This is a genomic window from Stenomitos rutilans (assembly GCF_059505485.1).
Genome location: NZ_JCACKR010000173.1, coordinates 1 through 57,443 on the forward strand (window position 1 = coordinate 1; position 57,443 = coordinate 57,443).

Annotated in this window: 53 protein-coding genes, 1 tRNA gene and 1 pseudogene (1 of these 55 running past the window's edge); 30 read left to right on the forward strand and 25 right to left on the reverse strand. The window is 50.1% G+C overall.

What is annotated here, in order from left to right; genetic code table 11:
• The first annotated feature begins 188 nt into the window (after window positions 1–188).
• From AC5JLP_RS34510 to AC5JLP_RS34520, 3 genes are all read left to right on the forward strand, one after another.
• Window positions 189–488, forward strand: coding sequence for a hypothetical protein (locus AC5JLP_RS34510; RefSeq protein WP_496072408.1), 300 nt, complete (start codon window positions 189–191; stop codon window positions 486–488).
• A 170-nt stretch (window positions 489–658) separates the two neighbouring features.
• On the forward strand, window positions 659–3,628 hold the full coding sequence (locus AC5JLP_RS34515) for a histidine kinase (protein ID WP_496072409.1): 2,970 nt from the start codon (window positions 659–661) through the stop codon (window positions 3,626–3,628).
• Window positions 3,629–3,666: 38 nt separating this feature from the next.
• A complete protein-coding gene (locus AC5JLP_RS34520) occupies window positions 3,667–4,404 on the forward strand; it encodes a response regulator (protein ID WP_496072410.1) in 738 nt (245 codons plus the stop codon).
• A gap of 68 nt (window positions 4,405–4,472) precedes the next feature.
• Here AC5JLP_RS34520 and AC5JLP_RS34525 read toward each other — a convergent pair whose 3' ends face one another.
• On the reverse strand, window positions 4,473–4,928 hold the full coding sequence (locus tag AC5JLP_RS34525) for a DMT family transporter (RefSeq protein WP_496072411.1): 456 nt from the start codon (window positions 4,926–4,928) through the stop codon (window positions 4,473–4,475).
• A gap of 365 nt (window positions 4,929–5,293) precedes the next feature.
• Entirely contained in the window at window positions 5,294–5,920 is a 627-nt protein-coding gene (locus AC5JLP_RS34530; protein ID WP_496072412.1) for a response regulator, read from the reverse strand.
• 831 nt (window positions 5,921–6,751) lie between these two features.
• On the opposite strand from AC5JLP_RS34530, the gene AC5JLP_RS34535 reads away from it, so the two are divergent.
• From AC5JLP_RS34535 to AC5JLP_RS34545, 3 genes and pseudogenes are all read left to right on the forward strand, one after another.
• A complete protein-coding gene (locus tag AC5JLP_RS34535) occupies window positions 6,752–7,297 on the forward strand; it encodes a hypothetical protein (protein ID WP_496072413.1) in 546 nt (181 codons plus the stop codon).
• Between the two features lie 339 nt (window positions 7,298–7,636).
• Entirely contained in the window at window positions 7,637–8,803 is a 1,167-nt protein-coding gene (locus tag AC5JLP_RS34540) for an MFS transporter (RefSeq protein WP_496072414.1), read from the forward strand.
• A 166-nt stretch (window positions 8,804–8,969) separates the two neighbouring features.
• Window positions 8,970–9,616 (forward strand): annotated as a pseudogene (locus AC5JLP_RS34545) (IS1 family transposase).
• Window positions 9,617–9,713: 97 nt separating this feature from the next.
• Here the strand turns inward: AC5JLP_RS34545 and AC5JLP_RS34550 are convergent.
• Window positions 9,714–10,304, reverse strand: a complete 591-nt coding sequence (locus AC5JLP_RS34550; RefSeq protein ID WP_496072415.1) for a thermonuclease family protein — start codon at window positions 10,302–10,304, stop codon at window positions 9,714–9,716.
• Window positions 10,305–10,313: 9 nt separating this feature from the next.
• Window positions 10,314–10,682 (reverse strand): 2Fe-2S iron-sulfur cluster-binding protein, encoded by a 369-nt coding sequence (locus AC5JLP_RS34555; RefSeq protein ID WP_496072416.1) that lies wholly within the window; start codon window positions 10,680–10,682, stop codon window positions 10,314–10,316.
• A gap of 169 nt (window positions 10,683–10,851) precedes the next feature.
• Here AC5JLP_RS34555 and AC5JLP_RS34560 point away from each other — a divergent pair.
• A tRNA-Ser gene (locus AC5JLP_RS34560) sits at window positions 10,852–10,938 on the forward strand.
• 123 nt (window positions 10,939–11,061) lie between these two features.
• Here the strand turns inward: AC5JLP_RS34560 and AC5JLP_RS34565 are convergent.
• A complete protein-coding gene (locus AC5JLP_RS34565; protein WP_496072417.1) occupies window positions 11,062–11,952 on the reverse strand; it encodes an alpha/beta fold hydrolase in 891 nt (296 codons plus the stop codon).
• A gap of 206 nt (window positions 11,953–12,158) precedes the next feature.
• Entirely contained in the window at window positions 12,159–12,938 is a 780-nt protein-coding gene (locus AC5JLP_RS34570; protein WP_496072418.1) for a ferritin-like domain-containing protein, read from the reverse strand.
• Between the two features lie 214 nt (window positions 12,939–13,152).
• On the opposite strand from AC5JLP_RS34570, the gene AC5JLP_RS34575 reads away from it, so the two are divergent.
• The 7 genes from AC5JLP_RS34575 to AC5JLP_RS34605 all read left to right on the forward strand — a co-directional run bounded on the left by AC5JLP_RS34575 (window position 13,153) and on the right by AC5JLP_RS34605 (window position 18,606).
• Window positions 13,153–14,823: a bifunctional pantoate--beta-alanine ligase/(d)CMP kinase gene (locus AC5JLP_RS34575; protein ID WP_496072419.1), complete on the forward strand. Its 1,671-nt coding sequence runs from the start codon at window positions 13,153–13,155 to the stop codon at window positions 14,821–14,823.
• Between the two features lie 282 nt (window positions 14,824–15,105).
• Entirely contained in the window at window positions 15,106–15,699 is a 594-nt protein-coding gene (locus AC5JLP_RS34580) for a TetR family transcriptional regulator C-terminal domain-containing protein (RefSeq protein WP_496072420.1), read from the forward strand.
• Between the two features lie 74 nt (window positions 15,700–15,773).
• Window positions 15,774–16,193 carry an acyl-CoA thioesterase gene (locus AC5JLP_RS34585; RefSeq protein ID WP_496072421.1) on the forward strand — a complete coding sequence of 140 codons (420 nt, stop codon included), beginning with the start codon at window positions 15,774–15,776 and terminating at the stop codon, window positions 16,191–16,193.
• 254 nt (window positions 16,194–16,447) lie between these two features.
• Window positions 16,448–16,735 (forward strand): hypothetical protein, encoded by a 288-nt coding sequence (locus tag AC5JLP_RS34590; protein ID WP_496072422.1) that lies wholly within the window; start codon window positions 16,448–16,450, stop codon window positions 16,733–16,735.
• 250 nt (window positions 16,736–16,985) lie between these two features.
• Window positions 16,986–17,177, forward strand: a complete 192-nt coding sequence (locus AC5JLP_RS34595) for a hypothetical protein (RefSeq protein ID WP_496072423.1) — start codon at window positions 16,986–16,988, stop codon at window positions 17,175–17,177.
• A gap of 106 nt (window positions 17,178–17,283) precedes the next feature.
• Window positions 17,284–17,733, forward strand: a complete 450-nt coding sequence (locus AC5JLP_RS34600) for a MarR family winged helix-turn-helix transcriptional regulator (protein ID WP_496072424.1) — start codon at window positions 17,284–17,286, stop codon at window positions 17,731–17,733.
• A 90-nt stretch (window positions 17,734–17,823) separates the two neighbouring features.
• A complete protein-coding gene (locus tag AC5JLP_RS34605) occupies window positions 17,824–18,606 on the forward strand; it encodes an SDR family NAD(P)-dependent oxidoreductase (protein ID WP_496072425.1) in 783 nt (260 codons plus the stop codon).
• 136 nt (window positions 18,607–18,742) lie between these two features.
• Here AC5JLP_RS34605 and AC5JLP_RS34610 read toward each other — a convergent pair whose 3' ends face one another.
• On the reverse strand, window positions 18,743–19,096 hold the full coding sequence (locus tag AC5JLP_RS34610) for a DUF6439 family protein (RefSeq protein WP_496072426.1): 354 nt from the start codon (window positions 19,094–19,096) through the stop codon (window positions 18,743–18,745).
• A 21-nt stretch (window positions 19,097–19,117) separates the two neighbouring features.
• On the opposite strand from AC5JLP_RS34610, the gene AC5JLP_RS34615 reads away from it, so the two are divergent.
• Window positions 19,118–19,564: a sll0565 family protein gene (locus AC5JLP_RS34615; RefSeq protein ID WP_496072427.1), complete on the forward strand. Its 447-nt coding sequence runs from the start codon at window positions 19,118–19,120 to the stop codon at window positions 19,562–19,564.
• An 18-nt stretch (window positions 19,565–19,582) separates the two neighbouring features.
• On the opposite strand, the gene AC5JLP_RS34620 is transcribed toward AC5JLP_RS34615, so the two are convergent.
• Both AC5JLP_RS34620 and AC5JLP_RS34625 read right to left on the reverse strand, forming a co-directional pair.
• The gene (locus tag AC5JLP_RS34620) at window positions 19,583–20,854 is read right to left on the reverse strand and encodes a histidine kinase (protein ID WP_496072428.1); all 1,272 of its coding nucleotides are present in this window, start codon (window positions 20,852–20,854) and stop codon (window positions 19,583–19,585) included.
• A gap of 172 nt (window positions 20,855–21,026) precedes the next feature.
• Window positions 21,027–22,184: a universal stress protein gene (locus tag AC5JLP_RS34625; protein ID WP_496072429.1), complete on the reverse strand. Its 1,158-nt coding sequence runs from the start codon at window positions 22,182–22,184 to the stop codon at window positions 21,027–21,029.
• A 98-nt stretch (window positions 22,185–22,282) separates the two neighbouring features.
• Between AC5JLP_RS34625 and AC5JLP_RS34630 the strand changes: the two genes are divergently transcribed.
• The 3 genes from AC5JLP_RS34630 to AC5JLP_RS34640 all read left to right on the forward strand — a co-directional run bounded on the left by AC5JLP_RS34630 (window position 22,283) and on the right by AC5JLP_RS34640 (window position 26,805).
• Window positions 22,283–22,420, forward strand: a complete 138-nt coding sequence (locus tag AC5JLP_RS34630; protein WP_496072430.1) for a hypothetical protein — start codon at window positions 22,283–22,285, stop codon at window positions 22,418–22,420.
• A 28-nt stretch (window positions 22,421–22,448) separates the two neighbouring features.
• Window positions 22,449–23,639, forward strand: coding sequence for a glycosyltransferase family 4 protein (locus AC5JLP_RS34635; protein WP_496072431.1), 1,191 nt, complete (start codon window positions 22,449–22,451; stop codon window positions 23,637–23,639).
• A 511-nt stretch (window positions 23,640–24,150) separates the two neighbouring features.
• Entirely contained in the window at window positions 24,151–26,805 is a 2,655-nt protein-coding gene (locus AC5JLP_RS34640; RefSeq protein ID WP_496072432.1) for a secretin GspD/PilQ domain-containing protein, read from the forward strand.
• Window positions 26,806–27,194: 389 nt separating this feature from the next.
• Here AC5JLP_RS34640 and AC5JLP_RS34645 read toward each other — a convergent pair whose 3' ends face one another.
• On the reverse strand, window positions 27,195–28,667 hold the full coding sequence (locus tag AC5JLP_RS34645) for a TldD/PmbA family protein (RefSeq protein WP_496072433.1): 1,473 nt from the start codon (window positions 28,665–28,667) through the stop codon (window positions 27,195–27,197).
• A 192-nt stretch (window positions 28,668–28,859) separates the two neighbouring features.
• Between AC5JLP_RS34645 and AC5JLP_RS34650 the strand changes: the two genes are divergently transcribed.
• From AC5JLP_RS34650 to AC5JLP_RS34660, 3 genes are all read left to right on the forward strand, one after another.
• Window positions 28,860–29,591, forward strand: coding sequence for a M15 family metallopeptidase (locus AC5JLP_RS34650; RefSeq protein WP_496072434.1), 732 nt, complete (start codon window positions 28,860–28,862; stop codon window positions 29,589–29,591).
• Between the two features lie 207 nt (window positions 29,592–29,798).
• On the forward strand, window positions 29,799–29,990 hold the full coding sequence (locus tag AC5JLP_RS34655) for a hypothetical protein (protein ID WP_496072435.1): 192 nt from the start codon (window positions 29,799–29,801) through the stop codon (window positions 29,988–29,990).
• On the forward strand, window positions 29,977–30,393 hold the full coding sequence (locus AC5JLP_RS34660; RefSeq protein ID WP_496072436.1) for a type II toxin-antitoxin system death-on-curing family toxin: 417 nt from the start codon (window positions 29,977–29,979) through the stop codon (window positions 30,391–30,393). Before AC5JLP_RS34655 ends, AC5JLP_RS34660 begins: the two co-directional genes overlap by 14 nt.
• Here AC5JLP_RS34660 and AC5JLP_RS34665 read toward each other — a convergent pair.
• On the reverse strand, window positions 30,359–31,087 hold the full coding sequence (locus tag AC5JLP_RS34665) for a hypothetical protein (protein ID WP_496072437.1): 729 nt from the start codon (window positions 31,085–31,087) through the stop codon (window positions 30,359–30,361). The two genes, AC5JLP_RS34660 and AC5JLP_RS34665, sit on opposite strands and share 35 nt — an antisense overlap.
• A 212-nt stretch (window positions 31,088–31,299) precedes the next feature.
• A complete protein-coding gene (locus tag AC5JLP_RS34670) occupies window positions 31,300–33,213 on the reverse strand; it encodes an ATP-binding protein (RefSeq protein WP_496072438.1) in 1,914 nt (637 codons plus the stop codon).
• 220 nt (window positions 33,214–33,433) lie between these two features.
• Between AC5JLP_RS34670 and AC5JLP_RS34675 the strand changes: the two genes are divergently transcribed.
• On the forward strand, window positions 33,434–33,790 hold the full coding sequence (locus AC5JLP_RS34675) for a (2Fe-2S) ferredoxin domain-containing protein (protein ID WP_496072439.1): 357 nt from the start codon (window positions 33,434–33,436) through the stop codon (window positions 33,788–33,790).
• Between the two features lie 15 nt (window positions 33,791–33,805).
• Here the strand turns inward: AC5JLP_RS34675 and ygfZ are convergent, their stop codons facing one another.
• Complete coding sequence (ygfZ, locus tag AC5JLP_RS34680; protein WP_496072440.1) at window positions 33,806–34,867, reverse strand: CAF17-like 4Fe-4S cluster assembly/insertion protein YgfZ; 1,062 nt, start codon at window positions 34,865–34,867, stop codon at window positions 33,806–33,808.
• 127 nt (window positions 34,868–34,994) lie between these two features.
• Entirely contained in the window at window positions 34,995–36,599 is a 1,605-nt protein-coding gene (locus AC5JLP_RS34685; protein WP_496072441.1) for an NAD(P)H-quinone oxidoreductase subunit 4, read from the reverse strand.
• 540 nt (window positions 36,600–37,139) lie between these two features.
• On the opposite strand from AC5JLP_RS34685, the gene AC5JLP_RS34690 reads away from it, so the two are divergent.
• Window positions 37,140–37,667: a hypothetical protein gene (locus tag AC5JLP_RS34690; RefSeq protein WP_496072442.1), complete on the forward strand. Its 528-nt coding sequence runs from the start codon at window positions 37,140–37,142 to the stop codon at window positions 37,665–37,667.
• Window positions 37,668–37,726: 59 nt separating this feature from the next.
• Here AC5JLP_RS34690 and petM read toward each other — a convergent pair whose 3' ends face one another.
• From petM to AC5JLP_RS34705, 3 genes are all read right to left on the reverse strand, one after another.
• Entirely contained in the window at window positions 37,727–37,828 is a 102-nt protein-coding gene (gene petM / locus AC5JLP_RS34695) for a cytochrome b6-f complex subunit PetM (RefSeq protein WP_496072443.1), read from the reverse strand.
• Between the two features lie 205 nt (window positions 37,829–38,033).
• Entirely contained in the window at window positions 38,034–38,774 is a 741-nt protein-coding gene (gene psb29 / locus AC5JLP_RS34700) for a photosystem II biogenesis protein Psp29 (protein ID WP_496072444.1), read from the reverse strand.
• Between the two features lie 191 nt (window positions 38,775–38,965).
• A complete protein-coding gene (locus tag AC5JLP_RS34705; protein ID WP_496072445.1) occupies window positions 38,966–39,973 on the reverse strand; it encodes a peptidoglycan DD-metalloendopeptidase family protein in 1,008 nt (335 codons plus the stop codon).
• A 122-nt stretch (window positions 39,974–40,095) separates the two neighbouring features.
• On the opposite strand from AC5JLP_RS34705, the gene AC5JLP_RS34710 reads away from it, so the two are divergent.
• Window positions 40,096–41,370, forward strand: a complete 1,275-nt coding sequence (locus tag AC5JLP_RS34710) for an HhoA/HhoB/HtrA family serine endopeptidase (protein WP_496072446.1) — start codon at window positions 40,096–40,098, stop codon at window positions 41,368–41,370.
• Between the two features lie 106 nt (window positions 41,371–41,476).
• On the opposite strand, the gene nadB is transcribed toward AC5JLP_RS34710, so the two are convergent.
• From nadB to AC5JLP_RS34730, 4 genes are all read right to left on the reverse strand, one after another.
• Window positions 41,477–43,228: an L-aspartate oxidase gene (gene nadB, locus AC5JLP_RS34715; RefSeq protein WP_496072447.1), complete on the reverse strand. Its 1,752-nt coding sequence runs from the start codon at window positions 43,226–43,228 to the stop codon at window positions 41,477–41,479.
• 242 nt (window positions 43,229–43,470) lie between these two features.
• Window positions 43,471–43,917 carry a photosystem II complex extrinsic protein PsbU gene (gene psbU, locus AC5JLP_RS34720; protein WP_496072448.1) on the reverse strand — a complete coding sequence of 149 codons (447 nt, stop codon included), beginning with the start codon at window positions 43,915–43,917 and terminating at the stop codon, window positions 43,471–43,473.
• 236 nt (window positions 43,918–44,153) lie between these two features.
• Complete coding sequence (locus tag AC5JLP_RS34725; protein ID WP_496072449.1) at window positions 44,154–45,188, reverse strand: adenylate/guanylate cyclase domain-containing protein; 1,035 nt, start codon at window positions 45,186–45,188, stop codon at window positions 44,154–44,156.
• A gap of 119 nt (window positions 45,189–45,307) precedes the next feature.
• A complete protein-coding gene (locus AC5JLP_RS34730; RefSeq protein ID WP_496072450.1) occupies window positions 45,308–46,063 on the reverse strand; it encodes a DUF3120 domain-containing protein in 756 nt (251 codons plus the stop codon).
• A gap of 407 nt (window positions 46,064–46,470) precedes the next feature.
• Between AC5JLP_RS34730 and AC5JLP_RS34735 the strand changes: the two genes are divergently transcribed.
• The 4 genes from AC5JLP_RS34735 (at window position 46,471) to AC5JLP_RS34750 (ending at window position 50,126) form a co-directional block, all read left to right on the forward strand.
• Window positions 46,471–47,418 carry an undecaprenyl-diphosphate phosphatase gene (locus AC5JLP_RS34735; RefSeq protein WP_496072451.1) on the forward strand — a complete coding sequence of 316 codons (948 nt, stop codon included), beginning with the start codon at window positions 46,471–46,473 and terminating at the stop codon, window positions 47,416–47,418.
• 107 nt (window positions 47,419–47,525) lie between these two features.
• Complete coding sequence (locus AC5JLP_RS34740; protein WP_496072452.1) at window positions 47,526–48,860, forward strand: TIGR03279 family radical SAM protein; 1,335 nt, start codon at window positions 47,526–47,528, stop codon at window positions 48,858–48,860.
• 215 nt (window positions 48,861–49,075) lie between these two features.
• Window positions 49,076–49,732 (forward strand): MotA/TolQ/ExbB proton channel family protein, encoded by a 657-nt coding sequence (locus AC5JLP_RS34745; RefSeq protein WP_496072453.1) that lies wholly within the window; start codon window positions 49,076–49,078, stop codon window positions 49,730–49,732.
• The gene (locus tag AC5JLP_RS34750) at window positions 49,719–50,126 is read left to right on the forward strand and encodes an ExbD/TolR family protein (RefSeq protein WP_496072454.1); all 408 of its coding nucleotides are present in this window, start codon (window positions 49,719–49,721) and stop codon (window positions 50,124–50,126) included. Before AC5JLP_RS34745 ends, AC5JLP_RS34750 begins: the two co-directional genes overlap by 14 nt.
• A 76-nt stretch (window positions 50,127–50,202) precedes the next feature.
• On the opposite strand, the gene AC5JLP_RS34755 is transcribed toward AC5JLP_RS34750, so the two are convergent.
• The 3 genes from AC5JLP_RS34755 to lepA form a co-directional block, all read right to left on the reverse strand.
• On the reverse strand, window positions 50,203–51,618 hold the full coding sequence (locus tag AC5JLP_RS34755) for a UDP-glucose dehydrogenase family protein (protein ID WP_496072455.1): 1,416 nt from the start codon (window positions 51,616–51,618) through the stop codon (window positions 50,203–50,205).
• Window positions 51,619–51,743: 125 nt separating this feature from the next.
• On the reverse strand, window positions 51,744–52,736 hold the full coding sequence (locus tag AC5JLP_RS34760; RefSeq protein WP_496072456.1) for a UDP-glucuronic acid decarboxylase family protein: 993 nt from the start codon (window positions 52,734–52,736) through the stop codon (window positions 51,744–51,746).
• Window positions 52,737–52,870: 134 nt separating this feature from the next.
• Window positions 52,871–54,679: a translation elongation factor 4 gene (gene lepA, locus AC5JLP_RS34765; protein WP_496072457.1), complete on the reverse strand. Its 1,809-nt coding sequence runs from the start codon at window positions 54,677–54,679 to the stop codon at window positions 52,871–52,873.
• Between the two features lie 399 nt (window positions 54,680–55,078).
• Here lepA and AC5JLP_RS34770 point away from each other — a divergent pair, with 399 nt between their 5' ends.
• Entirely contained in the window at window positions 55,079–55,309 is a 231-nt protein-coding gene (locus AC5JLP_RS34770) for a hypothetical protein (RefSeq protein ID WP_496072458.1), read from the forward strand.
• A gap of 170 nt (window positions 55,310–55,479) precedes the next feature.
• On the forward strand, window positions 55,480–57,303 hold the full coding sequence (locus tag AC5JLP_RS34775) for a GAF domain-containing sensor histidine kinase (protein ID WP_496072459.1): 1,824 nt from the start codon (window positions 55,480–55,482) through the stop codon (window positions 57,301–57,303).
• On the opposite strand, the gene AC5JLP_RS34780 is transcribed toward AC5JLP_RS34775, so the two are convergent.
• A protein-coding gene (locus AC5JLP_RS34780; protein ID WP_496072460.1) for a URC4/urg3 family protein crosses the window boundary here: on the reverse strand, window positions 57,304–57,443 show its 3' portion. Its footprint extends 1,177 nt past the window's final position; only the last 140 of its 1,317 coding nucleotides appear in the window; its start codon lies beyond the right edge, outside the window; its stop codon occupies window positions 57,304–57,306. It abuts the gene before it with no gap.

Below are 57,443 nucleotides of genomic sequence, written 5' to 3' on the forward strand. Positions count from 1 at the left end.
CTTGTCCTCAAGCCTTTGCCTAAATGGGTTTATCGAGAATGCTGCAAGATCTGAGCTAACCCTGGTTGCAGCGAAATACTGGGTATGCATAAGGCTGCTAGCACGCATCCAATTATAGTTTTATTGCGGTTCCAAGATTTCATATGATTGTGCATTATGGGAGGAATCTTACAAGGCGATCGCCTTTTATGAGCATTCCCTCATTGAGTGTCTTGCTCACTGATTACCGTATGCTCTTCTTTATAAGAGATAGAACCATTAATTCAGTTAAGGCAGCACGAGCTGATAAACAGTTATTTGAGGAAATGTCTAAATATATTCGTCATATTGCTGTCTACAAAGCTTTGAGAGAGTCTGAGGTGTTCGACAAAGACTCGATCGCGTTTGGTAAACCATTTCCAAAGCACTTTTTTAGCCGTTTAGCAGCAGAAAAGGAGAAACTACAGCAAGAGTTCGATCGCTTACTGGATTTGGAAAGAAAGGCATAGGATTAGGCACATTCTTAACTTTCGTTGGGTGCAGTTTAATGTGGGCCTTGTATAGTGAAGAGCACGATCGTCATGAACGCTTAGATCTAAAAATCTCATAAGTAATTGCTGCTTTCACCGTGAGCTGGTTTTATGCTACGAGAAACTCTGCTTTGATCTCAGAGGTCGCTATGGATCTAGCATCGGCTCAGCTTTACAACCATCTCTCTGCCCTGGAACAAGAGAATGCTTGGTTGCGATCGCGTCTGCAAGCCTGTGAGCAATCTCACAGCCTACTCCAAGCCGAAATAACGAAATATCGTCCACATGAACAGAGTGGGCAGGCACAAGCTGAACCAAAACAGATAGATGCATTGCCTATTCCCAAACTGCTTGAAGACACGGCAACGGTTGCTAATGTTTTATTAACGATCGAGGACTTTGATGTCGCAGTCAACACAGCCCTGCGCATTCTAGGCGAAGTGTTAGAGACCGATCGCGTTACAGTCATTGAAAACTTTGCTGCGCAAGCTGACGCTTCAGTGCTCAACTGGCGAGTTTTGTATGAATGGGATGCGCTGGGCGTTGTGTCACAGATCACTCATCCCAATGTGGCTCAAGGTAATTGGGAAGGCATTGAGTCGTGGTACGAACAATTGAGTCAGGGGCGGAGCCTTAGCTGCTTACTGGAAGAGATGCCAGAACCGTTTCGCAGTGGTCAGGCCGCACTAGGGTTAAAAGCACTACATGTCGTTCCCATTTTTGTGGAGGGTAAGTACTGGGGAGAAATCGGGTTTGATGACTGCCATGAGGCGAAACGGCGCAGCACGGCTGACTTAGCTGTAGTGAGAGTCGCAGCCGATTGTATTGGTAGCGCCATTCAGCGTGAACGTACCCAACAAGCCCTGCTGCAAGCCGAGCAAGCACGATCGCATGAACTGGAGCACCACAATCTTGCATTACAACAAGCGCTGGATCATCTTGCCGAATCGGAAGAACGCTTGCGTCGATTGTTTGAATTGAGTAGTGAAGGATTCTACGAGGTAGAGATTACGCCGCCCTGTCCCATCAGCCTCTCGATCGAAGAACAATGTGATTTGCTTTACCGCAATATTCGCGTTGTCAAAGCAAATCGTGCGCTTGCTGCCATGTATGGTGCAGACAATCCCGATGAACTGATTGGATTAAGAAATGGCGACGTGCATGTTGCAGATTCAGACAAGAATGCAGCGTTTATTCGAGGCATGATCGAGAGTGGATACCGCTTTCGCAACCTGGAGACCGAGGAGATTGATCGACGGGGGCGGCAGCGTTACTTTCTCAACAGCGGCGTTTTCACCATTCAGAATGATTGTTTGGTGAGTGGTTGGGCGACTCAAATTGACATCACTGAACTACGAGAAACACAGCAAACGCTACTAGAAGCTGAACAACTTCGTTCCCGCAATGCCGCAGAGCGATCGCACGAACTGGAGCGTTACAATACCGAACTTCAACAAGCGCTTGATCGCCTCGCTGAATCAGAAAGACGCTATCGCACTTTGTTTGAACTCAGTGGTGAAGGCATTGTGCGTTTTGGTTATGCACAAGCCATTCCTCTAAATTTAACCGTAGACGAGCAAGTTGACTTGTGTTATCGCTCGATTTATATGGCTGAAGCTAACCCTGCGTTTGCTGCCATGTATGGGTATGAACAAGCAGACGATTTAATTGGGGTAATGCTAAGGGACTTGCATGATTACAGCTCTGAAATTACACAGACAACGATGCGAAAGTGGGCTGAGAATCAGTTTTTCTGCCGCCACTTAGAAACTGAGGAATTTGATCGCACGGGACGTAAGCGTTATTTTCTCAATAGTGCGGTCAGCACGATCGAAGAGAATGCTGTCGTGAGTACCTGGGTGAGCCAGGTTGATATTACAGAACTGCGGGAAACCCAACAAGCTTTATTGAACACCGAACAAGCACGATCGACGGGGCTGGCAAACGCCAATGATGCGCTCAAGCAAACCGTTGATGTGCTGGCAACAGAAACCGACTTCGATCGCTTTTTGGGGCATGTGCTTAAAGTCATTGCTCAACAACTAGATGCGCCCCTGACCGAATATTGGTACCATCCAGCACCCGCTAATCTTGCGTATGTTGGACTGACCTATTGGCAAGGGCAGATTCTTAAACCAGAGGAGCAACCAGGGCATGTTGGGTTGCATGGTTACCCAGTGCCGCCAGACATGATTCAGCAGGAGAGTTTGCATTATCGTCGAAGCTATATCCAGATTGATGATCTGATAACCAGTACGATTCATCGTCAAATAGCGAATGAGCACGGCTTAGATGCTGGAGCGTGGTACGCATCTCGCGGGGTCAGGCGGCTTCTGAATGTACCGCTGATTTTGGGTGACAGAACAATCGGCGCACTGGTTGTCTTTCTGCCGAGCGATCGCCACTTCATAGACCAACAAATTGAATTAACCTACGCCCTGGCGCAACAGGTAACACTGGCTGTTCAACTTACACGACTTGCAGAGGAAGCTAAGCACGCCGCGATTTTTGAAGAGCGCAACCGCATGGCAGGCGAAATCCACGATACTCTAGCGCAAGCCTTTACGGGCATTTCCCTTCAGTTAGAAGTTGCTAAAGCCTTGCTTGGTCAAGACCCTCAAACCGTTCAGCAGATCCTCAATCACGTCAGCCGACTGGCAGAAAGCGGACTTGCCGAAGCCCGCCGTTCTGTCTGGGCGCTCTATCCACCCGCTGCTGAATATGCCGATCTAGCACAGCTCCTTTATGACAGTGTGGAACAGATGACCCGCAACACCACTACAGCGATTGATGTCAATCTTCAGGGTACGCCCTGCCCCCTGCCGCCCATCATTGGCATGAACCTGCTGCGAATTGGACAGGAAGCCCTAACCAACGCCCTCAAACATGCCCAGGCACAGACTATTGCGATTGAACTCGCCTACGAACCCGATCGCATTCTGCTGACCATTCGCGATAACGGACGTGGCTTCACTCCACCGACGGCAATCGATACCCTCAACGGCGGGTTTGGGCTGATGGGGATGTATGAACGCTGCGATCGCATTGGTGCCTTACTTAGCCTCACAAGCCAGCTAGGGCAAGGCTCTCAGATTCTTGTAGAAGCACCGTTGGGTTAGGAAAAACCGGAAAGGGAAAACCGAAAAGAGAGAACACCATGACAACAAAGCGGAAGGAAACCAATAGCCAACTGCAACCGAAGTGTCCGAAAACCCGTGTCCCGTTCTCTCTGTCTACCCGCTACCCATCCCTCTCTGCCCGATGCACCATGAGCGACACTACCATTCGAGTTTTAATTGCCGATGACCATCCTATTGTTCGCTCTGGTCTAGCCATGATTATTCAATACACTACCGGTATTGAAACGGTGGCTGAAGCCAGCACTGGCGCTGAGGCAGTGGTGCTGTTTCGTCAGCATCAGCCTGACGTGGTGTTGATGGATTTAAAGATGCCTGAGATGGGTGGTGTGGAGGCGATCGCAACCATTCGCCAAGAGTTTGCTAACGCTCATATCATTGTGCTGACGACCTATGATGGCGATGAAGACATTTATCGCGGACTCAGTGCTGGAGCGAGAGGTTACCTGCTCAAAAACGTGACTCGTCAGGAGTTGATTGAAGCCATTCAACGCGTTCATGCCGGACAAAAGTACATTCCGGCTGAAGTGGGTGCCAGACTCTCTGAACGGATGAGTAGTCCTCAACTCACGGAGCGCGAACGACAGGTTTTACTACTCATCACCGAAGGTAAAAATAATCAAGAGATTGCTAATGCACTTAATGTGAGTGAGGGCACCATTAAGTTCCATGTGAATGGCATTTTGAGAAAGTTAGGCGCGAGCGATCGCACCCAAGCCGTTCTAGTCGCGCTCAAACGAGGCATTGCCAATCTTTAAACGGTTCTTCTTTCTATCTTTTACAGTGGAGATGGAAACTGTCTGAGTCATGGGAGAGCCATGCAAAATCAACGCTTTCCATAAGCGACCAGCGAAACGCCAAGAACGACAAAGACAGCGCCAGCGATACGAGTCGGGCTGGCGGCATACCTGGTTAAGCCGATCGCACCATAATGATCCAGAAGCAGTGCTGCAATCATTTGACCCGCGATCGTCAGCGCCAGAGCAAGAGTGGCCCCAATTTGGGGTGTTGCAAAAATGGTTGACCAGACGTAAAACGTGCCCAAACAGCCACCCACCCACATCCACCAGGATGTTTGGGTTAAGGCAGCCATAGCAGGAAGTGGATATTGGGCAAAGACACAGATGGCAAGCGAGGCTACAGACCCAGCCACATAGGAAATAAACGTCACCTGCATCGGTTCGCCGACGTAACGTCGCAGCAAAGTGTTTAATGCAACTTGTACTGGAAGAACCGCTCCGCCTGCCAATGCTGCTAAAAGATAAATCGTCCGTCCGCTCATTGTGTAGATCTCCAAGTTGAACCAAGCATGATTGTCTTGCTGGAATGGCCGATCAGTTGGTTGCTGCGCATTGGACGCTGATTGAACGCCTCGGCATTCTTCCAAGATTACAATCTGTCCTCAACCATTAGCTTTTGTTGAACTTAACAACCAGAGACGTTCAACACGTTAGGCCAGAAGTTATGCTAAGCAGTGCTTTAAAACCTTTGGATTGTTTCCTTGACTGATGGTGTTCTCCCTAAATCTCCCTTAAAATAGGGAGCTTTGAATGGTTTGGCTCTCTCCTTTTTTCTAGCGTTAGCAACGTGAAGCGCGAGGGTTGTGGAGGATCGAGGGTTTTAAACCAAGCCCTGGCTCTCTCAAAGCTATGGATTAACAATCCCACGCTTAATAGCAACGAGGGTCGCTTGGGCGCGATCGCTCACCCCTAATTTGCTAAAAATCTTGTTGATGTGAAACTTGACTGTGCCTTCCTGAATGCGCAGTACAGTCGCAACTTGTTGATTGTTTTTGCCCTCAGCGATCAAGAGCAATACATCGTGCTCTCGGTTACTCAATTGAGGTTGCTCCAAACGTTCAACTAGCTTTGCGCCTATGACAGGAGGAATGTAGTTTGCCCCCATATGCACGATGTGAATCGCTCGGACAATTTCATCGAGTGGCGCATCTTTGAGAATGTACCCCTTGGCCCCGGCCTGCAAGCCTCGATAGACGTTTTCGTTACCATCATATGTGGTGAGAATGATAACGCGAGCATCAGGAAATTCTTGTCGAATCGCAGAAGTGGCTTCAACGCCTGTCATGTGAGGCATGCGCAAATCCATCAATGTCACATCCGGTTGATGCTGACGAAATAACTCGACGGCTTCTAAACCGTTGGTCGCCTCAGCCGCGATCGTCATTTCGGGTTTTAAGTTCACTATCATCGCTAAACCATTACGAATGATAGGATGATCGTCAGCAATTAAGACTCGAATGGGTGAGAGAGTCATAGGAATGTGAAAAGGAGAACGGGCGAGTGCGTTGAATCTGAGCTTGTTTCTGAGGCTGCATGTGGTTTCTTTTTCTCCTTTTGCTGTTGTGCCTGTTCCAGAGGTACCTCCATCCAAATTTATGTTTCACATGGCGCGACCTATTTTGTTCTGTTAAGGAAACGGAGTTTCAAATGGTTTAATCCATACGCCCTGGTTGGCTGACAAATCGTTCAGCGATCGCCCACTCCATCCTGCACTAAAAGTACGGGCTAGCAGCAGGAAGTCCTCTATAGGCTTTGCCTTCCCGAAGGGTAGAGGACTGCAATCACCTTTCAACCCGTTTTAACGGGTTTCGCACCGTTAGCCCGGCTTTTAATCACGGGCGGGTGAGCAACGAAGCCATCAGCCTTTCAAGACTTTTGTCAATCAACTAGCCATCACGCCCCAGAGCTTAGAGTAGTAAACATTAATAGTGTGAATATTTTGTGAATATGCAGTAGTTCTACAGGGTAAGGAAGGAGCTTTGATGGGGTTAAGCAGTCTATGCAGCAAATCGCCTTGAACCTGGATGGAATTGGTTTTGGTGGTGCTTTGGAGAGAAAATATGCGATCGCGCTTTTGGTTACGTTGCCTAACTTTCGTTGAGCGATCGCCCAGCGAAAGTCTAGTGTTAGGCTCATCTGTCCTTAAGTACAAGACATATCTCTAGCGTAGTGACAGTCCTTTTTGAACCGTATACACTCCAACCTAAGAACGTAGAAAAAAGCACCATTTCAAACCTAGAAAAAAGCACCATTCAGACATCTTTGCTTCGCTTTTCCCTGCTCCTACTCCTTCCAGGTCGTTCTGATGTCAAACCTTCAAGTTATTCCCCTCCATTCCTACCGCCAACTGACTCAGCCTGCGGCTGCACCACCAGCAACTTTTAACTACAGCAAGCAAAGACGTAGACGCGGTATTCTCTTGACCCATCAAGGGTGGCAAAAACTTCACCAGTCGCAAGTTCTATGCAACGAGTTTGGTGAGCGGCACACGTTGGAATACCTGAGTGAAAAAACCTTGCTCGATCCGCGCACAATTTATCGCATAATTGGGCGCGAAGTTGCTGTAGACAAACGGAGCCTGGTGATCTTCTTTAATGCTTTTAACTTAGAGCTGAGTCAAGAAGACTACACAATACCGCCAGTCAACAGGCAACCTGCTCAAACAGAACGTCAAACCGTTTCGTTTAATGCTTCTACCTTAATGGACGAGGATGTTGCTTACTTCAAGCGGCAAATTATTGAAAGCTATCATGGCTTGATTCAGTGTCTCAATTTAGATAGCAACAATAGTATTACTCTGTCTGTGAATTTGACCCTACACGCGCCGCCTCAACTCAAGTTGCATCTTTAATCCTTGCTCTTTCTCGGTTGCCTATTAAAGGCTTTGCGATGATTTTTGCGACGTCGCGTGCCCGTATCGTGTGACAAGCGACTGCCTCTACGCACGATCGCTCAACTACTTTCTTCGCTAAGTAGGTAGCCACAATTAATTGCAAAAAGGGGTTTGGGTGCTTTGCGCCCAAGCAGAGAGTTTTACCCCAACGGCCTCTTCTTTTAGCGGCACTCTTCGCACGGTATTTTCTTTCTGAATGCGCTTTTGACCGATTTAGATAATCGTTATACTGCTTATCTAGCAGTGCGCGTTCGGTCATTTAACTTACGTGCCAAGCTGATTCACTTACCTTCTATCATGTCCCTTAAAGCGGATTCCTTTCTTGTCAAAGCAACGCTGCTACTTAGCAGTAGCCTGACCATCATGGCAGGAGCCACGATCGCGCCCTCTCTCCCTGCCATGCGTGATCACTTTGCCGCTACACCAAATGCAGACTACTGGGTTCGGTTGGTCTTAACGGTTCCGGCTTTGTTTATTGCGATCGGTGCTCCCATTGTAGGAACAGCGATTGACCGCTTTGGTCGGAAGACGCTCTTGGCTTTCGCTGTGTTGCTGTATGGCCTTGCAGGCACCTCTGGAGCCATGTTGAACGAGATTGGCTTGATTTTGGTGGGGCGAGTACTGTTGGGTTTGAGCGTGGCAGGCATTATGACGACTGCAACGGCCTTAATTGCAGACTATTATGTTGGCTCAGCTCGTGCCCAGTTTCTCGGTTTTCAAGCAGCGTTCATGGGCTTAGGTGGGGTTGTCTTTCTCTCTTTGGGTGGGATTCTGGCTGATGTGAGCTGGCGTATGCCGTTCTTCATTTATCTGCTGGCGCTACTCATCTTGCCGCTTGTTGTGTTTGTGCTGCCAGAACCCAATCGGACGTTGGTTAGTCAGAATTTGGGTATTGATGCTACTAATGCCTTTCCCTGGCACATTGCAGGTTTAACTTATGCAGCGGCGCTCCTGTCGCAAGTTGTGTTTTACTTAATTCCCGTGCAGTTGCCGTTTCATTTAAAGCAACTGACCAGTGCAAATGCTTCACAAGCCGGATTGGCGATCGCTCTTGCAACGTTGTTCAGCGCAGGTAGCGCGATCGCTTACCAGCAAGTTAAAGCCCGACTATCGTTTATGGGCATTTACGCAATCGCCTTTCTGTCGATGGCTGTCGGTTACGTTGTCATTAGCTTTGCTACTACCTATGCGTTGGTCTTAGTGGGTTTGGCGATCGCTGGCACTGGCTTAGGCTTACTCACGCCTAACATGAATGTTTGCCTCACCTCTGTTATCCCTGCAAGTTTCAGGGGGCGCGTGTTAGGCGGGTTGACAACTGCTTTTTTCCTCGGACAATTCATTTCACCAATCTTGAGTCAACCGCTTAGCGGTATTGTTGGTTTAGATGTTACTTATCGGCTAGCAGGCCTACTCTTAGCCTGTATGGGAGCGATCGCCCTTTTGCTAGGTTGGCGCTGGCAGTGAGAAGCCCTCTGACTCTTGGCTTCTGGCTCCTGAATACTTCTCAATCAATCGCACTTCATTTGCTTGGAAAGGCACTTTAAAATGACGGTAGTACCTTTTCGTAAAGGCTAGATAAAATAGGGAATGACTGCCATCTTCATCTCCTATGTCCAGCATTCCTCCCTTTCTGCATTGTCCTAATTGTGGCTCAGAAGACATCATGAAAAATGGCACCACCTGACGCGGCAAACAAACTACAAATGCCGCGATTGTGGTCGCCAATTTGTGGAAAATCCGCAGTGGCAACGTCGAGAAAAAGATAGCACTGTGATGATTGACCGCCTGCTGTTAGAGAAGATTCCTTTAGCTGGCATTGCCCGTGTGCTGAAGTTGTCAGAGTCCTGGCTACAAGGATATGTCAACCAATGCTACAGGGTGATACCGAAACCTAAAGGAGCATTGAGTGTGCAAATGGATGAATTGTGGTCCTTTGTCAATGACAAAGGCAACAAGCAGTGGGTGTAGTTAGCGCTCGATGTCGGCGCTCGTGAGATTGTGGGCTGTCACGTTGGTGATCGTTCCAAAGACTCTGCTTTCGCCCTTTGGCAATCGATGCCAGCGGTGTATCGACAATGCGCCATGATTTTCACCGACCATTGGGAGGCATATAAGGTAGTCTTACCGAGCAAGCGGCACTGTGCAGTAGGGAAAGAAACGGGATTGACCAGTGACATTGAACGCTTCAATAACACGTTACGACAACGAGTTTCGCGGTTGGTGAGACAAACCTTATCGTTTTCTAAGAAAGTGGATAATCACATTAGCGCCATTTGAAATTTCATCCATGACTACAACGAACAAACTCGTTTAGAGCAAGCAAGTTGTTAAGAGCGCACCGCTTTTTCCCTATCCTTTACTAAAAAAGACTACCTCAAATTTTTGATGCGTTTACCCTGCCCCTACTCCCCACTCCCACCTTCTGCCGCTGTTGACTCCGAAATTCTGCTGGACTCACCCGCATTGGCTGTTTAGGATTCCAAAGACCAAGACCCAGCACTCTGGCATGTTCTTGAGCCTGGGCAAGCCGTCGATCGTACTTGCTGTTGGGCGGATGAGGAGTGACGATCGCATACCCTTCCGCTACCAACACTTCATTCAACAAGCGATCGCCCTGCCACACATATGCCAACCGTCGTCCAAAGGCATCTCGTGGTTCAGCATCGGTTTCCAGCAGCACCGATTTTTGTTGGAGGTATGTTTCGAGCAGGCGTTTGGCTGCTGTACCCCAGGGTTCTTGACGCACATCAGGCACATCAATGCCTTCCAGCCGTACCCGTTCAGTTAAATCTGGCGCAGCAGCGACACCTGCTACTTCAAACTCTCGCCCACTCAATACCCGTTGAACGTCGATCGTCAGCCCTTGAACTGGCACATTCGGCTGGCAACCCGTTAGAAGCATGAAAAAGACAACCAACCCCAACCATTTCAGATAATGTCCAACGCGATCGTGTGCCTTTTTCATGCTGTCGTCCTAATCTTCGTCAAGCGGCAAGCCTACTTTTATTTTTCCCTTGCCGAAGTAACGACCAAACTGAAGCTCGTAAACTTCATCTTCATCCTGCGTTTCTACCTCCAGGTCAGACCGAGGATAGCTCACGCATAACAGCGCATATCCACGCTGCTGTAGTTTCGGCGATAAGCCCATTGCTTCTGGTTGACAGAGGTCTCCAGACAGAACACGCACTGCACAAGTCGTACAGGCTCCATTACGGCAAGCAAACGGAAGCGTCACCCCCTGAGCTTCAGCCGTTTGTAGAATGTAGCGATCGTCAGGAATCTTGACCGTATGCAGTTGATTAGTGCGGCGGTCGTGAATGCGAACAGTATAAGAATGCGGCATAGCTTCAGCGTTAGACTGCCATCGATAAACGGCTAAGTGTGAATGGTTGGACAATGAGCGGTGGCTTTTCATGAGTAGCCTCCAGATTTACGCTCAAGCCCCTTGTCTAAAGTCTACCTGCTTCTGCTAGGATAGTTATCCTGTGACTGTTCATACAGTACAGCCCTATGGAGAGATGGCCGAGTGGTTGAAGGCGCAGCACTGGAAATGCTGTTTAGGGGTAACTTTAACGAGGGTTCGAATCCCTCTCTCTCCGTCCTAAAACCAAGGTATATCAGGGTTTAGAAGCATTTCTTGCTTTCACTCAGAAGCCTTTTTTCTGGATCGTTTCGTGGTGAATGCCAAAATGCCCTGCTAAAGAGAAAGCAATTGCGATGGCTTAGAGCACAGTTGCCACCCACGATCGCAGCAACTCATTGACCTGATCGGGAACCTCATCATGAGGACAGTGCCCTGCCCGCAAGTAATATTCGGTGAGTTTGGGATGATATTGCCGAAACTTCGCACCCCGCTCTCTAGCGTTGATCCAGGGGTCGGCTTCGCCCCAGAGCATCAGTAGGGGACGGTTCAGTTGCCCCAGCAAGACATCTACTTTTTCACCCTGAGGCGTGTTGAAAACCGACGCAAAAACTTTGGGCGCACCTGGATCGCATGAAGGCTGATAGATTTCCTCTACAAGCTGGTCTGTAACAGCCGCTTGGTCTAAATAGACTTTTTCTAACGTCTTGCGGATGAGAGACTTCTGGCGCACATATTGAAAGAGCAAAAAACTCGCCCACTCCTGACGAAAGAGCGTTTGCACGACTTTGCCCATCACTTCGCGAACTGGATCAGGTTTTGTGGTGCCCTGAATGTCAGTAAACGGGCCTGCGCTATTCACAAGCACCAGCCCTGCTACAGACTCTGGGCGCTGCGCTGCAACGCAGAGAGCCGCATACCCACCCAGAGAATTGCCCACTAAAACCGCAGGCCGACCAATCACCTGCGTAATAAATTCATGGAGTTGGTCGCGCCACAAATCGCCACTGTAAGCGCGATCGGGTTTCGCCGACCGCCCAAAGCCCAGTAGATCGATCGCCCAGACTTCAAACTCCTCACTCAAACCCGCGATCGTCTTACGCCAATGATCTGTAGACGCGCCAAACCCATGAATCAGCAGCAGTGGAGGACGTTGTGCCTGACACGTTCCAGCTTTGACGTAATAAATGGGCTGCTGTTGCCACTGCCAATATTGACCAGGTTTAGGAAGAGAAAGCGGAGGAGCTTGCATGAACAGAGTACGTAGAGTCGCCTCTGGTATTCTAGCGTGATGCTTACAGGCAGAAGAGGTGAGGAGGAAGGGGGAAAGAGAGAGTTTTGAGTTCTGAGTTTTGAGTTCTGAGTTCTGCCTCCTCTGCTCCCCCTGCTTCCCCTACTCTCTCCGCATCCCCCGCATCCCCTACTCCCCCTGCTCCCTCTGCCCTCTGTCTTCTACCCCTATCCCTGCCCCCTACTTCCCACCAACTCCCGTTCAGCCGGAGCTTCTGACATCTCGGTAGGTACACCATCTCGAACAAGGGAGGGTGATTTGCCACTCTTTTGAATGAAATTGCCCACCATTGCAAAAATAGCGTTCACTTTGCGAGTACGCCAGAAGTCAATCACAGTATCCACTTCAGAGCGGGGTAATCGTCGCTCTAGCGCTTCACGCAGGTAAGCAGCATGCCCGGTTTCGTCGCTGGCAACGCTGAGAATCCCTTTTTTGAGGCTGGCGCTGACAGGTTCATCCTCTGGCAAGACATTTGCCATGCGTACAAAGTCTTTGCTGGCATCCAGCTCTAGAATGTATGTGCTTCCCAAAAATGCAATCCAGTCGATCGCCTCTGGCTTCAAATCTGCCTGGGTGTAGCCTTCAAAATACGCATCAAAAAAGGGGTTTCGTTTACGTTCTTCAGGCTTCTCTTGCGTGTTGGTCGGTCTGGGAGAAGCTTTGAAATCAATCACCTGCTTGTTGAGTTGCTTCAGAGCGTGGGCGAAAATCTGCCCATGACGGCGTTCGTCGTTGGCGTGACGAGTGAGCCGTTCTGCCAGCCAGGGATCGCCTTCTGCGACGGCACGATCGCGCAACGCTTCTAGATAGGGCACCGAACCAGATTCAGCCAGTTGTAGGCTTGCTAGCGTGTTGGGTCGCGTCAACGGATCACGCATATTGCGGGCCGTGATGAACGCAGCGGCTCCCGAACCAAGCAGATGTAACACCTGCGTGAAAAAGTTCATAGCTGTTTGAAGAAGAGCTTACAGACGACATCCTAACGCTCTTCGCTAAAATGGGCAGCGACAGGGCGTACCGATTTCAAGTGGCAGCGGTAGCAGTCTTGCTGATAGGCTTAACAGGGAAATTCAGGTCTAGGGTGAGAGGCAGCCATTGAGCCTGTGATAGTGAATCGCCATCCAGTCGTCTTAAGAGATCATTCATCCTTTGGGGGTTACGGTGCGTTTGTTTAAAACCGTTGCTGGATTGCGCTGTTATCTCGATCGATACCGCTCCGGTCAACCTCTCTTCGATCGCTCAGCCACAGGTGAGCCGGATGCGGCAGTGGCTTCGATCGGTCTCGTGCCGACGATGGGATCACTGCATGTTGGGCATCTTAGCTTGATTCAAAAGGCACGCCGCGAAAATCAGCTTGTCGTGGTGAGCATTTTTGTGAACCCACTTCAGTTTGGCCCTACAGAAGATTTTCACCAGTATCCTCGCACCCTGGAGCAAGACCGGGCATTGTGTGAGCAAGCTGGAGTCGATGTAATTTTTGCGCCCAGTGCAGAGGAGATGGGAGTTGGGGAGAGGGCAGAAGGCAGAAGGCAGGAGGCAGAGGCGGCGGGGGAAGCGGAGGGAGCAGGGGAGGCAGAACTCAAAACTCAAAACTTAAAACTCAAAACTCCTTTCCCTTCATCCACCCAAGTCATCCCACCGGAAGCGATGACTGCTATTTTGTGTGGCCGCTCGCGCGTAGGGCATTTTCAGGGTGTGGTGACGATCGTGACCAAATTGTTTAACATTGTGCAGCCGCACCGAGCCTACTTTGGGCAAAAAGACGCGCAGCAGTTGGCGATTCTTCAGCGACTGGTCTTAGACTTAAATTTGCCTGTTACCATCGTTGCCTGTCCCACGGTGCGCGAAGCAACTGGACTAGCGTTCAGCTCGCGCAATCAATACTTAACTGCAGCCCAAAAAGAGCAGGCAGTGGTGCTTTACCGTGGGTTGCGTGCGGCTGAGCAGGTGTTTCGATCAGGCGAGCACGTCAGTGACGTGCTGATCAAAACGGTTAAAACAGAGCTGGAGCGCATTCCTGCCATTGCTCCCGAATATATCGAACTCGTTCATCCTTCCACGTTGGAACCTCTAGACATGGTGAAAGAAACAGGCTTATTGGCGATCGCGGCCCGTCTCGGATCAACACGCCTCATTGACAATTTGGTGCTATCGGCACGGCAGCCGATTGTGGCGATCGACGGCCCCGCTGGCGCTGGTAAATCGACCGTTTCCCGCCAAGTCGCGGACGAACTCAACCTGCTCTATCTGGATACAGGGGCGATGTATCGGGCTGTCACCTGGTTGGTGTTGCAGTCTAGCATTGCAGTAGACGACGAACCCAGCATTGCCGAACTGGTGAGCCAGTGCGAAATTGCAGTGAGCGGTCATCCCTCTTCCGTAAGCGTTTCGATTAATGGTCAGGATGTGACGCAGGCGATTCGGAGCTTAGAGGTCACGTCGAAGGTGTCGGCGATCGCCGCACAAGCGACCGTTCGTCATGAGTTAGTGCAGCAGCAGCGACGCTACGGCAAAGACGGCGGCATTGTAATTGATGGTCGCGATATTGGCACCTACGTTTTTCCTGATGCGGAACTCAAGCTGTTTTTGACGGCCTCGGTGCAAGAGCGGGCACGCCGCCGCCAGCAAGACCTCAAAAATCAGGGCAAGGGCGAAATTAGCCTGGATGAGTTAGAACAGGCCATTTATGATCGCGATTGCAAAGACAGCACCCGCACCCTGGCTCCTTTACGTCAAGCCGACGACGCGATCGTCATTCAGACAGATAACTTGAGTATTGCCGAAGTGGTTGGTCGCATTGTGCAACTCTACGCAGAACGGGCAGAACGATAAAAACGATAAATGCGATCGCATTAGTCGCAAAGCAAAATTCTGTACTTGTAACGCATCAGGTTATTTATCTAGCGATCCTATTTGATTTGTGGATATGCTTCTGGCTTAGCCTACGCCTTTGGCGAAGCAAGCTACAGCTTCCCGCTTTAAGTTCCAGGTTGACCGCTGACGGCTGACCGCTGCTTGGATCAAACACAACATGCTTTGCACGAATGCTTTAGGACTGCTATATACTAGCTTGTATGCCCAAAAAGACCGATCGGTCTTGATACTACAGATGTTATGCAAAAAGCGGCAGAAACCAGAGCCAAGATTATTCAGCAGGCGGCTGGGCTTTTTAATCAGCAAGGCTACGCTGGCTCATCCATGTCGGACATTATGCGTGTCACCGGACTGCAAAAGGGAGGCATCTACAATCATTTCAACAGTAAAGAAGAACTGGCCTTAGCTGCTTTTGATTTTGCCATTCAATTGAGCAGTCAACAGTTTCTTGAAGCGATACGTGGTAAACGCCATGCAATAGAAAAATTGCAGGCCATGCTCCAGGTTTATCGGCAGTTTGTGGACAATCCCCCAATTCCGGGTGGTTGTCCGCTGTTGAATACAGCCGTGGAAAGTGATGATGCTCATCCAGCGTTGCGTGATCGAGCACAGCAAGCGATGACATCGTGGCGAAGGCTGATCATTCGCATTATTGCTAAAGGCATTGCCAAAGGTGAAATTCACGCTAATGCTGACCCAGAGGCGGCTGCAACAATTCTGATTGCAACGATCGAGGGAGCGTTAATGATGAGCAAACTTTACGGCAATGAGGTGCATTTAGAGCGGGCGATCGAACATCTGCACCATTATCTCGTTCGTGAATTGCGTGCATAGGTACTCATTCAATCTTTTTTTGATGTTAAAAAGACCGATCGGTCTTAGTCACTTAATCAGGAGTAACCATACTAGTGCTTGACCCATCATCGAGACCATTACTGATCACGATCGACATTCCGATAAAAACTTACGATATTGACTTTGCTAGCATTGTTAGCAACATTGTTTATCTGCGGTGGTTAGAAGATTTACGCATTAAGCTGTTAGAAGAACACTTTCCTTCGCTTTATCAGCAGCAGCAAACCATCTTTCCCATTCTATCTGAAACCCAGATCACATATAAGCGTCCCATTCGACTCTTTGATCAGGTTACTGGGCAGCTCTGGATGAGACACCTCACCCGTATCAAGTGGACAGTGCAGGCAGAAATTTTGTGCAACCGTGAAGTTGCAACCCTCGCAACGCAAACGGGCGCTTTTGTCGATAGCAAACGGATTCGTCCTGTGCCGATTCCCAGCTTTATGTCGCAAAAATTCTTTGAGCAGCAGTGAGAGTGCCTATTCGCAAAAACCATGAGATGCACTCATTTGCAAACATTAGAGGTCAGAATGACAAATGTTTTTAACGCCTGATTTCTGGTTGCCTACCGATGCCACGCTGCAAGAGCTTACACATCACACGATGTAGGAACAGGCTCATCAATTGGTCAGTCTAAATGAAGCAGGTTGACGATCGTCTTGGGTATACTGAGAACTCCGAGCGTCCATCCATTAATGTCAATTCGTTTATCGACAGTTGCACTCTTATGACACGCCTAAGACTGAAGCCAGCGATTCCAGGTCAACCATTCCGCAAAGCCTCGCGACGGCTGTTGAGCAAAGAACTGGATTTGCTGCTGCTTACAGGCTGTTCTTGTCTACTGACCTTGCTGCATCACCCCATTAGCGAAGCGATCCAGGCCCAGTCGCCTGCTCGCAATGCCCCGATCGAAACCTCAACCCAGACAGGGCAGAGTAATGCCAAAATAGTCAGCCAGTTTTCTATTACCATGCCACCAGACCGTAAAAAGCTGAAAGTGGTAAAAGAAGGCTAAGCAATGATTGGGGGCTAGTTTTTAAAGAGCGAAGGAGGCAGATGCATCACTCTAACCAGGAAAAGTGGCTATTGACGTTGATTCTGCTCAACATTTTTGTGTCACTGGGGCACTACATTCACAACATAGTGTTTTTACCGGAATACCACGAACCCGGATGGATTACTCCAGCTCTAATTGATTCGCTGTGGATTGTGATGACCCCTTCAGTTGTGCTGGGTATGTGCTGTTCTCCAAGCGCAAGTTTTCCTTGGCTTTCGCACTGCTTTATGTGTACTGCGGGTTAAGTCTGCTGGTTTTGGGACACTATTGGATCACACCGCTTTGGATGCTTTCCCCGATGATCAACGTGATCATTCTCTCTGAGGCGATCGTAGCGACTATGCTAGCTAGCTATGCCCGATGGTTGCAGGCACATGCAACAGATCAAGCCGCAGCCTAATCAGTTGTTGGGCTGCCAAGAAGTTGCAGTCCAAGGTTGACAACAAAAACCTCTATGTCTATAGTTGGATTGTTCATTTTTTGAACTTGCTAAGTTTTGAAGTAGTGTGAGCAAAGCAGACGAGTTAACGCAATATATCGCCATCCTTGCTGACCTTTTTGAGGTAGCACAGCAGAGTTCAGGTGAAGCGGTCAACCTGAATAAGCAGGAATGCCGTGTCATTGGTGTAGTAGGGCAGTTTCAGCCGCTCATGATGCGTGAGCTTGCTGAAAGAGCAAAACTCAGTATCACTAACACGACTGGAATTGTAGATAGGTTGGTCAGAAGAAAGTGTCTGTGCCGCGATCGCTCTGACGAAGACAGGCGCATTGTCAGAATTTGCCTTATGCCCGAAGGAGAGAAAATTTATGCAATGGAAATTGAGAACTATAGGAAGGTTAGTCGAGCGATTCTCAATGGTTTAGAAGAGCCAGAGCAACAGGAGATGGTGCGGATGATGCGAAAAGTAGCAGTGCATCTCAATCACCAGAAGGCTGACCTGCTGAGAAATTTTTAGCGGTTATTTTTTTGATCTTGAAGTTCAAAAAATGAACCTTTCAAAAAATGAACCTTATAATCCTTGACAAATCAAAACAGGAGAAAACCCATGCACTATGTCGGAAAAACTGCTCTGATTACTGGCGCATCCAGTGGCATTGGCGAATCATTTGCTCATGAATTAGCAAGCCGAAAAATGAACCTTGTTCTCGTAGCACGCTCAGAAGATAAGCTACAGGCTTTAGCAACCCAACTTCGAGATCGCCATAACATCAGTGTCGAAGTCATTACAGCCGATCTTAGTTGTGAAGGAGAAAGCTTACGAGTTTATGAAGAGGCACAAGCAAGGCAATTGAATGTTTCTATGCTGGTTAATAACGCTGGCTTTAGCACTCACGGAGCATTCGAGTCAATCTCGTCTCACAAAGACCATCAGCAAGTCATGCTCAATGTGCTTTCTGTCGTTGATTTAACTCACGCCTTCATTCCAGGCATGTTGGCAAAGGGTGAAGGCAGCATTATTAATATTGGTTCAACCACAAGTTTCTACCCGTTGCCTCGTCAAGCGGTATACGCAGCAACCAAAGCATTTGTCCTTTCATTCAGCGAAGCATTGTGGATTGAGTACCAAAAACGAGGCATTAAGGTGTTAGCTCTATGTCCAGGTGCAACAAACACAGATTTCTTTAACGCAATGGGGCGTGATGTTGTAACTGGAAAGCATTCCCCACAGAAAGTCGTTCGCGTTGGACTGTTAGCTCTGGAACACAATCGGCATTATGTCATTCCCGGTTTTAGAAACTCTTTTGAGTCGAACATTTTGCCCCGCTTACTGCCTCGTGCTGTTCTGGCAACTCTAGTTGGAAGTGTAAGTCAACGCGCTTTTAAGTAAGTTATCGACAGCAGCATAATAATCCACTTGCACCTGACCCTTGAGAGTTTTTTCGCTAAGTTCGAGAGGCTATTGGCGTCGGGTGAACGGGGTCGTTACACTGAAGCACGTTAAAAGCTTGTAACTCAACCCGTTCTTATTCCTTTCTGCCTACTCGATCGCCGTGTGCTTCGCAGGGAGGCGCAGAAATGGAGCGATCGAGCCAGGCCACAGCTTGCTGAAGCCTTGGCAGTGCTTCGTCTGGCTGGTCTTTGAGCAGGAAGACGATCGCGGCAGCGGCTTGTTCATTAGCGCGGGCTTTGCGGTTGGACTGGAGGCGATGCCAGTCACGGTTGTCGATCGCGAGTTTTGCCAGCAGCGCTTGCGCTAGTTCGGCAGCGCTAAATTGGCTCAGATCAGGGTTTTCAGCAGAAACAATCTGGGATGGTGTGGCGGAGATAGACGGGTCAGGCATACGGTTGCTGCGATCGTGGGCATAATCTAAAGACATCTCTACTCTACTACCGCTGTTATGCCGCTGCCCTCATCATCCTCTGATCCAGCCTCCGACCGCGACGGTGAAGCACTGTCGGATGCACAGACCTTTGAGCAGGAGCTAGCAGAGGTTGAGTGGTCGCTCCGTGGTCTCCAGGAACGCTACATGCAGGTGCAGCAAGATGAACAACGGCAGGCAACGCTTGAGACACACAAAGCAGACGTTAGACGCCAACTTCAGCGATCGTCGTCCTCAGACCTCAAAGCTGAGTTAACCCGCTTGCAAGCACAAATCGACGCATTGGAAGTAAACCTGGAAAGTCGGCTTTTCTCCTGGGGTAGCTTACGAGAACCGTTCTGGCAGATTGTGCGCTTTGGCGGCTTGGGTCTTATCATTGGTTGGTCGATCGCGGTTGCCACATTGCACAACCCATCCCCCGCGCCACAACCCTCAGTTTCTGCTCCTCAAGCGCCCCAGCAATAATTACATTAAGACTCTGTATCAGATGCGGTAAACGGGCAGCGTAAAGTGAAAACAACTGCCGTTATTGGGAGTCGAATCTACCCAGATTTGTCCGTAGTGTGCGCGAATGATGCGCTGACAGAGTGATAGCCCAATACCATAGCCATCTTTTGCCTCATCCCGCTCCAGGCGAAAGTGGTCTTCAAAGATGCGATCGCGGTTTTCTTCGGGAATGCCAGGGCCATTATCGCAGACGCTCACCTGTACTTTTTGCGTGGTACGGTGCAGGGTGGAAATAACAATCGCCCCCCCGGCAGGTGTGTACTTAAACGCGTTGTCAAGAAGATTGACCAATACTTGCCGCACTCGTTCACCATCTGCATAAACGCTGGGTAAATCAGAAGGAATGTCGTGATTCACGCGTTGGGATTTTGCTTGAAAACGGTCTTGCAGATAAGCCAGCACTTCAAGGCATAAGCTACCTAAATCTAGCTTTTGAGGTACGATGCGCAACTCGCCGCTAGTACCCCGGGCTGCCTGCAAAATATCGGTGATCATGTGATCGATCGCACGAGTCTGGGTGCGTGCATGCTTCAGGAGTTGTGCGGTTAGAGAGGGCGTAAGTCGAGAAGACCAACCTTCGGTGACGCTATGGCCCATTTCTAAAGTTTCGATGGCAATCGACGCAGCCGTAAGGGGGTTGCGCAAATCATGAGCCAGCATGGAAATAATTTCGTCTTTAAAGCGCAACTGATCCTCCAGTTCAGCTTTCTCTTGCTTAAGATGAAAAACTTCATCCGTCAGATGAATCAGCTCAGTGGAACGAGCGATCGTGCCCAACGCGCTAGACAACCCGCTCGTAGAGGCTTTGTTTGAAGAGTTCGCGTCAGTCGATTCGGTCAGATAGCTGGCGGTTGCACCGTCTGCGATCGTGCCTGCTCTTAACGCTTCAAGGGTTTCGCCTGGGGGTTGCTGGTAGCTATCATTCACAAGATAAGCTTCGACAGAGCGTTGCCAGTAAGGCCACCAATGTTGCAGTTGAGCAACCAGATCGCTACCAGCCAGAGTTTGCCGAGGCTGAGGATGAAGTTTGATTAAAGCAGGCGTTGCCACCAAGCGAAAGTGTTCTGCTAAGTAGGGCTGCTCACTAACATCAATCACCTCTAGCTCAAAAGGATACGCTGTCCTGAGATCTTTCAATGCATCTCGAATGTGTCGAATCCGTTCTCTCGAACTCGGTCGTTTGTCAACAAACAGCAATAACTGTAGCAGCATTTCGCCGCTGGTCTGCTTTTCAGAAAATGCCTGCATGCCAGCTCTTTCCAGCACTTGGTGTCAACGGGGCAAAGTTTTGCTTGATTTACAAGCGGAGTGAACATTAAAACATTCAATCGAATTAATGTATCTCTCTACTTTCTAGAGTAGCCCCTTCTATCCAATTCTGGTCATCGGTAACTGAACCGTAACGGTCGCTCAGGTTAGATCAAGCTTGAGTCGATCGACAAAGCAATACCGGGCAGGGTGCATGATGTAATGTATAGTCTTCAGCGGCACTGAGACGCGCATTACGTAGGGCAGGCGGTTGCTTGGTACTCTCAGCATCCGTTGGTTGTTTCGATAGTGGTTTCGATCGCCGAAAGGATTGCAAGGGAAATAGCCCTTCGCCAGAAGGGAGGCGTAGCCAGCTCTGCATGGCATTGCCGCCCAGTACAATCAGGTCTACCTGCTGTTGCTGGGCCGTTTGGCAAATTAATGGGCCTGGATCGCCGATTTGGCGAAGCGTGTGAATCTCAAGGTCTGAGGCGCTAAAGGCGGCTTTGGCGTGTGCAAGCACCTCTTCACTTCGTTCTTTTTGGGCATCTTGCAGAGATTGATTGAACTGCCAACTGGGCGTGGGCGTGGCAAAAGGGCCAAACAGGTAGTCGGCGTTTAAGGGATGCTGAGTGTAGAGAATGGTCAGGTACCTTACACCTGCGGGGATCAGTTGACGAGTTGCTTCAATCGCCTGTTGAGTAGCTGGAGAATCATTAACGATCAACAAAAGGTGATGCAAATTTGGTTCTGCTTCAGGAGGCATCACGGCTCCACGAAACACCAGTACGCTACAGGGAGCATAACGTGCAATGACGGTCGATACGCTGCCCATCAACCGTCCACGCATATTGGTTGTGCCTCGTGACCCGACGGCAATCAGTCCGGCTTGCATAGCGCGAGCACAGTTCAAAATCTCGATCGCGGGACGGCCCTGACGCACCTGGACAGTAAACGGTACCGTCGTTGGTAGTGCTTCCATCGTCCTGGTTAAGTCATCTGCGTTTGGTGTTGACGCCGTGGTTGCTGTTGGCTCTGAAGGGGCATGGGCAGAGGTAGATACAGGCTCCTGAGTGGCGTCGGTTGAAAGGGCTGCGTTTGATAGAGACGGTTGGGGAGACAACGGCATGGGCGTCAACCGTCTTGAACGGCTAGAGCGCCGAGGTTGCACTGACAGCACCGTCACGAGCGATCGCCCGTTGCCATTTTGCTGCCCTTGAGTGGAGTGGGCAATCATCACCAGCAACTTCTGCGCGAGAAAGGCACTTGGTGAGCCATCGGTTGCCACCAGAAAAGGGGGAAAAAGGACTGGAGCGTTTGTTCGAGTCATTGCTTTAGCCTCTTACCCTCATCATTAATCAGCCCAGACCATCCCATCTAGTTCCTCTGTTGTAGTGCATACTACTAGATTACGGTAGCGTTGACGGCATGCGTTCACCAATTCCCACAATACTGATGATTTGTGGTGATCCCACCCCACTTCTGCCCACGATTAATCGTGCCAGTCCTCCCAGAAAACGGCTGTACCTCCTGAGCTACTTTAAGGAGAACACTGTGCAGCGCTAAAATAAGTCAACTGTCGAGACGATTGCCGATGAAGATTCTGGTACTGGCTTGGGAATTTCCACCTCGTATTGTGGGTGGAATCGCTCGACACGTAGCAGAACTGTACCCTGAAGTTGCCAAGCAGGGGCACGAAATCCATTTGGTTACGGTCGAGTTTGGTCAAGCGCCTTGCTACGAAGTCGTTGATGGTATTCATGTCCATCGCGTTGGTGTTGGCTTCAGCAGTGACTTCTTTCACTGGATCGTCAACATGAACGAAAGCCTGGGTCAACACGGTGGCAAGTTGCTGCTCGAAGAAGGCCCTTTTGATCTCATTCATGCTCATGATTGGCTGGTAGGAGATGCCGCGATCGCGCTCAAGCACACCTTCAAGATGCCTCTGGTTGCCACCATTCACGCCACAGAATTTGGTCGCCACAATGGCATTCACACCGACGTCCAATGGTATATCCATCACAAAGAACGATTGCTAGCACACAACGCTTGGCGCATTGTTGTATGTACGAATTACATGCGGCTAGAGGTTGAGCGTGCACTGAGTGCACCGTGGAACAAGATTGATGTCGTATACAACGGCATTCGCCCTGAAAAAAAGCACCGTGATCCAGAGTTTGACTATTGGACGTTTCGACGACGGTTCGCAGCGGATGAGGAAAAAATTGCCTACTATGTCGGGCGAATGTCTTACGAAAAGGGCGTTTCAGTTTTACTCAGCGCTGCGCCAAAAGTCATTCAAGCGAGTGATCGTGGCGTCAAATTTGTGCTCATTGGTGGCGGCAACACAGACCAACTAAAGCGCCAAGCATGGGAATTGGGCATTTGGGAGCAATGCTACTTTACCGGGTTTATGTCAGATGCCGATCTGGATCGCTTTCAGACGGTAGCAGACTGTGCCGTGTTTCCCAGCCTGTACGAACCCTTTGGCATTGTGGCATTGGAGAGCTTTGCCGCCCGCGTACCAGTGGTTGTGTCTGATACGGGTGGCCTGCCTGAAGTCGTGCGTCACACCAAAACTGGCATCGTCACCTGGACAAATAACCCAGATTCTCTCGCCTGGGGCATCTTAGAGATCCTGCGGCATCCAGGCTATGCCCAGTGGCTGGTAGACAACGCCTATGCGGATCTGAAGCATCGGTTTGATTGGGCAAAACTGGCGCTGCAAACAGAGGCGGTTTATGGGCGAGTACTGCACGAGCGATCGCAGGTCTTGTGGGAGTAAGTTGAATGAAGGGGGCAGGGGTTAGGAGACAGGGGGCAGAAGGCAGAAGGCAAAAGTAAAAAGGTAAAAGGCAGAAGAAGTTGGTTGTTAGAAGAACGCTGACCGCTGACCGCTGTAGCTTGCTTCCCGTAGGGTTGGCTGATCGCTCTTTAACTCAAAACTCAAAACTTCTACACGACCGCTGATAGCTGACGGCTGATAGCAGAACTCAAAACTCAAAACTCTCTCCCTCCCCCAAGACCTTAACGGAGCCTTTACCTTGACCGTGTTTCATAGCGGCAGATCTGAGGTAGCATCTGTGAACTGCTCAGGCTTAGCGATCGGGTGCTTGTTCCTTCCCCATCATGCAGTTGTCTTAGAAGACTTTCAGTAGCACGTGTTTTATTCGTTGGTTTAGCCGCAGGGTAATGTTGATCGTCTCTAAGCAGGTTCCTGGCACTGTCAGTTTCAGCCGGGGCGTTTACGCGCTTTACTGGACACATGCGCTTTATTTGGCACAGAGGAGGAACGCTTGCAACGGTACCATCTTGTGATCGGTGGCTTATTTAGTGCAGCCGCGATCGCGCTGGTCACTCAATCTGCTGGAGCGCTCACTCAAGTCAGTGGCATTGCTCTGACTCCTACAGCTAGCGGCCTTGATATCGTGCTACAGCTCCAGACCGTAGCGCAAAAGAGCGGCGATCGTCCCCAAATTTTTACGAGTGGTCAGGGAAATACCTGGATCGCAAATATTACCAATGCTCAGCTAGGTACAGCCGCAGCTAAACCCTATCGTCAAGAGAATCCCGCACCTGGCATTGAGACGATTAGCATTACGGCTGCCAGTGCCAGCAGCATCCAGGTCATCGTCACCGGAAAACCCGGCGCACTCATGGGGCAGGTACAGCAGGATGGCACAAAGCTAACCCTCAGCCTGCTCCATACCGCTGCACTTGGTGCTGCCTCGATCGCAGGGCGACCTGCCAGCTCATCACCTCAACCGCAGTCAACGCTTCCCACAGTGCCCACCACGGCTCCAGCACCGACAAACAGTGCGGTTACGCCTGCCCCATCGGGTGCCCAAGCACCTGCTGCAACGCCTTCTACCATTGCGCAATCTCCTGTCCCTAGGCCCCAGCTCCTTTCCAAACCAACGACACTAACCATCCCTTCTACCGCTCCAACCCCGACCGCAACACTACCCGGCAACCGGATTACCTACACCGATCTCAACGTTCAGGCCACGACGATCGATCTGGGTACAGCTGCCCGGATTGAGCGGGTCGTGCTGCGCGAAACGCCTGTTCGAGAAGCACTGGCACTGCTGGCGCGGGCGGCCGATCTGGGTATCGTGTATGCCGAAGATTTAGGCGGAACACCTGCCACTGGAGCGACTGGACAAGCTGGGTTGATTATTGATTCCAATATTTCCCTCGATATCGAGAACGAACCCATTCAAGATGTGTTTAATTACATCTTACGGGCGAAAGGGCTGAAGGCGAATCGCATGGGTAGGACGATTTTTGTGGGTCTCAATCTACCTGCCACAACGGGTAGCTATGTGGCGCGCACCCTACGGCTCAATCAAATGCGGGCCACCTTACCACAGACAAACCTTACAACAACGGCTGTCAGTGCCTCTAGTCTGACGAGCGGCGGTGGACAGGGTGGCAGCACTACGACAAGCCAGGTCGGTAGAACCAGCGCCACCACCGAAAATATCCCGTATAAAGGGGCGCTGCAAGTGATGGAAGAGTTGGGGGCAAACAACAGCGCCACGGCTAGAAGTCCTGTCTTTAAAGGCTTACAGGTAACGGCTGATGCACGCACCAATACGCTGTCGATCGTGGGTTCTCTGGAGCAGGTACAGCTTGCAACAGACTACCTCAACAAGCTGGATGCGCGCCGTAAGCAGGTCGCGGTCAACGTCAAAATTGTGGAAGTCGATCTATCAAAAACGAGCAACATTGGCTCTAGCTTTTCCTTTGGTGTGGCTGGCAACTTCTTTAATGTGAACCAGGGACGAGGCGGGGTCAACGTTGGCCCAGTCAACCCGTCGTTGATTGACTCGAATAGCCTGACCAGTCCCTCGACGATCGCCAACCCGTTTGCCACTGTACAACCACCGCTCAATACGGGTGCTCAGGTGACCGATCGCCAAGGCAACACCCTGGGCTTTCAGCCTGCCAGCCCGACCAATGCTAACCCACTCGCTCCAGTCGTCACGGGACTCACCAGCGGCTCGACGGTGAGCACCAGCGGCAATGTCACCACCGTGCTGGGGCAGGCACTCACCTATGGACTCTCACCGTTATTTCAGTTTCCGGCGCAGTTTTTGCTAAACCTGCAAGCACAAGTGGTTTCAGGCAATGCCAAAATTCTGACTGATCCCACCCTCATCGTGCAGGAAGGCAACCAATCGCAGGTCAACCTGACCTCTCAAGTCTTTTCGGGCTTTACAGAGCAGCGCGTGACGGAAGGCAATGTGACCTCAACGCGAATTCTGCCGCAGCCACCTGTGGATGTGGGCGTAATTTTGAATGTGCAGGTGGATCAAATTGATGACAACAACTTTGTTACGATTGCAGTCTCACCCGAAGTCAGTTCGCTCGGTCAACAGATCACCGATCCGTCACGGAACAATCTGCTTATTCAACAGTTGGTGAACCGCCGACGGTTGGAGACAGGCAGAATTCGGTTACGAGATGGTCAAACGTTGATTTTGACAGGCATTATTCAGGAGCAAGATCGAGAAATTATTACCAAAGTGCCCATTTTGGGTGACATTCCGCTGCTCAATCTGCTGTTTCGCAACCGCCGCAAAGAGCGATCGCGCAATGAAGTTGTGGTGCTGGTGACACCGCAAATCTTGGATGATTCGGATCGATCGCCCTACGGCTACAACTATCTTCCAGGCCCGGAGGTGCAGAAGTTTTTGCAGCGCTTACCCCAGCCACCGCAAGGTAATTTACCACCACAAGGGAACGTACCAGCCCCCCAGGTGCCTCAAGCGTCCACCCAGAATGGAGCAACCGCACCAACCCAGGCAAGTCCTGTGCCACAGCTAGCACCGCAGAACCTTCCAGTAGCACCAACCCAGACAACTCCGCTCTTACAGCGGAACACACCAACCGCACCGACTAGCAATGCACCATCTGACTCAAACTCCAGCCGTCCCTCAGAGTGAGTCAGCCATCGCCGAGGTACCGCGATCGCAGCAACCATCCAGCCTGCCTTTATTAGCGTCAGATCGCCTGGTGGTTTGTCAGTTTTGGTTTTGTGCGTGAACCACTGCTGGAAGTACTTCTAGCAAACGCCTACAAGATTTGACTACCCACAATTTTAAGCTTGACAGTCCACTAGGATATGTTCTAAAACCTTTCACCACGCTGCTTTCCCGCCCGTGATTGCAAATCCGGGCTAGCAGCAGGAAGGCCACTAAAGGGAATGCCAATGTCTTGAGTCCCTTTAGTGGGCTTGGATCTGTGAGCGCGAACTTACAGTTCAGCGCGGATAACCAACGCAGCAGAGAAGTTTTAAAACACGCCTTAGCATGGGTTAGTGCCAAAGCTTTCCCTACCGTCCACCAACTGTGATGGAATCGACTTTGATGTGGGGTTGCCCAACAGTGACGTAGACACTACCGCTCACGGAGCCACAGAAGCCTGCTGCCAGATCAAGATCATTGGAACACATGGAAATTTTGTTCATGATTTCCTTGGCTTCACCAATCAGCGTTGCGCCTTTAAGAGGTTTGGTGATTTTGCCGTTTTCGATCAGGTAAGCTTCATCTACCGAGAAGTTGAATTGACCCGTAGCACCCACGCTGCCGCCGCCCATTTTTTTGCAGTAGATACCTTTTTCAATGGATGCAAAGAGGTCTTCATTGGTGAAATTACCGGGAGCGATATAGGTGTTCCGCATGCGGGATGCCGCCGCAAAAGTGTAGTTCTGACGACGTCCGCTGCCAGTGCGGGGATGTCCCGTGCGAATGGAGCCTGCCCGATCGGCAATAAAGTTCTTCAACACCCCTTTTTCAATTAAAAGCGTGCGTTGGGCAGGCATCCCTTCATCGTCCATGTCGATCGTGCCAAAGGCATCAGCAGAAAGCCCTTCATCCCAGGCTGTCAGGTTTTCGTGGGCGATCTTTTCGCCCTTTTTGTCTATAAAGGGAGTCGTGCGCTTCTCGATTTGTGTGGTTTCCAGCAGATGACCGCAAGCCTCGTGGAAAATCACGCCGCCGAATTTATTTGCCATGACGATCGGGTACGTGCCCGATTCCACATAATCCGCGTAAAGCATTCTGCCAGCAGATTCAGCGACGCTTTCAGCGGTAGACGCGTAATCCCAGGTGCGGAGGAAGTTTGGATCGCTGGTATTGCCTGCCCGTTCGCCAATAGAGGCGCGGTTGGTGCCATCAGCGCAGAGCAAGTTGTAACCAACGGATTGCGTCAGGCGGATATCTCTGGCAAACGTGCCGTCACTGGAAGCCACCAGCACTTCCTGCCAATCACGGAAGTAGACCGCACGGCGCGATTGCACATGCGTAGCTTTTTGCTGCAAGCGAGCATTGGCATCCAACAAGACTTCGCCCATCTCGCGCATAGAGCTAGCTTCTGAGAGCCAGGACTCTTTGCCCCGCAAAACAGCATAGTCCCGTAGCGGTTCCAGGTTGATTTCGGGGATGTAGGCTCCCGGTGAGGGCAACTGCAAGCCCAAAATGGAAAGCCCTTTTTCAAGGGCGGCTTTTAGGCCAGAAAAGGTTAGATCATTGGTGCTGACATAACAATCGGTTTGACCGCGAAAGACGCGGATACCTGCACCCGTGGAAAGTCGTGGCGAAATGCTGGTAATGGCATCGTCTTCAGCAAGGCAGCTAATATAGTTGACCCGCTCTAAAAAGAATTCAACGAAATCTGCGCCTGCTGCCCGCCCTAACCCTAACAACGTTGATAGGGGAGATTCCCAGGTCGCGTCGAAGCGATCGCGCGTAGACGTATAGTCTAATGTCGGCAGTTCTCTAGAGCGAAGAAGCGGAGTTGCAATCATGGGTAGCCTCGGCTGCGATCGTGGAACGAGTTGATTCGTCAGGACTTCTCTTCTAGCTAGAAGGGCAAGCTTTCTCTTTTTAAGATCTCTATGCTTAAGATCTCTATTCTAAAGGGGCTGCGATTCTTTTGTCAGAGAACTGGACGTTACGGGAATACTGAGTGTTACTGCTTACACATGAGAACTCAATAAGTGAAACCCCTAAACAAACTCTACTATTGGCTGAAACTCGCCGCGATCGCACTTCTATCCTTCTCGTTCGCCTGTCAGAGCTACTCACCCAGTGCTGCTGACTCAAGCGCCATCTCTAGCCCAAATGTAGCAATGCCTCAACCAACGACTGTTCTCACCGTGCAGCCCAAGAAGATGTCCAAGCAGGCACAGCTCGTTGAGCTTCACATGCTCAATACCGGCATTCGCCTGGATATGCGCTATGCGACCGCTAACAACTTTATGCACCGACCACTTTACAAACAGCCTCGCTGCCTGCTGAGAGCGATCGTTGCAGAGCAACTCTCGCAGGTGCAGTCAGATCTGGAAGCGGATGGGTTGGGTCTCAAAGTCTATGACTGCTACCGTCCACTCTCGGTGCAGAAACAAATGTGGAAGCTGGTACCGAACGATCGCTTCGTTGCTAACCCCGCTACCGGATCACGGCATAATCGCGGGTCTGCGGTCGATGTCACGCTGGTCGATCGGCAGGGCAACGAACTCCTAATGCCCACCGCCTTCGATGACTTTACCGAGCAAGCCGCTACAGACTATGACGGTGCAAGTTCATTAGCAAAACAGAATCGTCAGCGCTTACAAGACGCAATGGCGAAGCATGGGTTCACGCCATTGATAACAGAATGGTGGCATTTTGATGCGGCGAATTGGTCTCAGTTTCCACTGCTAGATGTGCCGTTAGAAACCGCTCTCTAAGGCAACTTCAAACCCTCTAGGGACTCGCTGGGGAATAACATCCCACCGCTCATTCACCTCTCCACTCATCCACCCCTCCACTCATTCACCCCCTTCAGCCTGGGATTTTATTGGTTACCAGTTCCCCTACGCTCCTAAAAACCTGTTTCCTGGCGCGGCCTAAATTAACCCCAGAGTAAACTAGACGTAGCATGGTGAAACAAAACGATGACAACCAAAGAACAGATCATTCAAGCCCTTGATCAGTTACCCGAACCAAAGCTCACAGATGTGCTGACGTTTATCCATTCCCTCGAAGCAACGGACACTCCACCTGCTGTTCGTCCTGAAGTGTGGCAAGCGTATTTGGATTCAGAGCGAGAACGAGAAGAGGTGTACCGTCGTCTTGCTAACTCCTAGATTTCTTTCGATCGCTGAAACACTAAACATCCACACCAGACAACTTAAAAGATTTGGTGGCACCGCTGGTATTAGAGATGAAGGGCTTCTGGAATCAGCTTTAGCGCAACCACAAGCCACGCTTGGTGGTGAATTTCTGCACGCCACGCTTTACGAGCAAGCAGCCGCCCTTTACCATTTGGCGAAAAATCATCCGTTTCTGGATGGCAACAAGCGCACGACCTTTGCTGTGATGGATACTTTCTTACGTATTAATGGCTCTACGCTGACGCTAACCAACGAGCAAGCCTATTCACTGGTGCAAGACGTAGTGAATGGGCGCATCAGTAAGACTGATTTGGCGACCTTGTGGTGGAGCGATCGATCCACTAGGCACCGATCGCTTTTGTCAGTGTGCGACTGACTTTAGCAGGGCAAAGAATTGTATTCCCATCCCGATAGCCCACAAAGCGAACATAGACTAATTCACCCGGCGCGAGATCAGGCACATCCGGTTGATGAAGGGTTGGATCATAAGCCACTTGTTCCCATGCTGTACCAATCTGGTGATACCCCCAACTCTGAATCAAATTCTCCAGGGGCACAAACATGGGCGTTAGACTTTTGGCAGGCAAGTCTGGTTTTGCTTCAATGATTTTGCTAATGGTGGGATGGTGGGTAAAGAGCGTTTGGAGTTGCTTAAAGAGTGTATGGCGGAAGGTTGCAGTTAGCGTTGCCTCTTGCTGCTGCAACGCCTGCTCAAGCTGCAAGCATTTCTGTGTGAGTCGATCGGTTTCTTGCTGTAGCGCTTGCTGGAGTTGTTTATGCTCATCCGTTAACAGTTCTGATGGCTGTAGGGGGGATTGGCGATCGGGAAGCATCTGAGTGAGTTGTTCATCCCGTCGCTGCAAGACCTGCAAACGGAGATTCTCTTGCGTTAATTCGGCTTTTTGCTCTAATGCCTGCTTCAGGCGTTCGTACTCCCGCCTCATACGGTTGCGTTCGGCATCAAGTTTATCGTTGCTGTTGGAGCCTAAGTCTACCAGCTTGACGATTGCCAAAATGAAGACGAACTCAATCAAAAAACCAAACCAAAAGAGGTTGGTGTTATCTCGCATGCTCCTGATCTCCTCGGCGCGACAGTAGCATTGCGCCAGCTAAGCTTTACCATCCCCTATTCTGGCCCATAGGTTGCATTCCAGTAACTTTAGAAAAGTCGATTTTTGTTACGTCAAGCCTTGCACTCTAAAGCTAACGGTTAGGCGACATAAGGGGGCATGGATGAAGGAGGGTACCACTCACTTTTGCTATAGTTCGAGGCTCACGTTGGCTACAGTTCGAGTTGAATGGGAATTTCGATGTAAAACTCACTGCCTTGACCGGGTGTTGATTGGCACTTTAGTTGCCCATGATGCTTTTCTGTCACAATTTGGTAGGAAATCGCTAGCCCTAGCCCGGTACCTTTGCCAACAGGTTTTGTGGTAAAGAAAGGGTCAAATAGCCTCTGCTGTACTCCTTCTGGAATGCCTGATCCATTGTCAGCAATCCGAATTGCAACGCTTTGACCCCGCTGCTCTGTTTGAATCGTAATGGTGGGTTGTTTAACATTAACAGCCTGTTTCCCTTCATGGGACTGGATGCCACTGATGCTCAGTCGCAGGTTACTGCTCATCGACTCTTCCAGTGCATCGATCGCGTTAACCAGAATATTCATAAAAACCTGATTGAGAGGCCCCGGATAACACTCAACGGGTGGCAGAACAGCATAGTTTTTACAAATTTGGATATTAATCTCGTTGGGGCAGCGCTTTAAGCGGCTATCCAGCAGCATCAACGTACTTTCCAGCCCTTCATGGACATCAACCGTTTTGATAGCCGCTTCGTCTATATGGGCAAAGTTGCGTAGGGACAGTACTAACTGCCGAATCCGATCGGCTCCTACTTGCATTGAGGCCAAAAGCTTCGGTAGATCGGCTTCAACAAAACTTAGATCACTATCTTCTAGTAAGTGCTGAATTGCAGGTGGTGGGTCAGGATAATACTGCTGGTAGAGCTTGACGATCGCCAGCAGGTCTTGAGTATATGTGTTGGTATAGGTGAGATTGCCATAAATAAAATTAATCGGATTATTAACTTCATGAGCAACACCAGCAACCAGTTGTCCTAAACTCGACATTTTCTCTGCTTGAATAATGCTATAGGTTGCCATTGCTGCTTCTGAAAAAGGTTTAACAATCACCACCTTCCAATACGATCGTGGCACATGAAACAAGAAAGCAGTAGCAGGTTCTTTAAGCAAGAAATCACATTCAATTTCAAATTGCTGATAAAGATGCGTGGTGGAATTACCTTCACCAGAATCATCATTGACGTTTAGCGGATCAGTCAAGATTGATGCGATCAAATCTGCTTCTGACACATCAATTTGATAGCTGTCAGTATGTAGCCTCTTTGCAACATCCAACTGGTCATCTGAGCGGCGTTGTGCCTCTTGCAAAATTGCCTGATTCATGGACTCAACCGCGATCGCCAGGGGCGCAAACAAAGGCTGCTTTCCTGCAAACTCACCTGCCAGCATGAACTCTGCCGCAGTATGCCCCTCGCTCTCATCGGGCTTTATTTTGACTAGAAGTGGGTTGGGAAAGGTGACAAAGCGATTATTTCGGTCTAGAACAAAAATGTATCCACCCGTCTTTTCACGCCAGGCTTCTATAAATGCCTGTACTCCCTCTAGCTTTAAATCAACCGTCACCACACCAGAGAAAATGCCCCTTTCAAACATAGGCGTAGTGCAGGTAATCATCGGTTGATGGGAGTATGGATCGAGATACGACGCACTCCAAACACATTGCCCAGTTTTCGCATAGCGCCCTACGGCGTACCATGCTTCGTAGTGATAACCTGAACCAGGTTTGTTATAGTCGTCAAAATATTCCAGTTTGCCCTCAACATTGCGTCCAAAAAAGAAGCTTCGACGCGCTTGATCGGGAGAAAAAAGATAAGGTTCATGCCAGACACCACCGCCTGCAATACTCAGATCGCCCTGAAAATTGAGCAAGGTGGGAACAATGGCTTTGAACAAAGATTCGCTCTTGGGTAAATGCTCGATCGTGGCACCTAATGTACGAGTGAGTGCTTCAACTTCGCGCACTCGTGCATACAGGTCAAGCACAATGTTATTACCAATCTGCCCAATGATTCTGGACGACTCAGCGAGAATAATGCTCTTGCTTTCAGTATTCATACTGTGAAAAACTTAGCTACCGAGGCTTTAACTGATCTGAATGCTAAAAAAGACTGAGCTGAGCACCCTTTCATCATCTACGGTTAGCTTAGAAAAGCATCAGGATTATTGATCAACAATCCCACAAATAAAGCTTCCATCTCTACCATTTTCTACTAATTCTTTGTAGAGTGTTTGTAGAGTACGTTACTTCCAATTTCCGATTTAAATGCGATCGCACATGAATTCACCGCTATCCCCTGATACACGATCGCTGCAATCTTCTACGCCTGCTGAGCCTGTTACACATCAGCATGTTCTAGTTTGCCAGAATCGTACCTGTCTCAAGCAGGGCGCGATCGCGGTTTTAGCTGCCTTTCAAGCACATCCAGTTCCTGGCTATATCGTAACTAAAACGGGCTGCATGGGTCAGTGCGGCAATGGCCCAATGGTACGCATCTTGCCGGATAACATCTGGTATTGTCGAGTGCGTCCAGAAGAAGTGCCCGACGTGGTGGAACGCCATCTGCGGGGTGTTCGCCCCATTAGGGCCATGCTTTCACCTCATTTCCATGCCGAGCTTGGACAGCAATCGTAGGATTATACTGACAATTTAGGGCTGCTTACTTACACGATCGCGCGTGACAAAAGGCACATCTACCACCTCTCCTCCGGTCTCACCAACCTGCACCTGTAAACCAGCACCGCCTGCTTTGGTGCGAATATATGCTAACCCAAACGCTCCCTGTGCTGTTTCCGTCGAGCTAGTCAGCATACCAACTTTTTCTTCTTGCAACGTAATTGGGGTTCCTGGCGCAACGCTGTGCTTGAGACGGATACCCCAAAGCTGCTGCTTCACGCCTTTATAGGTATCAAGGCGGGCGATCGTCTCCTGCCCAATATAGCAACCCTTGTCAAACGAGATAGTTTGCCATAGCCCCGCTTCTAAGGGATTGTAGTCCTCCGTCAGTTCATGATCCGGTGCAGGCCGACCTTGTTCGATGCGGAGACGCTCCCAAACGCGATCGCCGAGCGGCGTAGCACCCGTTTCCACAAGCACCGTCCACAACGGAGCAGCAGCTACATTATCTGTCGTCAACGTATAGCCTTCTAGCGCTAAACCACTACCGACACCAATGCGTACAGGTTGTCCTGCTAGCGTAGTGAGCCAGTGGCTACCGTAGGAGGTGTTAGCTGGAATTTCAATGCCTAATTGCTTAAGCAGGCTACTGCTTTTGGAACCGATCAAGCTAAAACTGGCAGTTTGCTCAGTTACATTAGTTAACGTGACTTGATCACCAAAAAAGATGTAGCGATCTAACCATTTGAGCAGTTGTTCGTGGCGATTAGGCGAAACCAGGACGAGAACAGCATCCTCCAGGATGTAAGCGGTTGCCAAGTCAATGGTACGAGCTGTGGAGGTCACAAAAACGGTATCGCAACCTTGGCCCGGTTTCAGCCGCTTGAAGTCGTTTGTGCTTTGGTTATGCAAAAAGTTGAGACGATCGGCCCCAGTGAGCTGAATGCGACCCCAATGGGTGCGATCGCAAACTGCCACACCCGATCGTGCGGCTTGCAATGCCACTACATCATTACCAAAGCTGACAGGCACGCTGACAGGTTCCTCAAACTCAGCACCAAGGTGTTTCTGAATAGCACGTAAACTCTCAGTCATAACAATCCAACTCATGGGTGCAGGGTCTCGCTTTCAGATTACCGCGACTCAAGCCTCCTTAACCAAAAAGCCCATGTGAATGGATCACACAGGCCTTTTACAATCGATTCAGTTGTTATCAATCAACTTATTTGACGATGCCCAATAAATCAGGCGTTGCAGAGTGCGTGAACGCTGGAGCTTCTGAGATTTGAGAAAACAGTTCGAGAGGCTGATGCGCCACTGTAGAAGCTGCCGATCGCACGTGACTGGCAATCTCTACCGTTTTCACGTCGTATGCCTGAGTCATGAGTTTCGGGTACAGCCCAATCCCAATCACAGGCAGCAGGAGGCAAGCAGTAATGAAGACTTCACGAGGCTTGGCATCCAGCAAAACCGTCCCTTTGAACTCGGCGCTTTCTTCGCCGTAGAACATCTCACGCAGCATCGAAAGCAGGTAGACCGGGGTAAGAATCAAACCGACGGCTGAGAGTAAGACCACGACGACCTTAAAGGTGGATGTGTAGGAATCGCTGGTCGCAAAGCCAAGGAAAACCCCAAGCTCACTCACAAAGCCACTCATACCGGGAAGCGCCAACGAAGCCATTGAGCCAACCGTAAAGAGTGCAAAAACCGTTGGCATCGCTTTTGCCAAGCCGCCCATCTTATCTAGCATCAGCGTATGGGTGCGATCGTAGGCAATCCCAGACAAGTAGAACAGGGCAGCCGCAATTAGCCCGTGAGAAACCATTTGAAGCACCGCACCGCTCAGACCAATCTCCGTATAGGACGCGATACCGAGTAGGACAAACCCCATGTGGGAAATCGAGGAGTAAGCCATCCGACGCTTCAGATTGCGCTGTGCGAAGGAGACGATCGCGCCGTAAACAATGTTGACAACACCCAGCACGGCCAGCACTGGAGCGAAATAGAAGTGAGCATCCGGCAGCATTTCCATGTTCATCCGAATGAGGGCATACCCGCCCATCTTGAGCAAAACGCCTGCCAGAATCATTGAGACGGGTGCGGACGCTTCACTGTGAGCATCTGGCAACCAGGTGTGCAGAGGGAAGATGGGCAGTTTGACCCCGTAAGCGACAAACAAGGCCGCATAGACCAACAGTTCAAACGTAAGCGGGTAGTCCTTCAACCCAAGTTCGCGCATGTCGAACGTGACATTGCCGCCGTAGAACGCCATCGCTAGAGCCGCCACCAGGATGAAGATGGACCCGATCGCGGTATAAATGATGAACTTTGTCGCGGCATAAAGACGCTTTGAGCCACCCCAAATGGAGATCAGAATATAGACCGGAACTAGCTCCAACTCCCACATCAGGAAGAACAACAGGATGTCTTGAGCGCAGAAAACTCCAATTTGAGCACTGAACATCGCCAGCATCAAAAAGTAAAACAGACGGGGTTTCTCCGTCACTTTCCAGGAGGCCAAAATCGCCAGCGTTGTCACCAAAGCAGACAGGACTACCAACGGCATTGAAATGCCATCAACAGACAACGACCAGTTCAGACCCAGTTGAGGCACCCATGCGATCGTCTCAACCATTTGCAAGTCAGGATTCTGGAAGTCGTAGCTTTGCCAGAATGCGTAGACAATCAGCGCGAAGTCTAGCAGAGCAACCGAAAGGGCATACCATCGAATCGTTTTGCCCTGCTTATCCGGCAGCACCGGAATGAGCAGAGAAGCCGCAAGGGGCAGCAAGGTAATCGTTGTGAGCCAAGGGAATTGGGTATCCATCTTGAAAACTTACTTGAGGTTGCGGGAATAAAGAGCCTTGGGGTTGCTGGATGATGAGCAAGAAGCAACCCAAACCTAATCCGCAGAGAAGCCCACTTATCCAAGTGGAGGACTGGATAGCTCCAGACGCGCTTGCAATTGATAACTGAGCAGTAACTACCGCTTATGAATCGTGAGGTTCAAGGTCAAAAAGCTTAACCTGGTACGGCAATCACTGGATGTCTCCTTCACAGACTAAGTAGACGTGTTAAACAATCAGCTAATTAAGAATTTGTACCTACTGGCTTATACTACCCCAATTTATTAAGTTAAATAAACTTTGTCCTCGATATTGTGACGGTTTTTGAATGAATGTATCTGCTCAAGCAACGAAGATCGCACCCGAAAAAGGCCAAGTTACTATTGAGCAGGCTTTTTGCTGATCTTGCCTTTGCACAGCTTTTGCTAAGACATGTGCCAATTATTTCGATTTTGTTACGAAAATCCGAGCGGTCGCCTTACTCAGGTACGATGATATGTTGCGAGCAATACACTTTTTCTATGGCAACGCCCAAGTTCCAGGATTTAACAGCCTGGCAGCAAGCAGAACAACTCATGCAGCCTGCCTTCATCCGGTTGGTTGATAATCTTCGCAAGCAGCTTGACCAATCTTCGTGGAAAGGGATGTATGAAGACGTGCCAATCTGGTCTGAAGGTGTTAGTGCAGTCGATAAGGCCAGAGTAAGTCAGCTACAAACGGAGCTTAAGTCAGCGTCAGCTGAAGAATCGATCGCGATCGAGGCTGCTTTAGCGCAACTCCCTTCACCGCATCCAGGCTACCTGTTGCACCTCCAGCAGCACGAGCAGACCGTCACTGTCGATCTCTGGAACCTTTGTTATAAAATCTGTTTTCAGGACTATGACCCTGCAAGCGGAACATCTCACGCTCCTGAGTCGATCGGCGGTAGTCGGGGAGTGAAAATCGACACGACTCTCTTTGATGAAGCTGGAGAAGTCGATTGGGATCAGCTCGATCGTAAGGCTCACCTGGTTGTAGAGCAGACGTTTGCTAACTTACCGACGAGCTGAGCCGACAAATTTACAGATGTAAAAGCTTCGGCAAAAGGTGCGCTTTTGCCGCACAATCTTTACTCTTCGCCGCCCTGTAACTTGAGCAGAAGGAAGCCCACGCTAAGTCCAATCAAAATTAGGACAGGAGGCAATAAAGCTGCATTGAGAATTTCACCCATTGGTAATCGATTCCTTTGTGGTACGGTTTTGAAATGGCGGTTACAAGTCGAAGCGGTAGAACGTGAAAACCACTGTAGCTACTGCGAACATGCCAACACAGAGTATTCTAAACTGGATTGACCACATCGCTTCGCTGCAAAGAGAACTTTAGCGGTTCAGAATAAGGCCATGCACAGCGATCGGTGCATGGAACGGCACAACGGATCAGGAACCTGGAGTTGCTTCTTCTTTCGGCTCGGTTAAATCAGCAGGCGTGCCTGAGCTTGCGGTTGCTTTTGCCCGCTCACGGTCTTCGCGCTTCTTGCGCTCTGCTTTTAGCACGTCTTCCATAACAATTTGCGCCTGAGCCATTTTCTCAAGATTGCTGCGGTAGAGCTCCAGGTCTTTTTGCACCTTGTCTAGTGATAAGTTCAAAGCGCTACAGATTCTCTTGAGCGCCTCAAGCAGCTTTGCTTCATCTTTGACTAGCGTTGCATCCGTTGCTTCTAACAGAGTAAATAACCCGATCGCAAACAGACGACTGTACTTAAAGTTCGCATTGTGCGCGATCGCAGCGGCAGCTTGCTGCAAATCATTAAAGTCTGCAATGGAAGACGTTTGCTCCAGCCAACTCATGATATCTTCGACAGATGAGCGGTTTGCCAGAGTCTGCAACCGTTCTGAATCGTGCCTGTACCGCTGGGGATCATCCTGCAACGCTTTACAAAGACCATCAAAAATAGAGGCAATATCTTGTTCAGGACGATAAGCCTGCATGAAGCGATGGAACGAGGTAAAAACGCCCAGCGCGTAGAAAGGGTCGTAGTGGAAGTCTACGTTGACCGTCAGCAAATGCATCTCGACCATTAGCTCCTCTACTACCCGGCGGTAGATCGAATTAATGGGGCGAGTATGGATCGTGTAGAAGGCTCTTTTAGTATCTGAGACGGTACGAACGTTATTCACAGCAAATTGAGATAGAGCAGAACTACTCTTATTCTCGCGCTTGACGGCAAGTTTGCCAAGCGTTGAGCAAGTTGGACTGCCTGCGATCCCCGTTACCTCGTTGAATAAACTCCTTTGTCACAACTCCAAGTAAGTGGCTAGATGCCTGTGGGTAATGAGTGCTATGTAGAACGAGTGTCTTAACACGCTGCTTATTTTTTCGCTTGGGTAGGCCGCATGAGATCCTTCAAGACGTAGGATTCGGGATTATTGGCAACCCAGCCCAGTCCAGAGCGCGATCGCACTTCAAAGTGCAGATGTGGTTCTTTAGAACTGGGGGTTCCAGTCGTGCCAACTGTGGCGATCGCTTGTCCACGTTTAACGACTTGCCCTGCTTTGACCTTTATGGTCGCCAGTTGAGCGTACCGTGTTTGTAGCCCTTCAGCATGGTTGATGACAATCAGATTGCCGTAAGCACCTTGTTTGCCAGCAAAGGCAACTGTGCCATTGGCAACAGCTAGCACGGGCGAACCAACGGTGGCCGCCAGATCAATGCCGCTGTGGAAGCCAACCTTACCCGTTAAGGGCTGAATGCCCCAGCCGTAACCCAGCAGTAGGGCCGATCGCGCTGGTTTGGAGGTAAGTGGATAAGCACTCAGAAGACGCACTGGCTGAGTGACACCAGGTTTAGCCGTTGGGGTGGTTGCTGCCACAGGAGACCAATTCACACCGGGGACAAAGACAACTTTGGGCGCTGTCTGACAGCCGTTGACTTCAAATAAAACATCGGGGCGAATGTTGTATATTTTGGCCACATCCCGCCACGTCTGGTTTGGCTTGACCTCTACCCGAATACCGTTATAGGGAGGGATCAAAATTTCAGCGCCAACAGGTGCTTTGCCGCTCCGTAAAACTGGGTTGAAGCCCATCAAGGTGGAGGGAATCAAATCGTAGCGTTGTGCAATACTTTCCAGCGTTTCACCGGAGGCAACTTTGTGCTGTACCAACCGCGAAAGAGCAGAAGACGCACAGGTTAATTGACTTAGCGCGGGTACCGGGGTTGCTTGTGCAATGACCTGCGATCGCTCAGCACTCAAAGCTGCTTGCGTAAAGCTCAGGCAACCCAACGGGATCAATAACCAGTGAACCTGCATCCAGTGAACTTGTCTCATAGCGCCAGATTTTCCCAGACTTTCGCCGTGAATGTGCAGTGTGACCATGCTGTTCTTCTACTCTACCGCGTTCCCTTTTAAGCCCTTCTTTTCAAAGCGGTCTCAATCCGGATGATGGAACCGGGGTAGACGTAACGGTTGGAATAGAGGCAAGCAGTTACAATAAGCCCATGTTGTTTGGGCTAACACGGCTGTTGTTGGCTAATAGCGCTATGAATCTCTCTTTGAAGCAGTTGGCGACCTATGCTTCGTTGCTGGCGATCGGCAGTGGCACCGGGATTATCGGCAGCTACTATTTTTTGCCTCATGAGCGGATCAAATCCAACTCTGCCGATATGCCAACTGTACTGAAACCAGTGCCCAGCCAGTCGGCGAATCAAACCGCTGCTTTAGCACCCAATGATCTGGTGCGATCTGGTGGCGCTAACTTTATTGCCACGGCAGTGGAGCGGATTGGCCCGGCAGTTGTGCGTATTGATGCCGCCCGTAAAGTGGTGAACAGCCTCCCAGACGCGCTTCAGAATCCGCTTTTTCGGCGCTTCTTTGGTAACGAGATGCCTGTACCCAAAGAGCGCGTTGAGCGTGGTACAGGCTCTGGTTTTATTTTGAGTGGTGATGGTCGGTTGCTGACCAATGCGCATGTGGTGGCTGGCGCAGATACAGTAGAGGTAACGCTGAGAGATGGTCGCACGTTTGAAGGTCGTGTGATCGGCTCTGATACTGTCACGGATGTCGCAGCCGTTAAGATTAACGCCACAGGGCTACCAACGGTACGGGTTGGACGTTCTGATAACTTAACTCCCGGCGAGTGGGCGATCGCGATCGGCAATCCGTTAGGGCTTGATAACACCGTTACCGCAGGTATTATCAGCGCGACAGGGCGATCGAGTTCTCAGGTAGGTGTTCCCGATAAGCGAGTTAGCTTTATCCAAACCGATGCAGCGATCAATCCTGGCAATTCAGGCGGGCCATTGCTGAACGATCAGGGTGAAGTGATTGGGGTCAATACCGCCATCCGTGCCGATGCTCAGGGGCTTGGCTTTGCGATTCCGATCGAAACGGCACAACGGGTCGCCAGCCAGCTCTTTGCTAGAGGCAAAGTGGAGCATCCCTACCTGGGCATTCAAATGGTGGATCTGACTCCAGCCTTACGTAAAGAAATCAACCAAGACGAGGATGCGAAGCTGAAGGTTAATCAGGATCAGGGCGTACTGATTGTGCGGGTTTTTGACAACTCTCCAGCCGCTCAGTCTGGTATTCAGCAGGGCGATATTATCCAAAAGGTTGATGGAAAGCCTGTCAAAACGGCTTCAGATGTGCAAGAAAGGGTCGAAGCAAGCGCGATCAATAAAATGCTGGTGGTTGAGATCGTGCGCGATAATCAACGACGCAACCTTCAACTCAAGCCAGCCCCCTTTCCAAGCAAAACTGAAAGCCGACCATAAGCTGCAATGGTTGCTACATCCTTCTAAGTGGTGCTTCTTTTTTCAAATGCGATGTGAAAGCGTTGAGTAAAGGGTCGCAATTAAAGATGACTGAAGGATAACGCTCCTATGCTTGCTGACGCATTACAGGGGCTTTGCTCCAATGAGTATCATTTTGAGCACTGAGCTTATCCTGGCAAAGGGTATGCGCCTCCCAGACAGGATGTGTTTCAGGGTAATCAACTCGATAGTGTCCGCCTCGACTCTCAGTCCGAAACTGGGCGCTCTTCAGGATTAGCCACCCTACATCAAGCAAATTACGAGTTTCTGCCCAAACCCTGAGTCGCTCGTCAACTTCGATCGCATTCACTTCTACAGTTTGCTCCGGTTTGAGATGTTGCAGCGATCGACTAATGGCAAGCTGATTAAATTTCTCTTGCCAGAGTTGAATTTGCGCGATCGCCGCCGACATGACAGTGCCATCTCGACAGATGCCTGCACTTTGCCATACTAAGCGAGGTAGTTGCTGGCGTAAGGTACTAAGCTCTTCAAAGTCAGCTTGAGACAGCGCGACGTGAGCAGTAGCAAGATCGTCTGTTATGGTTGCTTGCCCTTCTGTCTCCTGCCTCCTGCCTCCTGCCTCTCCCAAGTCTAACGTTGCAAACTGCGCCCCAAAGACCAGACATTCCAACAGTGAATTGCTCGCCAGTCGATTGGCCCCATGCACACCTGTACTGGCCGTTTCCCCAACTGCATATAGGCCCGAAATAGATGTCTGGTTGGACAAGTCTGTCGCCACCCCACCCATCCAGTAGTGGGCCGCAGGCGCAACGGGAATTGGCTCTCGCAGCACATCAATACCCCACCGTTGGCATACCTGAATGATGTTGGGGAAGCGGTGTTGTATCGTTGCGGGTGCGATCGCTCGTAGATCTAACCAGACGTGAGCCGTCGCCGGATCAGCATGCGTCGTTTGTAAGTAACTAAAGATGGCACGGCTTACCACATCTCTGGGAGCCAATTCTCCAGCAGGATGGTAATCAAAGGCAAAGCGCCGACCCTGGTCATCTACTAAATGAGCGCCTTCCCCCCGCACGGCTTCACTGATCAAAAACCGGGGTGCTCCAGGTTGGGTCAAGGCAGTTGGGTGAAACTGCACAAACTCCAGGTCGCGCAAAACGGCTCCTGCGCGATGGGCGATCGCAACCCCATCGCCCGTGCTCAGGGCAGGATTAGTCGTTTGGGCGAAGACCTGCCCCCCCCCGCCCGTAGCTAAAATGATCGCCGCCGCTCTTAGCCAGATGACGTGGCCTTGATAGAGGACGCAAATACCCTGACAGCGCTGTTTGGCTTCATCAAGCCAAACATTCAGTGTCAACGCCTGAGCAAGCACATGGATATTCTGACGGCGCAATACATGTGCTGTCAGCGTACTAACCACTTCACGCCCTGTGGTATCAGCAGCATGTAACACTCGTCGTCGGGAATGAGCCGCTTCTAACGTTAACGCTAACTCGCCATTGTGTCGATCGAAGGCTACCCCCATCTCAACCAGTGTTTGAATACACTGCGGTGCCTGTTCTACAAGAAACTTGACTGCATCATAGTCACACAAGCCTGCACCCGCCTGCAACGTATCGGCTAGGTGCAGTGATGACGAGTCAGCCGGGTCTATCACCGCTGCAATACCACCTTGCGCCCAATCGCTGGCAGAGAGCGAAAGAGTGTCTTTCGTCAGCAACCCAATGCGATAGTTGCTGGGTAGACAGAGCGCTGTGTAAAGCCCAGCCGCCCCCGCCCCCACAATGAGAACATCAAACTGAGAGGGTATCTCTGAAACGGGAGGCGATCGCAAAACGGACGATTGCAAAGCTGCCACTAATTTTTGGCTCTTAAGTCTAGATGAATAGGGCCTATGTATTTTGACCAAAACCTCGGAGGTTTAAGCGACAACGGTAGTGATGTGCTTGACTCCTGGTTCAGACCTTCGAGGTCTGCGTAAGTCTTATAAGGGCTAACGCCTGAAGTAGAGGGTAAAGACAGAAATTGCTCGCCGACTGTAAACCAGTCATTGAGCAATTTCGTCACCAGCATAGGGTGAACGTCGTCAGAACAGACAGATTAGCGGTAAATTCCGTTGTTAATCCGATCAGCTCCTTCCACCAATGCTTCTTCAACATCTGTAGCCGTGAAATGATCCAGGTTGGACTCTAGCACGTCTTTCTGAGCTGCCGTCAATCCGGCAATATTCAAAACATCATCAACGCTTTCATAGGGCGCATTTTTAACAATCAGCCCTGCCAGAGTGGGATATAGCCCTGGATACTGCCTGAATGCCCGCACGTTGGTGTTGTTCAGATCTAGCTTCTTACCGTATTCCGAGCTGAGCTTTTCGCCTACCGCGTCACGAATCGCTTCAGCAGCCAGCAGCGTTGGCATGATCGGACGGGACAGCGAGTATCCAAAACCACCCAAACTGGCTGCCGTAGCCTTCTGCGGCATTCCTAGCCAGCTCATACAGCCAACCATCATGCAAAGAACTATCAACACACGAACCAACCGTTTCATGAATCTATTCCTCCCTTCCTGTTGCATGGAAAACCATACACAGCATTTCTTCAGAGCCTATCATTTTCTGGTCATCATCATTCACTATGGCTTGTCTACAGAGAGATTCCAGATACAAATCTTTACGCCTGAGCGCCTGGGTTTAAGGTGTTTGGGCGACGGTTCTTAAGACAAAGAGGCCTCAATTGTGATGCTGCCTCTAAATATGACCAGACGTTGACGTTCTTGCAGATAAACTACTCTCTACTCTTCATCTGCAAGAACGTTTCCAAATCTGGGAAGGAGCAGGCGTGAGCCACCGTCGGCATGTCATAGCCCTTGAGATGAACCGTATAGTTTCTGAATAAGTCGATCGACGTAATCTCCATATTCACGAGATGTTGATACGTCGTTTCGCCAACAGCAATATCCAACCCAATTTGCTTAGTAGACGTTTCTAGGCGAAATGCAGCATTGACGGTATCACCCAAAGCGGTGTAATCCGGTCGATCGCCGCTGCCAGTGTTACCGACCATCGCGTAGCCGGTGTTGATGCCAGCCCCAATCCGCAGCGGGAACGGCAGTGGATACAGGTTATACAAATCGCTGGTCATCGTGTGTAAAGCATTCAGGGCACGGAAAATGCGCAGCATCTCATCGTTATTAACTCCTTGCGGGCCATGAATCCAAATCGCCATCACAGCATCGCCAATGTATTTATCCACCCAGCTTCCGTACTCGCGAATAATGTCACCCGCATGGCGAAACCAGGTACCAATGACTTCCGACAGCACCTTTTCATCCAACTGGCGCGTGAGTACGGTAAAGTCACGAATATCGACCACTAGCACTGAAATTAAACGCCGGACGTGCAGGGTTGCCGTCGCTGTAAACTCTTTGGAATCCGAACCAGCCGAGGAATCAGCCGGTGGATTGAGCGTTGGGCAGTAAAAGTCGAGGTCGGTTTGACCAAATGTTAACCGATCGCCATTGTGCAGCGTGACCGGAATGCTTACCCGACGACCATTCACAAATGAACCGTTGCGGCTACCTAAATCGATTAAATAAAACTCCCCCGTCTCCATACATTGCAACATGGCATGGTTACGAGAGATCCAGCGATCGGGCAGAACAAAATTATTGTCTTCGCTGCGCCCGATCGTCCAGCAGTTACTACCCGCAAGCGGCAACCGCCGACTACCAGAGTCAGTGCGAAGAACGAGATGGGGAGTGGGTTGTAAAGTCACCACAGGCTGAGAAAAATAATCCTTTCCTATGATGCATCCTGACATATCTCACTATGCCAGTGTAGTCTTCCCACGAAAATTCGTTCAAAAAAGTTTTGAGCCAAGCTTTTCTAAGAAGTCTGGTTGAGAGAATGCGACGCAGCAAATAATTTATAGCGCTTTATTCAGGCAGCGATCGCCGCTAACCAAAACAAACTATCTACCAAAATTGTACTCAACACTGCGCCACTAAATGCCCACCAATGAAGCTGTCTTGAAAAGAGCGGCACAAGACTGACCATAAGGAGGAGCAGTGCAAGCGTAAGCGCCCAGCCAACACCCCACGGCGTCTGAATTTGAGCGATCGCACTCTGAAAAATTGGTTGTACAGCATCAACTTCTACCTGCATCAACTGTCGCCAATAGGGAATCAGGTCAACCAGATAAAAGTAGACATCGGTCAAGACCGTTCCAAACAGTGACCCGAAGTAAAAGAAATTACCAATCTTGCCTGAATTACGGGAAACGCCCCAGATCGCAAAGGGCAATCCAATCGCTTCCACTGGGAGATGCAACAACGGCTCCCACCGCAACCAACCCCAATACATTGACCCCGCAAGCCACGTCCAGGTAAAGCCAATAAATAGATCACCCCAGTGATGACTGGCAGGACGGGTCATCAGACTTAACCCCAACACCAACCAAGCCGCTGTCAAAATGAAGCTACCAACGGGAAAGAGCCGCACCAATGGAGCTTGTACAAAGACTGGTACTGAAACTAGAACGATCGCAGCTACAAACATAAGCCAACGCTGCTGATTTTCAGATGGCTTCGCTGAAATTGCTAGAGGCGCTTCGTCTGGCTCAGAGTATGTGTTGCTTGGGTAGATGACTGAAGGGGGCAAATAGCCAGCATCAGTGCGAGAGGTAAAGGAAACCAAAGTGTCGCTTATATTTCTTAATTTAGTTTACTTTACTTAACATAGCACACTCTCGCATATACCCCCAGGTGGGATATGGACATATACTACCTTAAATTTCCGCTGAAGTTTTGCTGGAACTGTTCTCAACTTCTTGCTCTTTGGTTAAGCTCTCGGTGTATATTCTTCAAGGCAATCAACTACACTGTTGTGATGTTGCTTTTCGGTACGCCAGGATGCTGTTCTATTGCCTTTTGGCATCTCCAGGGCAGAGACTTCACCAATGCACAGAGCATCTAGCAAATGGTTAGCCAACGGGTTTCATTCAACTGTCATTTTGTCCTCGTGGCACTATGTGGCTTGGAAGATAAGCGCGACATAGCCAGGGCTTTGAGCGCTGTGCCGCGATCGTTGTAGGGAAGATGTAGATGGTTTGGTTAGCGTTAAATCTTGATCTTTCGCTACTTGGTGTAGGCTGGTGCGGTTTAGAGAGTATCCAGCACAGTCTTGTAGCGACTGCAACCCAAACAGGCACTGCGGCCTCTGAGGTAAGCGTCATTGAAGCGGCGCTTGAGTCTTTTGCTCTAGGCATTGTGCAGGGTGTTACAGAGTTTCTACCAATTAGTAGTACGGCTCATCTACTCATCTTTACGAGATTGTTTGGTTGGGAAGCGACGGGGCAGAAAGCGTTTGTGGATGCCATTCAGTTCGGCAGTGTAATTGCTGTTGTCTGGTATTTCTGGACTGATATCCGTCAGATTTTGACGGGTGCTTGGGCCGCTTTACAGCAGCAAGACTGGCAGCGGGAAGAGTGGAAAATTCTGACGGGAATTGCTGTTGGCACCATCCCAGCTCTTGGCGTGGGCTTTGTGCTGAAGAAACTAAATTTGCTGCCAGATGGAGTGTTGATCATTGCCATTATGTCGATCGTGATGTCTCTTCTGCTGGGACTAGCTGAGAAGGTCGGCAGCCGCAAGCGTAACTTCAGTGATCTTCAAACCAAAGACGGCATTTTGGTCGGTATTGGTCAAACGATAGCGTTACTGCCTGGAGCCTCTCGGTCTGGCTCCACTTTAACGACAGCGCTCTTCCTAGGTTTAGAGCGACAAACAGCAGCCAGATTCTCTTTTTTGCTGGGTATTCCAACGCTGACGATCGCAACATTGGTGCAAGCCAAAGATTCGCTAAGCAACAGTCAGATGCTGATTCCTTTGCTAGTTGGTATCCTCTCGTCGTTTGTTTTTTCGTATCTATCGATCGCATGGTTGCTACGATTCCTTCAGCGTCAGAGCACCTGGGTCTTTGTTTGGTACCGCCTTGCGCTTGGAGTCGTGTTGTTAGCAGCACTCGCTGGTGGTGCCTTCCACAACAGTTAGTCCTAAAAAGAGAATCCCCAAACGTAAAGGAGAACGGTGTAGATTGGAAGAACAGGGGATAGAGAATTCAGTTCCATCTCTGCCTCTCATCCTAAGTTCTTCCTTTCATGAGTGACGCTGCCATTCGTCCAGCTTTGATTACGGCTGTTCTACCGGACTCGATCGCGGCAGAAATTGGCTTTGAGGCGGGCGATCGACTGGTATCGATTAACGGTCAGCGTCCTCGCGACCTGATTGACTACCAGTTTCTTTGCGCCGATGAAGGTCTGGCACTAGAAGTATTAGACACTGCTGGAAAAGCACATCACGTTGAAATCGAGAAGGACTACGACGACGATTTAGGGCTAGAATTTGAGAGCGCGTTGTTTGATGGGTTAATTCAGTGCAACAACCGCTGCCCCTTTTGCTTCATTGACCAGCAGCCACCGGGAATGCGGCAAACCCTTTATCTAAAAGATGACGACTACCGCCTCAGCTTTCTGTATGGCAGCTATTTAACTTTAACGAACCTCACTCAGCGCGAGTGGGATCGCATTGAGCAGATGCGTCTATCACCCCTATTTGTGTCAGTTCACGCCACGGAACTAGAGGTTCGCAGTCGGTTGCTCAAAAACCCACGAGCTGGGCAATTGCTTGACCAATTACGGTGGTTTCAAGAGCGACGGCTACAGATTCACGCTCAAGTTGTCTTATGCCCTGGGATCAATGATGGTGATCATCTCACTCGTACACTCCTCGATCTGTTTCAATTTCATCAGAATGAGGTGCCTGCGGTTGCCTCTGTTGCCGTTGTGCCTGTTGGCCTAACGCGCTTTCGTCCTAGCGGGGATGAGTTAATTCCCGTTAGCTGCGAGAAAGCGCAGGAAGTGATTGAGCAAGTGCAAACACTGCAAGCCAAATTCCGCCAACAATCTGGCTCTACCTTTGCGTGGCTGGCCGACGAATGGTTTCTGCTGGCCCATGAAGATCTGCCGCCCGAATCGCACTACGAAGACTATCCACAGATTGGTAATGGGGTTGGCTCCATTCGCCAGTTTCTTAAACAGTTTCAAACAGCGGCACGATCGCTGCCTCACCAGCTACCCCATCCGCGACATTTTACCTGGATCGTCGGCAATGCGGTTGAGCTAGCTTTTCAGCCGATTCTCAGGCGCTTGAATGCTGTAGAGGGTTTAAAGGTGAGTATGGTTGCTCTTGCTAGCCAATATTGGGGGCAAGCTATGACGGTGACAGGGCTGTTGACTGGGCAGGATATTCTTCATGCGCTTAAAGAGCGAGAACTCGGCGATGCGATTCTGCTACCGTCTCTGATGCTGAAGCATAACGACACCTGTTTTCTCGACGACATGACCGTGGCAGACCTGAGCCATCAGTTGCAAACCCCAATTCTAGTCATCGGGGATGTTGAGCATCTCGTAGAAACAGTGGGACGAAAGGGATGAAGTATAAAGGATGAGGAATGAAGGATAAAGTAAAAGCCTTGAGAGTTAAGGTTTGAATTTCTTTAGCCTTTTATCCTCTGCCTCCTGCCTTGATCTGTCCTGACCAATCCCTCAAATTGTGTTTCCGATTTAACGTCACCTGATAAGCTGTGGGAGGTTTGCGATCGCCCTCTCTGTCTGATCGTGCTTTTTCGGACGTAACGTCAACGTGCAGCATGATATTTCAGCAAATTTCTAACGTCTTTGCAGCGGGTGGCATCGTCATGTTTCCGCTGCTGGGCTTTTCAATTCTGGCAGTGGCATTGATTCTGGAACGGCTGCGTTTTTGGTTACGCATCGCCCAGCGTCAGGATAAATTCGTCCGCAAAATATTAGACCTTTATCAGCAGAGTCCTAGAGCGGTGCTGTTACAGCTAGAGCAGAATCTTGATCTGCCGATCGCCCGCATTTTTTTGGCCGCCTTGGGACTCGATCGCCCCAATCCTGAAGAGTTTCGTCTCGCTTTAGAAACAGCGGCTCAAGCAGAGCTACCGTTGATTAAACGGTTCAATACTGTTTTTGAGACGATCATCAGCCTGTCGCCTTTGCTGGGGCTGCTTGGCACGATTTTGGGACTGATTCGCTCGTTTGCGTCTCTTAGAATCGGGGACGTGAGCGCCAGCAATGCGGTTCCTGTAAGCGCTGGCATCAGTGAAGCGTTGATTTCAACTGCGTCAGGGTTAGCAGTGGCGATCGTCACACTCACCTTTGCCAATACCTTTCGAGGGCTTTATTTACGGCAAATTGCCTTGATTCAAGAATATGGTGGTCAGATGGAGCTACTCTATCGCCGCCGCTATGAACGAGGAGAACTTCCCTATGCGTCTCCCTGAGGAACCAGACAATCCATCACAGATCAACATCGTGCCGATGATCGATGTGATCTTTGCACTGCTGACGTTTTTTATTATGTCCACGCTTTATCTCACGCGATCGGCTGGGCTGCCTGTTAACCTACCTAAAGCCGTGACAGCTCAGACTCAATCCCAGAGCCAAATTGTGGTCACTATTAATCAGAGCGGACAACTTTTACTTAACCGCCAACCCGCTCAATTAGGTGATTTGCAAACTAGAATTCGTGCTATCAAGGGCAATACACCCAGTGCGCTTGTTGTAATCAACGCAGATGAACGGGTGAGCCACGGAAAGGTGATTGCCGTGATGGATCAGTTGCGCTTGATTCCGGGCGTGAAGCTGGCGATCGCCGCTCAGCGCCCAACGCAGTAGATAAAGTTATGAGTGTTAAGTTTTGAGTTTTGGCACAGCTACTCAAAACTCAAAACTCTTGACTCAAAACTCTACCTTACCCTCTCCCAACACCTACATAGCGGAAACCAGCCTGCTCCAGTTGCTTGCGATCGAGGAAGTTGCGGCCATCAATCATAACAGGGCTATGCATGAGCGTTGCCATTTTGGTGTAGTCAAGCTGGCGAAACTGTTTCCAGTCGGTTACGAGTACCAGTGCATCACAGCCATCTGCTAGCCGCTCTGGATCGGTCTCGACGATGACGTCGGACAAACCATGTCGCATGCCGGTCTGAGAAACGATAGGGTCGTATGCCTTTACCTTGGTACCCAACCGGGCGAGTTGTTCGATAATGTTCAGGGCAGGGGCATCCCGCAGGTCATCTGTATCCGGTTTGAAGGTGAGACCCAGCAGACCGACTGTTTTACCTTTGAGGATTTTGAGCACCTGCTGAAGTTTTTCGATCGCAATGATGCGTTGATGCTGGTTGACGTTAACGGCTGCTTTGAGTAACTGGGCCTCATAACCGTAGTCATCGGCTGTATGAATCAGCGCAGAAACGTCTTTAGGAAAACACGAACCGCCCCAACCGATGCCAGCCTGAAGAAACTTGTTGCCCACGCGAGAGTCTAAACCAATGCCCTTTGCGACTTCAACCACGTCGGCACCTACACGATCGCAGATATTGGCAACTTCGTTGATGAAGCTAATTTTGGTCGCCAGAAAGGCATTCGCTGCGTACTTGATCATTTCTGCTGAGCTAAGGTCAGTCACCACAACAGGCACAGGCGGTAGCGTCTTATCCATTGCATATTGACGGTTGACAATGGGTTCGTAGAGTTCTTGCATCAGCGCGATCGCTTTGGCACTGTTGCTGCCCAAGACAATGCGATCGGGGTTAAAGGTATCGTCAACCGCGCACCCTTCTCGCAAAAACTCAGGGTTGCTGACCACATCAAACTCAGGCTCTGGCAGCGAAGCTTTTCTCGTGACTAAATTTTCCGTTGCCCCAGTTCCCGCCAGTACGGCTGCATTAAGGGTTGCTCGCTGTTCCGCAAACCCTTCCATAATGAGCATGCGAACCCAGTCACCTGACCCGATCGGAACCGTTGACTTGTTGACGATGACCTTGTGATCGCTACCAAGGTGAGAGCCAATGCCCCGCGCCACTGCTTCGACATAGCGGGTATCGCTTTCTCCATTCGGTAACGCAGGCGTACCTACTGCAATAAACAAAATTTGCCCATGTGCGACTCCAGCGGCCAAATCGGTCGTGAACTCAATTTTTTCTGATTGAATGGCTGCTTTAATGATGTCTGACAGGCCGGGTTCAAAAATGGGGGACTGCCCAGTCTGCATCAGCTTGACTTTCTCTTCGTTGTTGTCTACGCAAATCACGTGATGCCCCACATGGGCAAGGCAAGCTCCAGTAACCAGGCCAACGTATCCGGTACCAATGACACAAACGCGCATGGAAGAATCCTCAAGAAGTACTAGCGATAGTCAGAAAATTAATAGGAACAACGATGGTTAGCGGCGACGACACTAGCGTTCTAATCGTTCCTGGTGCTAAAAGGCACAATGCCGCAACTGGCACTCTAAAGTGAAGTGGCGTGATCGAGCGAAACCGTCTCGCTGGCATCGCTGCTAGACGCTGACTCTGGATCACTCATGCGTGCACGAAAATCGGCGATCGTATAGTCAAGTCCCTGCTGTAGCGGCACAGTCGGTTGCCAGCCAAGCCATTCTTTAGCTCTGGTAATATCTGGTTTGCGCCGACGCGGATCGTCTTGAGGCAAAGGCTCAAAGCGGATGGCAGACGCCGGATTAATCTTTTGCTGCACCGCCTGGGCGAGCTGTAGAATGGTGTATTCGTCCGGGTTGCCTATGTTTATAGGCCCCTGGTGATCACCGTTCATAAGTCGTATTAGCCCTTCTACCAGATCGGAAACATAGCAAAAGCTGCGAGTTTGTGAACCGTCACCATAAATGGTGAGGGGAATCCCTTTCAGGGCTTGCACGACAAAATTGCTGACAACGCGACCATCATTTTCCAGCATTCTGGGGCCGTAGGTGTTGAAAATTCTCGCTACGCGAATATCAACCTCGTTTTGGCGGTAGTAATCAAAGGCGAGTGTTTCAGCAACGCGTTTGCCTTCGTCGTAACAGCTCCGAATGCCGATCGTGTTGACGTTACCTCGGTAGTCTTCTGTTTGGGGATGAATTTCAGGATCGCCATAGACTTCAGAGGTAGACGCAAGCAAGAAGCGGGCTTTAACGCGCTTTGCCAACCCCAGCATGTTTAAAGTGCCGATGACATTAGTTTTAATAGTCTTGACGGGATTGTACTGGTAATGGACAGGTGAGGCTGGGCAGGCAAGGTGATAGATTTGATCGACTTCTAGCCGAATTGGCTCTGTTACATCGTGGCGAATCAGCTCAAAATAGGGATGGTCAAACCACTTCAGCAGATTCCGCTTATGCCCGGTGTAGAAGTTATCCAGACAGATGACTTCGTGACCCTCTAACATGAGGCGATCGATCAAATGAGAACCAATGAAGCCTGAGCCGCCCGTTACCAGAATTCTCATGGGTACTTAACAAAGGAATAGGGTGTTTGCAAGTTAATTCTTTCTCCCAAGATTAACGGGCAAATCCGCATAAATACAGTCATAACTCGCAAGAATTCACGAAATCTTCAAAGCAGGATTGCCCCGACTTTGCTTTACTGTTCCAGGCGCAGAACGGCCATGAAGGCTTCTTGAGGTACATCAACCGTTCCGATCGACTTCATCCGCTTCTTACCCTTCGCTTGCTTTTGAAGCAATTTTTTCTTACGCGAAATATCGCCACCGTAGCACTTGGCAAGCACGTCCTTGCGGAGAGCGGGAATATGCTCGCTGGCAACAATTTTACTGCCGATCGCAGCCTGGATGGGAATTTTAAACTGATGACGGGGGATGAGTTCCTTCAACTTTTCGGTCAGTGCACGACCGACCCCATACGCTTTGTCACGATGAACGATCGTGGCAAGTGGATCGACCGGATCACCATTAATCATAATGTCCAGCTTGACCAGAGGATTTTCTCGATAGTCAATGATCTGGTACTCCATGCTGGCATAGCCGCGCGACCGAGACTTCATTTGGTCAAAAAAGTCAGTCGCCACTTCAGCCAAGGGTAGCTCGTAAATCAGGGTGGTTCGTCCCGGTGTGAGGTACTTCATGTCTTTGAAGATGCCTCGTCGCCCCTGGCTTAGCTCCATCAAGGTACCAACATAGGTTTCTGGGGTAATCATGTCTACCTGGACATATGGCTCTTCGATCTTCTCCCGGAACTGCGGGTCGGGCAAACGGCTGGGATTGTCAATTTCCAACACCTCCCCCTTAATCGTGGTCACGCGATATACCACCGACGGCGATGTGGTAATCAAGTCCAGGTTGTATTCTCGCTCTAACCGTTCCTGGACAATCTCCATATGCAGCAGACCCAGGAAGCCGCAGCGGAAGCCAAACCCCATCGCGCTTGAGGTTTCTGGCTCGTAGTGGAGAGCCGCATCGCTGAGTTTAAGTTTTTCTAAAGCTTCGCGCAGATTCTCAAACTGGTCGGCATCGATCGGAAACATGCCGCAGAACACCATTGGCTTGGCTTCAACGTATCCTGGTAACGGCTCTTTGGCAGGGGCTGTGGCGAGGGTAATCGTGTCGCCAACACGAGCATCTTCAACGGCTTTAATCGCGGCGGCCAGATAACCCACTTCGCCTGCATGAAGTTGCTCAACGGGCACTTGAGTCGGTGAGAGCACGCCGATCTCATCTACTTGATATTCCTTACCAGAAACCATCAGCCGCACCCGATCGCCCTTTTTCAACGCCCCATCCATGACCCGGAAGTAAACAATGACACCGCGATAGGGATCATAGTAGCTGTCAAAAATCAGCGCTCGGAGTGGTTCTTGCACCGTGTCCTGGGGTGGCGGCACCTGATGGACGATCGCTTCCAGAATGTCCTCAATGCCAATACCCTCTTTGGCGGAGGCTTCGATCGCATTGGCGCAATCCAGCCCGATGATATCCTCAATTTCTTGCTTGACTCGATCGGGTTCAGCGCCAGGGAGATCGATCTTATTCAAGACCGGAATGATTTCTAGATTATGCTCTAGCGCAAGATAAACATTGGCGAGCGTTTGAGCTTCCACGCCTTGAGATGCATCCACTACAAGCAAAGCACCTTCGCAGGCCGCTAGCGATCGCGATACTTCATAAGAAAAATCTACGTGTCCTGGTGTGTCAATTAAATTCAGGACATACTGCTGCCCATCACGCGCGGTATAGTTCATGCGGGCAGCCTGTAGCTTGATCGTAATGCCACGCTCCCGCTCCAGTTCCATATTGTCTAGAAACTGTTCCTTCATCTCCCGCGCTTGAACGGTGCCTGTGTCTTGCAGCAGGCGATCAGCCAGGGTCGATTTGCCGTGGTCAATATGGGCAATGATTGAAAAATTACGGATATGAGAGACGGGTGCGTCAGTCATGCACTTTTAAGTAGTAATAAGTAATGGAGAGGGACGTTAGGGTGTGTAGAGGTTGGCGATCGCCTTTCATGCTTCAGACTTAGAGTGCCAAACTTCTGGTCAGTGGTAACACATGTCAGTTATCGCACATGGTAAGAGTGTCTCTACTTCACGTATTGTAATGCTTTCTGAGCAGCCAGCGTTGCACCCGATCACGCTGCCCTGTTGAATGTTCTGATGTACTCTCAGAAAGAGGTATGTAAAATCTATGAAGAAGTCATGAGGTTTCGTGCCATAGATTGATACATGCTGACTTTTAAGCATTGCCTAGCGCTTTGCTCAGGTAGTAGGCTAGGCAAGATGGATTTATTCCATGCGTTGGTTTGTGCTTTCTTTCCCAAGACCCTTCGGTTTCTCCCTATGAACGAGCCTGCTGTCCATTCTCATCCCCCGACTGAAAAAGTAGCGGTTTCTATTCAGCTTGATCCTGATCTGCTAGACCAGCTTAAGCACTTGACCAATGATCCGAGCAAAGTGATTGAAGTGGCAATTCGACAATGGCTTAGAAATCAGGGTGGGCGAGAAGATGAACTCGCTCGCACATTGAAGCGCAATCCGCCTGTGCCACCTCGAGGTGAGTGGAATGATTAAGGTGAGGGCCAATCGCACTCTCACCATACGGTTTGCAGCTTGTGCTGCTTGAGCCTTGGTTTCCGCTCTGTTGATATCGCTTTCATTAAGACATCCTAACGCCCAGAATTTGATTGCATCTATCCTGCGTGATTGCCTTGAGCGCTCCTTAAAACCCCATTCTGGCTCTGATGACCTCTCCTACAGATTTTCAACGTCCCCCGTCAGAAGGTTTGGCATTCACAGCGGCAAAAGAGCAGTTGCCGGAACTTACGGATGAATTAGTCTTTCTTCAAGATGGGGCAGGGCGCTATTTGTCGTTTCGTTGGCAACAAGCGTCCCAATGTGATGTTGTGCCAGACCGGGTAATTGGTAGTCGCATCAGCGAGGTCTTTAGTCCTGTCGATGTAACTGCCTATCTAGAGCGCATTCAGCGTGTACTGAGTTGCCTTGTTGCAGAGCATTTCTGCTGCTACTTTCGTGTTGCAGAACAAACGCTGCTGTTTGATTTGGTGATGAGCCCTGTTCTGGTACCACAACGATCGCCAACAAATGTTGTGGTCGCAGGGCGCTTAATTCTTGCCTCAGTAGATGCAACCGCACCGGGACTAGAAGAGTCCATGCCTCTGGAGGATGTATTGTCTAGTGATTTTCCGGTGATTTCCCTGAGTTCCGATCGCTATCAAAAACTGCTGACTCAGATTGCCTCGAATATTCGCCGCACACTGGATTTACCCACTATTTGGCAGCAGACAGTGCAGGGCTTAGGCAAAGCCCTGGGAACCAGTCGCTGTCTTGTTTTTCCCTATGAGCGTGTCCACGAGCAGCGCACCCCTAAAGTCAAGGTGGTAGCAGAATACTGCCAGGAAGCCTTTCCCTCAATGATGGACTTGGAGTTTTGGGTGGCTGATCATCCGGTGTTAGCTGCGGCGATCGCCTCACTGAAACCCATCGTTGCGCAAGGTAGTTCGGATCTACAAGGACTGGACACGAACTTTCAGCAGCAATCAACGCTGGTGGTCGCCACCTGCTATCTGGATCAACCGAACGGACTGATTGTACTGCACCAGTGCGATCGATCCCGTGTGTGGACGGAGGCTGAGCTTGAGTTGATGCAGGAAATGGCGGATCAGGTGGGGACAGCGATCGCCCATGCATCTCTTTTTACTGAGAGCAATACCTTGACAGTAGAACTGCAACGGGCGAATGGCAGGTTGATCCAGAAGCACCGCGAACTTGAGGAGGCTAGACGGCAAGCAGAAGAAGCCTCTCGACTCAAGAGTGAGTTTTTGGCAAACACCTCTCACGAGCTGCGGACTCCACTCAACGGCATGATTGGCTTTTTAAAGCTCATTCTGGACGGCATGGCAGACGATCCAGCAGAACAGTATGAGTTTATTAAAGAAGCGTATGGGTCAGCCCTGCACCTACTAGAAATCATCACAGACGTACTAGACATCGCCAAGATTGAAGCTGGTACGCTGCAAATTGAGCTGAATCCTGTGAATTTAAGCGAGCTGCTGCATGATGTGAAGCGCTTTGCCCATAGCCAGATGCATCTCAAGAAGCTGAGCTTTGAAATTCAAAAGCCACCCACTGACGACGAAATCATTTTATTCGGTGATTATTTGCGGCTGAAGCAGGTGATGTTTAACCTGGTTGGCAACGCCATTAAGTTCACCCATGAAGGTGGTGTGACGATCAGCATCGAAGTGATTAAGAAGAAAATCAACTTTCAGAACCAGGAGCTTCCTGGTATGGTGAAGGTGCGTGTTGCTGATACCGGGATTGGCGTTTCTCTGGATAAACAAGATCGGCTGTTTCAATCATTTAGCCAAATCGACGGCTCACGCACGCGGCAGTATGGGGGCACTGGGCTGGGGTTAGCCATCTCTCAGAAGCTGGTGGAAGCGATGGGCGGCGATGTAAGGTTTTACAGCATGGGTGAAGGGCTAGGCTCCACTGTGACCTTTACCGCTTTACTGTATCAAGAGCCTGTGATGATTACGTCTTAGTTAAAAAACAGTCCCGTCGCTTTCAATTTGAATCGGGGGCCTACCGCTTGGTCGCAATTCTGCGGCAATTTGTCGTCCTGCTGCCCAGGTGCCGCCCTGAAGGATCTTGACTAAAGGCAGATCGGTTGCGGTTAGGTGAA

Coding starts and splice junctions, on each gene's coding strand:
- AC5JLP_RS34510 (WP_496072408.1), top strand. CDS start 189: ATGAGCATTCCCTCATTGAGTGTCTTGCTCACTGATTACCGTATGCTC.
- AC5JLP_RS34515 (WP_496072409.1), top strand. CDS start 659: ATGGATCTAGCATCGGCTCAGCTTTACAACCATCTCTCTGCCCTGGAA.
- AC5JLP_RS34520 (WP_496072410.1), top strand. CDS start 3,667: ATGACAACAAAGCGGAAGGAAACCAATAGCCAACTGCAACCGAAGTGT.
- AC5JLP_RS34525 (WP_496072411.1), bottom strand. CDS start 4,928: ATGAGCGGACGGACGATTTATCTTTTAGCAGCATTGGCAGGCGGAGCG.
- AC5JLP_RS34530 (WP_496072412.1), bottom strand. CDS start 5,920: ATGACTCTCTCACCCATTCGAGTCTTAATTGCTGACGATCATCCTATC.
- AC5JLP_RS34535 (WP_496072413.1), top strand. CDS start 6,752: ATGTCAAACCTTCAAGTTATTCCCCTCCATTCCTACCGCCAACTGACT.
- AC5JLP_RS34540 (WP_496072414.1), top strand. CDS start 7,637: ATGTCCCTTAAAGCGGATTCCTTTCTTGTCAAAGCAACGCTGCTACTT.
- AC5JLP_RS34550 (WP_496072415.1), bottom strand. CDS start 10,304: ATGAAAAAGGCACACGATCGCGTTGGACATTATCTGAAATGGTTGGGG.
- AC5JLP_RS34555 (WP_496072416.1), bottom strand. CDS start 10,682: ATGCCGCATTCTTATACTGTTCGCATTCACGACCGCCGCACTAATCAA.
- AC5JLP_RS34565 (WP_496072417.1), bottom strand. CDS start 11,952: ATGCAAGCTCCTCCGCTTTCTCTTCCTAAACCTGGTCAATATTGGCAG.
- AC5JLP_RS34570 (WP_496072418.1), bottom strand. CDS start 12,938: ATGAACTTTTTCACGCAGGTGTTACATCTGCTTGGTTCGGGAGCCGCT.
- AC5JLP_RS34580 (WP_496072420.1), top strand. CDS start 15,106: ATGCAAAAAGCGGCAGAAACCAGAGCCAAGATTATTCAGCAGGCGGCT.
- AC5JLP_RS34590 (WP_496072422.1), top strand. CDS start 16,448: ATGACACGCCTAAGACTGAAGCCAGCGATTCCAGGTCAACCATTCCGC.
- AC5JLP_RS34605 (WP_496072425.1), top strand. CDS start 17,824: ATGCACTATGTCGGAAAAACTGCTCTGATTACTGGCGCATCCAGTGGC.
- AC5JLP_RS34610 (WP_496072426.1), bottom strand. CDS start 19,096: ATGTCTTTAGATTATGCCCACGATCGCAGCAACCGTATGCCTGACCCG.
- AC5JLP_RS34615 (WP_496072427.1), top strand. CDS start 19,118: ATGCCGCTGCCCTCATCATCCTCTGATCCAGCCTCCGACCGCGACGGT.
- AC5JLP_RS34620 (WP_496072428.1), bottom strand. CDS start 20,854: ATGCAGGCATTTTCTGAAAAGCAGACCAGCGGCGAAATGCTGCTACAG.
- AC5JLP_RS34625 (WP_496072429.1), bottom strand. CDS start 22,184: ATGACTCGAACAAACGCTCCAGTCCTTTTTCCCCCTTTTCTGGTGGCA.
- AC5JLP_RS34630 (WP_496072430.1), top strand. CDS start 22,283: ATGCGTTCACCAATTCCCACAATACTGATGATTTGTGGTGATCCCACC.
- AC5JLP_RS34635 (WP_496072431.1), top strand. CDS start 22,449: ATGAAGATTCTGGTACTGGCTTGGGAATTTCCACCTCGTATTGTGGGT.
- AC5JLP_RS34645 (WP_496072433.1), bottom strand. CDS start 28,667: ATGATTGCAACTCCGCTTCTTCGCTCTAGAGAACTGCCGACATTAGAC.
- AC5JLP_RS34655 (WP_496072435.1), top strand. CDS start 29,799: ATGACAACCAAAGAACAGATCATTCAAGCCCTTGATCAGTTACCCGAA.
- AC5JLP_RS34665 (WP_496072437.1), bottom strand. CDS start 31,087: ATGCGAGATAACACCAACCTCTTTTGGTTTGGTTTTTTGATTGAGTTC.
- AC5JLP_RS34670 (WP_496072438.1), bottom strand. CDS start 33,213: ATGAATACTGAAAGCAAGAGCATTATTCTCGCTGAGTCGTCCAGAATC.
- AC5JLP_RS34675 (WP_496072439.1), top strand. CDS start 33,434: ATGAATTCACCGCTATCCCCTGATACACGATCGCTGCAATCTTCTACG.
- ygfZ (WP_496072440.1), bottom strand. CDS start 34,867: ATGACTGAGAGTTTACGTGCTATTCAGAAACACCTTGGTGCTGAGTTT.
- AC5JLP_RS34685 (WP_496072441.1), bottom strand. CDS start 36,599: ATGGATACCCAATTCCCTTGGCTCACAACGATTACCTTGCTGCCCCTT.
- AC5JLP_RS34690 (WP_496072442.1), top strand. CDS start 37,140: ATGGCAACGCCCAAGTTCCAGGATTTAACAGCCTGGCAGCAAGCAGAA.
- petM (WP_496072443.1), bottom strand. CDS start 37,828: ATGGGTGAAATTCTCAATGCAGCTTTATTGCCTCCTGTCCTAATTTTG.
- AC5JLP_RS34705 (WP_496072445.1), bottom strand. CDS start 39,973: ATGGTCACACTGCACATTCACGGCGAAAGTCTGGGAAAATCTGGCGCT.
- AC5JLP_RS34710 (WP_496072446.1), top strand. CDS start 40,096: ATGTTGTTTGGGCTAACACGGCTGTTGTTGGCTAATAGCGCTATGAAT.
- psbU (WP_496072448.1), bottom strand. CDS start 43,917: ATGAAACGGTTGGTTCGTGTGTTGATAGTTCTTTGCATGATGGTTGGC.
- AC5JLP_RS34725 (WP_496072449.1), bottom strand. CDS start 45,188: ATGTCAGGATGCATCATAGGAAAGGATTATTTTTCTCAGCCTGTGGTG.
- AC5JLP_RS34735 (WP_496072451.1), top strand. CDS start 46,471: ATGGTTTGGTTAGCGTTAAATCTTGATCTTTCGCTACTTGGTGTAGGC.
- AC5JLP_RS34740 (WP_496072452.1), top strand. CDS start 47,526: ATGAGTGACGCTGCCATTCGTCCAGCTTTGATTACGGCTGTTCTACCG.
- AC5JLP_RS34745 (WP_496072453.1), top strand. CDS start 49,076: ATGATATTTCAGCAAATTTCTAACGTCTTTGCAGCGGGTGGCATCGTC.
- AC5JLP_RS34750 (WP_496072454.1), top strand. CDS start 49,719: ATGCGTCTCCCTGAGGAACCAGACAATCCATCACAGATCAACATCGTG.
- AC5JLP_RS34755 (WP_496072455.1), bottom strand. CDS start 51,618: ATGCGCGTTTGTGTCATTGGTACCGGATACGTTGGCCTGGTTACTGGA.
- AC5JLP_RS34760 (WP_496072456.1), bottom strand. CDS start 52,736: ATGAGAATTCTGGTAACGGGCGGCTCAGGCTTCATTGGTTCTCATTTG.
- lepA (WP_496072457.1), bottom strand. CDS start 54,679: ATGACTGACGCACCCGTCTCTCATATCCGTAATTTTTCAATCATTGCC.
- AC5JLP_RS34770 (WP_496072458.1), top strand. CDS start 55,079: ATGAACGAGCCTGCTGTCCATTCTCATCCCCCGACTGAAAAAGTAGCG.
- AC5JLP_RS34775 (WP_496072459.1), top strand. CDS start 55,480: ATGACCTCTCCTACAGATTTTCAACGTCCCCCGTCAGAAGGTTTGGCA.